The following is a 56,470-nucleotide window of genomic DNA, read 5'->3' as shown; positions in this document are numbered from 1 at the left end:
GCATCGAGTGGGCCGAGATCGTCCCCGTCTCGGCGGTCGGCGACACCCAGGTGCAGCTGCTGGCCGACCTGATCGCGCCGCTGCTGCCCGAGAGCCCCCCGCTGTACCCGGAGGGCGACCTCACCGACGAGCCCGAGATGGTGATGGTCGCGGAGCTGATCCGCGAGGCCGCGCTGGAGGGCGTGCGCGACGAGCTCCCGCACTCCATCGCCGTCGTGGTCGAGGAGATGATCCCGCGCGAGAACCGGCCCGCGGACCGGCCGCTGCTGGACATCCACGCCAACGTCTACATCGAGCGCCCCAGCCAGAAGGGCATCATCATCGGCCCGAAGGGCTCGCGCCTGAAGGAGGTCGGCATGAAGTCGCGCAAGCACATCGAGGCACTGCTCGGCACGCCGGTCTTCCTCGACCTGCACGTGAAGGTCGCCAAGGACTGGCAGCGCGACCCCAAGCAGCTCCGCAAGCTCGGCTTCTAGCGGACGCGGCGCACCTTCAGCGCGTTGTCCTTGCGGGTCCCCGGCCGGCCGTCGGGGGCCGTCAGGGCCTGCTCGTGTTCGGCCGCCAGCAGCACCTCCCAGGCGCCCTCCGGCAGCTCCAGCTCCGCGAGCACCTCGTCCGGGGTCGGGAAGCGGATGTCGGCGTGCGCGTCCGGGTCCCAGGACGGCCCGCCCGCGTGGCCCGCGATCAGCAGGATCCCGCCGGGGGCCACGGCGGAGGCGGCCGTGCGCAGGATCCGCTCGCGCGGGAAGTCCCCGTACGAGTGCAGGAAGCACGCGGAGACCAGGTCGAACTCCCCGTCGGGGAAGGACTCGGCCAGGTCGTGCCGCTGCCAGTCGACGCGGTCGTCGAGCCCCGCCTCGGCGGCGTGCCCGGCCGCCCGCTCCAGGGCCACCCCGGAGATGTCGGTCCCGGTGACCCGCCAGCCCTGCCGGGCCAGCCACACGGCGTCGGCGCCCTCGCCGCAGCCGAGGTCGAGGGCGCGGCCGGGGGTGAGGGCGGAGGCCTCGCGGACCAGGACCTCGTTGGCCCTGCCGCTCCAGATGCGGTCGCTCTCGCGGTAGCGGGCGTCCCACCAGTCCTCGCTCGCGCCCTCGGGGTGCTGCTCCTGGTGCTGGTGATGCCGGTGCTGGGACATGGGGCCCCTTCCTGTACGGGTCTGCCGGTACGGCCGATGCTGCGCCGCGGCCACGGCCCGGGCAACTTCCGTTGCCGAACCGGCAAACCCGCCGGAGCTCAGCCCGCCGCCGGCTCCGCGATCAGGGCCGTCCCCACCCGCTGGAACCCGGCGCGGGCGTAGATCCGGGCCACGTCCTCGTCCCCGGCCGACAGGAAGACCGTACGGACACCCCGGGCGCGGGCCTCGGCGACCAGGGCCGCCGTCACCCCGAGGGCCAGCCCCTGGCGCCGGGCGGCGGGCAGGGTGCCCACGCCGACGACCTCGGCGACTTCGCCGACCGGGTTGAACTGGCCGGAGCACAGCACCAGCCCGTCGCGCACGGCCGCGGCCATCGCGGTACGCCCGTCCGCGAGCATCGCCGATGCGCGGGCCCGGCGCTCCTCGGCCCCCGGGTCCGCCAGCGCCGCCGCCAGCTCCGACGGGCCCGTCGTGCCCAGGGCCGTGCCCGGCTCGCGGAAGGCCAGCGCCGGTACGGTCACGGCGGCCGAGAGCAGCGGGTCGTCGGCGCCGAACAGCCGGACCTCGGGATGCGGCGGGAGCGGCTCGGCGCCGGCGTCCAGTGCCATCAGGGGGTGGGCGTGGACGTGCAGCCCCGCGGCCTCCACCGCGGCCCGGAGCGAGGGGGTGGTTTCGGCCACCCATTCGAAGGACTCCGGCACCTCCAGCTCCCGCTGCCTCTCCAGCACCTTGAGCACGTCGGCGGCGGTCGCGTCGGCGCCGCCGAGCGCGGGCCGCGCGTAGTACTGCCAGCCCTGCCCCTCCTGCACGAACAGGGTCAGCGGTCCGAAGTCCTCGCCCCGCGCACCGCCCCGGCGGGGGACGGCGTCGTAGTACCGCTCCAGGGCAGCCAAGATCGTTTCAGTCATCCCGCCATCCAAGCAGGACCGCCCCGGCCTGGGCACCCCGTTATCCCGGCCGGGGCGGCCCGGCCGCTACGCGCCTTCCTTGAGCACCCGGGAGACCAGGCTGCGCTGGGCGTCCGACAGGTGCGGGTCCTGGCAGGACACCGTCCGCCCGTCCACCGTGATCCGGTACGAGAACCCGTCCCGCACCCCGCCCGGCCCCTGGCCGGCCCGGGGGTCCGGCCGCAGCGCCAGCAGGGCCAGCGCCTGCCACTCCTCCTCGTCGGGCCGGCCCGAGGTGTCCACCTCGGCCCGGCGCTCGATCCCCGCGAAACCGCCCGTCCGCACCACTTCGATCCGCATGGTGCCCCTTCTACCCGAGGGGGGCCGCCGTAGACAGCCCTTAGGCCAGGCCCACGGCCGACCAGGCCTTCTGGAGGGCCTGGTGCTCCGCGCCGCCCTCGCCGTACCGGGCGACGGCCGCGGCCACCGACAGCCGGGCGAAGTCCTTGAAGGAGGCCTTCTCGCCCAGCTGCCCGCCGGTCAGCGTGTCGTACCAGATCTGCCCGGCCCGCTCCCAGGCCTTGCCGCCCAGCTCGGTGGCCGCGATGTAGAAGGCGTGGTTGGGGATTCCGGAATTGATGTGGACGCCGCCGTTGTCGCGGCTGGTCACGACGTAGTCGTCCATGGTCGCGGGCTGCGGGTCCTTGCCGAGCTCGTCGTCGTCGTACGCGGTGCCGGGCGCCTTCATGGACCGCAGCGCGACCCCGGTGACGTTCGGCCCCAGCAGCCCGGCGCCGATCAGCCAGTCCGCCTGGTCGGCGGTCTGTCCGAGGGAGTACTGCTTGATCAGCGAGCCGAAGACGTCCGACATGGACTCGTTGAGCGCCCCGGACTGGCCGTGGTAGTCGAGGTTGGCCGTGTACTGGGTGACGCCGTGGGCCAGCTCGTGCCCGATGACGTCCACCGACACCGTGAAGTCGAGGAACAGGTCCCCGTCGCCGTCGCCGAAGACCATCTGCCGGCCGTCCCAGAAGGCGTTGTTGTACTCCTGGCCGTAGTGGACGGTCGCGTCCAGCGGCAGCCCGGAGTCGTCGATCGAGTGCCGTCCGAAGGCCTTGAGGAACAGCTCGTAGGTCGCCCCGAGCCCGGCGTAGGCGCGGTTGACGGTGGCGTCCTTGACCGGTTCGGCGCCCTCCGCCCGGACCTTCTTCCCGGGCAGCCGGGTGCGGTGCTGGGCGTCGTAGATCGTCCGGGCCGGTCCTTCGGCGGGCGCGTCGGCCAGGGACGGGGCGATCCCCCTGAGGGCGTTGACCTGCCGCCGCTCGCGCAGGCCGCTGTCGTGTTCGAGGGTGCGCAGGGCGGCGTCGGCCCGCGCGCTGTCCGCGGACTGGGCGGCCTTGCGGAGCAGGTGCGGCGGCACGACGGTGCAGAAGACGGGGTGGTGGGGGGTGTGGCCAGGGGAAAGGAAGGCATCCATGCACGGCAATGTGGCAGTGGGTCATGACGCTGTCACTACCGGCGACCATGATTCATTCGGTTGTCTCAAATCTGACGCGCCGTGTTGACGGATCGCCCTGACCTGGGCGCATGGAAGGAGTCGTAACTCACAAAGGGTGCAAATCGGGCACCCGGGTCTTGCATACTGAAACAGGTCCTCGCGATACGGCGCGGCTCGGTTAGGCTCGGCCCATCATGCGTTTCGGGCTGCTTCTCCTTAGCTGCCGCGGCGAGGGTCTGTAGTCGTAGGCCGGCCCCCTCCCCGCGGAGTTTGGTGTTGCGGTTTTTACGACCGCCGTCGGCCGTTCAGCGAACTACACGCGGACACGCGAGGAGCCCAACGCCATGAGCCAGCACACTTTTGTCGGTCGCCCCACGCCCATCACGAACGCGACCCACACCCAGAAGCCCTCCGGGATGCCGATCCACAAGTACGGCCAGTACGAGCAGGTGGACATCCCCGACCGCACCTGGCCGGACGCCCGCGTCACCAAGGCTCCCCGCTGGCTCTCCACCGACCTGCGCGACGGCAACCAGTCGCTGATCGACCCGATGACCCCCGCCCGCAAGCGCGAGATGTTCGACCTGCTGGTGCGCATGGGCTACAAGGAGATCGAGGTCGGCTTCCCGTCCTCCGGCGAGACCGACTTCGCCTTCGTGCGCTCCATCATCGAAGAGGGCGCGATCCCGGACGACGTCACCATCTCCGTACTGACCCAGGCCCGCGAGGACCTGATCGAGCGGACCGTCGAGTCGCTGATCGGCGCCAAGCGCGCCACCGTGCACCTGTACAACGCGACCGCCCCGACCTTCCGCCGGGTCGTCTTCCGCGGTTCCAAGGAGCAGATCAAGCAGATCGCCGTCGACGGCACCCGCCTGGTCATGGAGTACGCCGAGAAGCTGCTGGGCCCCGAGACCGTCTTCGGCTACCAGTACAGCCCCGAGATCTTCACCGACACCGAGCTGGACTTCGCCCTGGAGGTCTGCGAGGCCGTCTGCGACGTCTGGCAGCCGGGCGAGGGCCGCGAGATCATCCTGAACCTGCCCGCCACCGTGGAGCGCTCGACGCCGTCCACCCACGCGGACCGCTTCGAATGGATGGCCCGCAACCTGACCCGCCGCGAGCACGTCTGCATCTCCGTGCACCCGCACAACGACCGCGGCACCGCCGTCGCCGCAGCCGAGCTGGCGCTGATGGCCGGCGCCGACCGCATCGAGGGCTGCCTGTTCGGGCAGGGCGAGCGCACCGGCAACGTCGACCTGATCACCCTGGGCATGAACCTGTTCTCGCAGGGCATCGACCCGCAGATCGACTTCTCCCAGATCGACGAGATCCGCCGCACCAGCGAGTACTGCAACCAGATGGAGGTCCACCCGCGCCACCCCTACGCGGGCGACCTGGTCTACACCGCCTTCTCCGGCTCCCACCAGGACGCCATCAAGAAGGGCTTCGACGCCATGGAGGCCGACGCGGCCGCCCAGGGCAAGACCGTGGACGACATCGAGTGGGCGGTCCCGTACCTGCCCATCGACCCCAAGGACGTCGGCCGCTCCTACGAGGCGGTCATCCGGGTCAACTCGCAGTCCGGCAAGGGCGGCATCGCGTACGTCCTGAAGAACGACCACAAGCTGGACCTGCCGCGCCGCATGCAGATCGAGTTCTCGCGGATCATCCAGGCCAAGACCGACGCCGAGGGCGGCGAGGTCACGCCGAAGGCGATCTGGGACGTCTTCTCGGACGAGTACCTGCCCAACCCCGAGAACCCGTGGGGCCGCATCCAGCTGCGCTCCGGCTCCACCGCCACCGACAAGGACGGCACGGACACGCTGACCGTCGAGGCGGTCGTGGACGGCGTGGAGACGATCCTGAACGGCACCGGCAACGGTCCGATCTCGGCCTTCTTCGACGCGCTGGCCGGCATCGGCGTCGACGCCCGCCTGCTGGACTACACCGAGCACACGATGAGCGAGGGCGCCTCCGCCGTGGCCGCCTCGTACATCGAGTGCGCGATCGACGGCCGGGTCCTGTGGGGCATCGGCATCGACGCCAACACCACCCGCGCCTCCCTGAAGGCGGTCATCTCCGCCGTCAACCGCGCGGGCCGCTAGTCACCCTGACGGAGCCCCGCCCCTCCCGCCGGAGGGGCGGGGCTCCGTCGTTCGCCGTCGCTCACCGGGCCAGGTAGCCGCCGTCCACCGGAAGGACCACACCGGTCACGAAGGAGGCCGCGTCGGAGGCCAGGAAGGCGATGACGCGGGCCACCTCCTCCGGCTCGCCGAGCCGGCCCATCGGGTGGGCCGCCGCGATCTCCGTGAGGTACTCCGGGCCGCCCGGCTCGTCGTCCAGCGCCAGCACCCGCTCCGTGCGGATGGTTCCGGGGGCCACCGCGTTGACGCGGATCCCGTGCGCCGCCCACTCCACCGCCAGGTGCTTGGTCAGCCCCGAGGCCACGAACTTCGCCGGCCCGTACGCGGCCTGGCGGGCCTGCCCGGCCACCCCCGAGATCGAGGACACGCAGACCAGCGCCCCGCCGGCCGGCCGCTGCCCGGTCATCGCCTCGATGGCGTACTTGCAGGTCAGGAACATGCCCCGGCCGTCGACCGCCATGACGTGGTCCCAGTCCTCCGGCGTGGTCTCGCGTACGTCCGAAAGAGGGAGCACCCCGGCGTTCGCCACGGCGACGTCGAGCCGCCCGTACGCGGCGACGGCGGCCGCGACCATCGCGTGGTTGGCCTCGGGATCGGACACGTCACCGGTCACGGCCGTGATCCCGTGCCCTTCCCCGGCGAGCTGCGCGCGCAGGGACTCCAGGCCGGGGCCGTTGACGTCGGACGCGGTCACCCGGGCCCCGGAACGGGCCAGCAGCAGGGCGGTGGCCCGGCCGATGCCGCTCGCGGCTCCGGTCACCAGACAGGACTTCTCGTTCATGCCGCAGAGGGTAGGGAAAGCGGGGCGGCGCCGGGGGCACACTTCGGCCAACTCCGGGCCCCGCGTCATGTTGTCTTGTCGCACGACTGACGCAGCCTCACCGATGTGGCTAACATCACGCCAACCCGGCGCTGCTGCCGGAAGGTTACGGAGGTGCGACGTGCTGCCAGTTCGGGGTGGGGACGGCCGGAAGCTGACCGTCTGGGGCATCCGCACCACCTGGAGCACCGTGGGAGACGGGGAGTTCTTCTGCCCCGGCTGCGGCGGTGACCGCAATTACCGTCGGCGCACCGGGCGCAGGCGCTTCACCGTGCTCGGCGTTCCGCTGCTGCCGCGCGGGCAGGCCGGGCCGGTCGTCGAGTGCCAGGGCTGCCGGCAGCGCTTCGACACCGACGTGCTGGACCACCTGACCACCACCCGCTTCTCGGCCCTGCTGCGCGACGCCGTGCACACCGTGGCGCTGGCCGTGCTCGCGGCGGGCGGGACCGCCTCGCGCAGCGCCCTGGAGGCCGCCGTGTCGGCCGTACGAGCCGCCGGGTTCCAGGACTGCACCGCCGAACAGCTGGAGTCCCTCGTGGAGGCGCTGGCCACCGACGAGGGCCGGCTCGGGCTGTACGACGGGCCCGAGTGCTGCGGGGCCGCGCTGTCGATAGAGCTCCACGAGGCGCTGGAGCCGCTCGCCCCGCACCTGGCGGGTCCGGGGCGGGAGTCGATCCTGCTCCAGGGCGCGCGGATCGCCCTCGCGGACGGGCCCTACATCCCGGCCGAGCGCGAGGTGCTGGCCACCGTCGGCGCGGCGCTGCGGATGGGCGCGGACGAGGTGGCCGGGCTGCTCTCGGCGGTCCGCGCGCCCTAGATCCGACGCGTACGAGGGTCCGGGCCCGGCGGCTTTCCGCCGGGCCCGGACGTGTTTCGGGGCGGAATTCCGCGATGCGGAGTTCCGGGAGGTAACGATCCGGCCTCGCGGGGGTGAACCGGCGGGTAGTTTGATCCGTGCAAGGGGGTGGAGTCCCTACTTCCGTACAAGTTTTCCGTATTTCGGACGGCCGGAATTAGACCCCCTGATTTGCGTGACCGAATACTTGCGACCCCGGTAATTGCCTGTCATGGCGGGAAACTTCGCAGGTGTGCAGCGGGAACGGGGCACTCGGGGGCCGCCGCCCCATACTCCTGTGCGCGGGTGTCCGCCACTGGAGGAACCTCCAGATCAAACGCCGCAAAACGTCAACACTTTGTCGAAGTCGACGATATCTGTGAGCACTCCCACAGGCGTTCAATTCCGGTCACACGACGAGATCTGCGTGTTTCCCACTGACAACCCTGGCGGACCAACGGGTTAACGACCCACTCCGGCCAGGGATAACCAGATTCCTCTCGGTTACCTACCTTGAAGGGCAAGGCAGAGATGGCACGTGTCGCCGCCCGGCTTTCCGCCAACGGAGAGCAGAGCACGCACCCGGTCGACGAGGTGCTCCCCCTCCCCAAGCTCGCGCTGTACGGCTTCCAGCACGTACTCGCCTTCTACGCCGGCGCGGTGATCGTCCCGATCATCGTGGGCAGCGCACTCAAGCTGAGCCCTGAACAGCTGGTCTACCTGATCAACGCGGACCTCTTCACCTGCGGTATCGCCTCGATCATCCAGGCCTTCGGCATCGGCAGGATCGGCGCGCGACTGCCGCTGATCCAGGGCGTCACCTTCACCGCCGTGTCCCCGATGATCGCCATCGGCCTCGGCGCCGGCGGCGGCACCGCCGCGCTGCTGGTCATCTACGGCGCGGTCATCACCGCCGGTATCGCCACCTTCGCCTTCGCCTGGCTGCCCGCCAACGCGTTCCGGGCGGTCATGCGGCTCTTCCCGCCGGTGGTCACCGGCACCGTCATCACGGTGCTCGGCATCGTCCTGATCCCGGTCGGCCTCAACGACGCGGCCGGCGGCCTCGGCACCCCGGACTTCGGCGACCCCGAGAACTTCGCCTACGCCGGCGGCACGATGCTCTTCATCCTGATCCTGATGAAGCTCGGCAAGCCGTTCCTCTCCAGCATCGCGATCCTGCTCGGCCTGGTCGTCGGCACCGGTGTCGCGTTCGTCCTCGGCGACGCGAAGTTCGGCGACGTCGGCAACGCCGGCTGGATCGGCGTCAGCACCCCCTTCCACTTCGGCGTCCCGAAGTTCGAGTGGTTCCCGATCGTCCTCATGCTGATCGTCATGCTGATCACCATGGTCGAGACGACCGGTGACACCTACGCGGTCGGCGACATCGTCGGCAAGGAGGTCGACAGCGAGACCGTGGCCCGCGCCCTGCGTGCCGACGGCGCCGCGACCGCCCTCGGCGGCGTCCTGAACTCCTTCCCGTACGTCGCCTTCGCCGAGAACGTCGGCCTGGTGCGGATGACGAAGGTCAAGAGCCGCTTCGTGGTCGTCGCCGCGGGTGTCTTCATGATCATCCTTGGTCTGCTGCCCAAGGCCGCCGCGATCGTCGCCGCCGTTCCGCACGGAGTCCTCGGCGGCGCCGCGACCGTCATGTTCGCCATGGTCGCCCTGGCCGGCATCCAGACCCTGGCCAAGGTGGACCTCAAGGAGGAGAAGAACGCGCTGGTCGTCGGTGTCTCCCTCGCCTTCGCCCTGCTCCCGGCCACCGTCCCGGTCCTCTTCTCCAAGCACATGGACCCGGACCTGTCCTCGCTCCTCAACAGCGGTGTCACCCTCGGTGCCACGGCCGCCATCGTCCTCAACCTGATCTTCAACGGCCTGGCCAAGGACGACGCCCAGACCGCCGCGAAGGTCCCCGCCGAGGTCCCTGCCGAGGTCCCCGCCGAGGCGGTGGCCGAGGTCGAGGCCGAGGTCGAGCTCCCCGCCCAGCCGGTGGCCGCCCCGGCCGGCGCGGAGAAGGCCGCCTCCGGGAAGACGGCCGAGAAGGCCGACGACGCGGGTGCGCCCGCCTCCTGATCCTCCCAAGGGGTGCCGACCCCCGTCCGGCCATCCGGCCCGGACGGGGGTCGGCGCTGTCCGGGCTCAGGGGACAATGGGGCCATGAGTCTGTTCCGCGACGACGGCATCGTGCTGCGCACCCAGAAGCTGGGTGAGGCGGACCGCATCATCACGCTCCTCACCCGCGGCCACGGCCGCGTCCGGGCCGTCGCCCGCGGGGTACGGCGCACCAAGTCCAAGTTCGGCGCCCGGCTGGAACCTTTCTCCCACGCCGACGTGCAGTTCTTCGCACGCGGCAGCGAGCTCGTCGGCCGCAGCCTGCCGCTGTGCACCCAGACCGAGATCATCGCCCCCTACGGCAACGGCATCGCCACCGACTACGCCCGCTACACCGCCGGCACGGCCATGCTGGAGACCGCCGAGCGCTTCACCGAGAACGAGGGCGAGCCCGCCGTACAGCAGTACCTGCTGCTGGTCGGAGCCCTGCGCACCCTCTCGCGCGGCGAGCACGAACCGCACCTGATCCTCGACGCCTTCCTGCTGCGCTCCCTCGCCGTCAACGGCTACGCCCCCAGCTTCGAGGACTGCGCGAAGTGCGGGATCCACGGCCCCAACCGGCACTTCTCCGTCGCCGCGGGCGGGGTCATATGCGGGGACTGCCGGGTACCGGGCTCCGTCGTACCCTCGTCGGAGGCCATCGCCCTGCTCAGCGCCCTGCTGACGGGCGACTGGAAGCACGCGGACGCCTGTGAGGCCCGCCACGCGCGGGAGGGCAGCGGGCTGGTCTCGGCCTATTTGCACTGGCATCTGGAGCGCGGGCTACGCTCCCTCCGATACGTCGAGAAATAGGAGCTGGGCACATGGCACGACGCGGGATTCTGGGACGTTCTCGCCGCGAGTACAAGGTTCCCGAGCCGCACCCGTCCGGTGCGCGCCCGCCGAAGATCCCCGGCGAGCTGGTCCCGAACCACGTCGCCGTCGTCATGGACGGCAACGGCCGCTGGGCCAAGGAGCGCGGCCTGCCGCGCACCGAGGGGCACAAGGTCGGCGAGGGCGTCGTCCTCGACGTGCTCAAGGGCTGCCTGGAGATGGGCGTCAAGAACCTCTCCCTCTACGCCTTCTCGACGGAGAACTGGAAGCGCACGCCCGACGAGGTCCGCTTCCTGATGAACTTCAACCGTGACGTCATCCGGCGCCGCCGCGACGAGATGAACGAGCTCGGCATCCGGATCCGCTGGGTCGGCCGTATGCCGAAGATGTGGAAGTCCGTCGTCCAGGAGCTCCAGATCGCGCAGGAGCAGACCGTCGACAACGACGCCATGACCCTGTACTTCTGCGTCAACTACGGCGGCCGCGCCGAGATCGCGGACGCGGCGCAGGCGATCGCCCGCGACGTGGCCGCCGGCAAGCTGGACCCGTCGAAGGTCAACGAGAAGACCTTCGCGAAGTACATCTACTACCCGGACATGCCGGACGTGGACCTGTTCCTGCGCCCCAGCGGCGAGCAGCGCACCTCCAACTACCTGATCTGGCAGAGCGCGTACGCGGAGATGGTCTTCCAGGACGTGCTGTGGCCGGACTTCGACCGCCGCAACCTCTGGGACGCCTGCCTGGAGTACGCGCAGCGCGACCGCCGCTTCGGCGGCGCCCTCCCGAACCAGCCCGAGGGCTCCGGGAGCTGAACCCTCCGCTAGGCTCCGCCGCCATGGACATGACTGACCAGGCGGTGGAGCTGTACTACGGCGCCGCCCGCCGTGACGCGTGGGAAGTGCTGCGGTGGCGCGTCCTGAGGACGCCCGCGGGCCGCAGGGAGCTGCTGCTGTGGCTGGTGGCGGTCCCCGCGGTGCCGGTCGGGCTGATCGCGGCCCAGCACGGCCGCGCGGCCGACCCGGCCGGCCTGGCCCTCGCGGGCGGGGTGGGACTGGTCCTGGGGGCCGTCTGGCACTGCCTGGACCTGCGGCGGCGGGCGCGCCGGATGTACCGCTGGGCCGCGGAGCACCCCGAGTACAAGCTGGTCGTCACCGGGCTCGGAACGCAGAACCACCGCCCCGACGGGACGGCGGTCGCCTACAAGTGGGACAAGTACAGGGGCTGGGCCGAGACCCGAGGTCTGTTCGTCCTCGTGTTCTTCAACGGGGACCTGGGCTGGGTGCCGAAGCGCGCCGCCCGGACCCCCGAGGATCTCGACCGGATCCGATCGCTCTTCGACCGGAATCTGACCCGGCTCGGTTAGGGGGTGTCCGGCGGATCAGGGTCGGACACCCCTAGCCGGCGGCCGCGCAGTCGGCGCAGGTGCCGAAGATCTCCACGGTGTGCGCCACGTTCACGAACCCGTGCTCCGCCGCGATCGACTCCGCCCACTTCTCCACGGCCGGACCCTCGACCTCGACCGCCTTGCCGCACTTGCGGCAGACCAGGTGGTGGTGGTGCTCGCCGGTGGAGCAGCGCCGGTACACGGACTCGCCGTCGCTGGTGCGCAGCACGTCGACCTCGCCGGCGTCCGCGAGGGACTGGAGGGTGCGGTACACGGTGGTCAGGCCCACGGAGTCACCGCGGTGCTTGAGCATGTCGTGCAGCTCCTGGGCGCTGCGGAACTCGTCCACCTCGTCCAGCGCCGCCGCCACGGCTGCCCGCTGCCGGGTGGATCGCCCTCGTACTGGCGCGGTACCCATCTCGCCAGGCGCAGTCGCCACCGGTTCCTCCTCGTTTCGGCCTGCCGCCATTGTGCCAGGCGGACGCGGCCCCTAGACCTTCACGTCGTCCTGGACGCAGACCTCCTCGGCGGCCCGGGACGCCTTGGCGCGGCGCCTGGCCATGGGCGTGGACAGGGCCGTCGTGACGATGAAGACGGCGATCGCGAGCAGCACGATCGTGGCGCCGGACGGCGCGTCGAGGTAGTACGTGGCGGCGGTACCGCTCAGCGAGACCACCACGCCGATCGCCATCGCCAGCGACAGGGTCGCGGCGAAGCCTCGGGTGACCCGCTGGGCGGCGGCGACGGGGATCACCATCATGGCGCTGACCAGCAGCAGGCCCACGATGCGCATGGCCACGGTGACGGTGACGGCGGCGGTGACGGCCATCAGCAGGTTCAGCGCCCGCACCGGCAGGCCGGTGACGCGGGCGAACTCCTCGTCCTGGCTGATCGCGAAGAGCTGGCGGCGCAAGCCGATGGTGACGGCGACCACGAACGCGGCGAGGATCACCACGGCGGTGATGTCCTCGGCGGAGACGGTGGTGATCGAGCCGAAGAGGTAGCTGCTGAGGTTGGCGGTGGAGCCGCCGGGCGCCAGGTTGATGATCATGACGCCGCCGGCCAGGCCGCCGTAGAAGAGCATGGCGAGCGCGATGTCGCCGCTGGTCTTGCCGCGGGAGCGGATCAGCTCCATGCCGACCGCGCCGGCGACCGCGACCAGGGTGGCCATCCAGACCGGGCTGGTGTTGAGCAGGAAGCCGAGGGCGACGCCGGTCATGGCGACGTGGCCGATGCCGTCGCCCATGACGGCCTGGCGGCGCTGGACGAGGTACGTGCCGATCGCGGGTGCGGTGATGCCGACGAGCGCGGCGGCGATCAGCGCGCGCTGCATGAAGGCGTAGTGCAGGAGGTCCATCAGCTCAGCAGTCCCGTCCGCAGGGGCTCGGCGTCGTGCGCCGCGTGGGGGTGTACGTGGTCGTGGCCGGGCAGGGCGTGCTGCCCGACGGCCTCCGGGGGCGGGCCGTCGTGGACGACGCAGCCGTCGCGCAGGACGACGGCGCGGCCGATCAGCGGCTCCAGCGGGCCCAGCTCGTGCAGGACGAGGAGGACGGTGGTGCCGGCGGCGACCTGCTCGCGCAGGGCGCTCGCGAGGACCTCCTGGTTGGCGAGGTCCACGCCGGCCATCGGCTCGTCCATGATCAGCAGTTCGGGTTCGACGGCCAGCGCCCGGGCGATGAGCACGCGCTGGTGCTGCCCGCCGGAGAGGGCGTTGACCGAGGCGTCGGCGTAGCCGTCCATGTCGACCAGGGCCAGGGCCCGCTCGACGGCGGCCTTGTCGGCCTTGCGCAGGACGCCGAAGCGGGAGCGGGCGAGGCGGCCGGAGGAGACGACCTCCCGGACGGTGGCCGGGACGCCGCTGGCGGCGGTGGTGCGCTGGGGGACGTACCCGATGCGCGACCACTGGCGGAAGCGCCTGAAGTCGGTGCCGAAGAGGGTCAGGTCGCCGTCGGTGAGCGGGACCTGGCCGACCACGGCGCGGACGGCAGTGGACTTGCCGGAGCCGTTGGCGCCGAGGAGGGCGACGACCTCGCCGCGGCGGACGGTGAGGTCGACCCCGCGCAGCACGGGGCGCGAGCCGAGCGAGGCCGTGGCCCCGCGCAGGGATATGACGGTCTGGTCGTCGTCCGCCGGTCGGGGCGTTGACTGCATGGCTCGCGCCTCCGTTGCTGCTGTCATCACTTGGCTCCGAGCGCCTTCTGGAGGTTCTTCAGGTTGGACCGCATGACCTCGAAGTAGTCGGCGCCCTGCGACTTGTCGGTGATCCCCTCAAGGGGGTCGAGGACGTCGGTCTGCAGGCCCGCGTCCCGGGCGAGGGTCTTGGCCGTCTTGTCGCTGGCCAGGGCCTCGAAGAACACGGTCGTCACATTGTCCTTCTTCGCGACGGCCTGGAGGTCCTTCATCCGGGCCGGGCTGGGCTCGGACTCGGGGTCGACGCCGGAGATGCCCTCCTGGTCGAGGCCGTAGCGCTCGGCGAGGTAGCCGAAGGCGGAGTGGGTGGTGATGAAGGTCCTGGAGGCCGTGTTCTTCAGGCCGTCCTTGAACTCGGTGTCCAGCGCGCCCAGTTTGGCGACGAGTTCGCGGGTGTTCTTCTTGTAGTCCGCCGCGTGGCCGGGGTCGGCCTTCTCCAGGGCGGCGCCGAAGCCCTTGGCGATCTCCGCGTACTTGGTGGGGTCGAGCCAGACGTGCGGGTCCTCGCCGGCCTCGCCGTGGTCGTGGCCGTGGTCGTGGCCCTCGGCGGCGTGGTCGTGGTCCTCTTCGCCGGAGGTGCCGTGGACTTCGAGCTTGGTGAGGGTGGCGGCGTCCACGATGTTCTTCACGCCGGACTGGGCTATGGCCTTGTCCACGGCGGGCTGGAGGGTCTTGAGGTAGAGGACCACGTCCGACTCGGAGAGCTGCCCGGTCTGCTTCGGAGTGATCTCCAGGTCGTGCGGTTCGACGCCCGGCTTGGTCAGGGTGTCGACCTTCACGTGGTCCCCGCCTATCTGCTCGGCGAGGAACTGCAGGGGGTAGAACGACGCCGTGACGTGCAGCTTCCCGTCCGCGGTGCCCGCCGCGCCGGCCGTGCCGGAGCAGGCGGTGAGGGCCGTCGCGCCCAGGGCGACGGCGGCGGCGAGGGCGGTCGTGGGTATGAGGCGTCGTACGTTCATGACATCCATTTTCATCAAAGATGGAAACCGTTGTCAAAAACCCTGGTGGGAGGGGTAGCCGGGGCCGCGGAAGGGCATACCCGATTTGAAAGGGGGGGTGCGGGCGCCGGTAACCTGAGGCATTCGCGTTCGTCCTCGTAATGAAGAGAGCACCGTGGCCGCCGACAAGATCGAAACCATCGTCAGCCTGAGCAAGCGCCGTGGCTTCGTTTACCCGTGCAGTGACATCTACGGCGGCTCCAGGGCTGCCTGGGACTACGGCCCGCTCGGTGTCGAGCTCAAGGAGAACATCAAGCGCCAGTGGTGGAAGGCCATGGTCACCGGGCGTGAGGACGTCGTCGGCCTCGACTCCTCCGTGATCCTGGCCCCCGAGGTCTGGGTGGCCTCGGGCCACGTGGCGACGTTCTCCGACCCGCTGACCGAGTGCACCTCCTGTCACAAGCGCCAGCGCGCCGACCACCTGGAAGAGGCGTACGAGGCCAAGCACGGCCGCCTCCCCGAGAACGGCCTGGCCGACATCAACTGCCCGCACTGCGGTGTGAAGGGCCAGTTCACCGAGCCGAAGCAGTTCTCCGGCATGCTGGAGACCCACCTCGGCCCGACCCAGGACACCGGCTCGAAGGCGTACCTGCGCCCCGAGACCGCCCAGGGCATCTTCACCAACTTCGCCATGGTGCAGACCTCGTCGCGCAAGAAGCCCCCGTTCGGCATCGCGCAGATGGGCAAGTCCTTCCGCAACGAGATCACGCCCGGCAACTTCATCTTCCGCACCCGCGAGTTCGAGCAGATGGAGATGGAGTTCTTCGTCAAGCCGGGCGAGGACGACCAGTGGCAGGAGTACTGGATGCAGGAGCGGTGGAACTGGTACCGCGGCCTGGGTCTGCGTGAGGAGAACATGCGCTGGTACGACCACCCGGCGGAGAAGCTGTCCCACTACTCGAAGCGCACCGCCGACATCGAGTACCGCTTCAACTTCGGCGGCAGCGAGTTCTCCGAGCTGGAGGGCGTGGCCAACCGCACCGACTACGACCTGAAGGCGCACTCCGCCGCCTCCGGCACGGACCTGGTCTACTACGACCAGGAGGCCCAGGAGAAGTACACCCCGTACGTCATCGAGCCGGCGGCCGGCGTCAACCGCGCCATGCTCGCCTTCATGCTCGACGCGTACGTCGAGGACGAGGCCCCCAACGCCAAGGGCGCCATGGAGAAGCGCACGGTCATGCGCTTCGACCCGCGCCTCGCGCCGGTCAAGGTCGCCGTCCTCCCGCTGTCGCGCAACGCGAACCTGTCGCCGAAGGCCAAGGGCCTCGCCGCCGACCTGCGCAAGAACTGGAACATCGAGTTCGACGACGCGGGCGCCATCGGCCGCCGCTACCGCCGTCAGGACGAGATCGGTACGCCGTTCTGCGTCACCGTCGACTTCGACACCCTCGACGACAACGCGGTGACCGTGCGCGAGCGCGACACCATGAAGCAGGAGCGCGTCTCCCTGGACCAGATCCAGAGCTACCTCGGCAGCCGTCTGCTCGGCTGCTAGTTCCCGCCTCGAAGACCGGTGGGGGGGGGGGGGGGGGGGGGGGCGGGGGGGGGAGGGGGGGTGGGGGGGGGGGGGGGGGGGGGGGGGGGGGGAGGGAGGCACCCCCCCCCCCCCCCCCCCCCCCCCCCTCCCCCCCCCCCCCCCCCCCCCCCCCCACCCCCCCCCCCCCCCCCCCCCCCCCCCCCCCCCCCCCCACCGGTCTTCGTGCGTGTGGTGCGGGGCGTCAGGCCGCGGAGCCCTCGGCGGCGGCGGCCGCGGCGGCCGCCGCGCGCTTCTCGCCCTCCGCCTTGGTGCGCTTGACGAAGCGGACCGTCCACAGGGCCAGGCCGCCGAGGGTGCCGTAGATCAGGAACGGGCTGAGGGTCACCATGGTGGAGGTCTCCAGCACGTACGACAGGACGATCCGGACCGCCGCCTCGATGAGGTAGACCACGCCCCACACCAGGGTCATGCGGCGCTGGGCGTTGCGGAAGCCCTCGAACTGCCACAGGCCGTTGTAGTAGGCCACGCCCGCCGGGGTGCCGTCCGTGCCGAACTTCCGGCCGAAGTAGAACATCAGCGGACGCGGCGCGAGCAGCGTGGCCAGGCACAGGAGCCCGAACAGCCCGGTCACGGCGGAGTCCTTGACCAGCAGGGCCCGGGCGGACTGGGCGCCGACGAGCGAGACGACGGCCGTGATCACCAGGAACACCAGGGCGATGACGGCGAACTCGTCCAGCTTGCGCCGCCAGGCCACCATGATGACGGTGTCGAGCACCGGCCAGACACCGCTGACCAGCAGGGCCGAGGCCTCGCTCCAGCCGTGGTCCTCGGTGAGGATGTTGTAGGTGAGGATCGGCGCGACCACGTTGAACGCGATGGTCAGGATCAAACTGATCGCGGCGGCCCCGCCGGAGCGTGCGGGTGGCGAAGGCTGTGCTGCTGCCGTGGACAAGGGGTCCCCCTGGAAGTGCCTGATGAGTGAGGTAAGGGGACCGTAAGGAAACGTCGCTGACATGTACAAGTCGACATGGCCCAAAATGATCGCCAAGCCGTCCGGAAGAGGTGATTCCGGTCAATGGGGCCCGCGACGGGGCCAGTTCAGGGGCGCAGGCCCCGGACGAGCAGCGCCGTGACGGCCTCGAACTCCGTGAGGATGGTGGGGGAGAGCCAGTCCGCCACGTACTGCGGGTCGTGGAACCGCCCCGTCGCGTCGAAGACGGCGCGGGCGGCCGCCGGGACGTCGGGCGCGGCCAGGGTGCCGGCCGCGACCCCCTCGGCGATGATCCGCGTCAGCTGGTCGATCAGCTCGCCGAGGTGGGCGTCGACCACCCCGCTGTTCTCGCCGAGCAGCACCGTGTACGTCGCGAACAGCTCGGGATCGTCGCCCGCCTTGTGGCGCTTGGCCTCGAAGAGGGCCTCCAGCCAGGCCTCCAGCTTGGAGGGCGCGGGCTCCCCGGGCGCCGAGGCGATCTTCTCCAGCATGACCACGCTCTTGGCGAGCCAGCGGTCCGTGACGGCCTCGCGCAGCGCCGCCTTCGAGGGGAAGTGCCGGTAGACGCTGCCGTGGCTCACCCCCAGGGCGCGCGCGACGTCCACGACGGTCGCCTTGGTGGGGCCGAAGCGGCGCAGCACCTCCTCGGTGGTTTCGAGGATGCGCTCGGGGGTCAGGGGCTCGGCGGCAGCGGGGGGCATGGGTACGACCGTACCGCCAGCTCAGTGCTCGCTGTCGAGGTGGGCCATCTGCGCGGCCGGGTAGCGCTCGCCGGCCGCCGATCCCGCGGGGACGGCCTGCTCGATGGCGTCGAGGTCGGCGGCGGTCAGCTCCACCCGCATGGCACCCAGTGCCTCGGTCAGGCGGTCCCGGCGCCGGGCGCCGACCAGCGGCACGATGTCCTCGCCCCGGGAGAGCACCCAGGCGATCGCCGTCTGGGCGACGGTGACCCCCTTCTCCTCCGAGACCTTGCGCAGGGCGTCGACCAGGTCGAGGTTGCGGTGCAGGTTGTCGCCCTGGAAGCGCGGGCTCATACCGCGGAAGTCGCCGGGGGCCAGGGCCCGGTCACGGGTGAAGTGCCCGCTGATCAGGCCGCGGGACAGCACCCCGTACGCCGTGACGCCGATGCCGAGCTCGCGGGCGGCCGGCAGGATCTCGTCCTCGATGCCGCGCGAGATCAGGGAGTACTCGATCTGGAGGTCCGAGATCGGGGCGACGGCGGCGGCCCGGCGCAGCGTGTCCGCGCCGACCTCCGAGAGGCCGATGTGGCGTACGTGCCCGGCCTGGACGGCCTCGGCGATGGCGCCGACCGTCTCCTCGATCGGGACGTCCGGGTCCACGCGGGCGATCCGGTAGATGTCGATGTGGTCCCGGCCGAGCCGCTGGAGCGAGTAGGCCAGGAAGTTCTTCACCGCCTCGGGCCGGCCGTCGTAGCCCGTGAAGCCGCCCTCGACCGTACGCAGCGCACCGAACTTGACGCTGGTCAGCGCCTGCTCGCGGGCTGCCGTCGGCGCCGTGCGCAGGGCTTCGTTGATCAGCAGTTCGTTGTGGCCCATGCCGTAGAAGTCGCCGGTGTCGAGCAGCGTGCTCGTGCCCTCCGGGGCGGCCTCCAGGTAGGCGTGGATGGTCGCGAGGGACTCGGCCCGGTCGGCCTCGCCGTAGAGGGCGGACATGCCCATGCAGCCCAGGCCCAGGGGGAAGACGGCCGGGCCGGTGGCGCCCAGCCTGCGGGTGGAAGCGGTGGCGGTGGTGGTGTTCTCGTTCGTCGTCATGGAACGAGAATGGCATGACGGATGACAGATTTCAATATCTGTCATCCGTAAGCGTGAGCGAGCGGCCCGGGACGGGCAGGGGGCACGCCAGTGCGGCCGGACCCGAAGGGGGGCCGGCCGCACAGGGGGACTCGTCGCGGGGAGGTCAGCCCGCCGGGGCGGGCCCCGGCGCCGGGGGCAGGCCGCCGTCCATCCGGGGGCCGGGGCCGGAGGCCTGCTCCGGCGGGGAAGCCGAGGGGGCGGCGGAGGACGGTTCGAGGGACTGCGCCGTGCGCAGCGCGGTGGCGTGGGCCCACGGGCCGGTGGTGACCGCCCCCACCACGAGGACCAGGAACGCGCAGCCGGTGATGATCCACCAGGCCGGCCGGGTCGCCGTCACGAAGTCCGCACCGCCCGCCGTGCCGGCCGCCAGCACCGCCCCGATCACGGCCACGCCCAGCGCCCCGCCGGTCTGCCGGCTGGTGGAGGCCACCGCGGCCGCCACCCCCGCCTGGGCGCGCGGCATCCCGGACACCGCCGTATTGGTGATCGGCGCGTTGACCAGGCCGAAGCCGATGCCGAAGAGCACGTACCCGGTGAACATCAACGGCGTGGAGGTCTCCGCCGAGAACGCCGCGAACAGCAGCCCGCTCGCCCCCATGGCCACCCCCGAGATCAGCAGCGACGGCCGCGGCCCGTGGCTGGCGACCAGCCGCCCCGACACCGGCGCGCACAGGAAGGCGAACGCGGCCATCGGCAGCATGTGCAGCCCGGCGTCCAGGGCGTCCAGCCCCCGCACCTCCTGGAGGTAGAGGGTGGTCAGGAAGAGGAAGCCGGAGAGCGAGGCGAAGGTGCTCACGGCGATCACGGTCGCCCCGCTGAAGGGGGCGCTGCGGAAGAACCGGGGGTCGATCAGCGGGTCCGTCCGCCGGGACTCGTAGTGCAGGAGCCCGGCCAGCGCGGCCGCCGCGCCCAGCGCGCACCCGAGGATCGGCGGCGAGCTCCAGCCCTCGGCCGGGGCCTCGATGATCGCGTACGTCACCCCGCCGAGCAGCACCATCACCAGCAGCTGGCCCACCGGGTCCGGCCGGCGCGGGCGCTCGGACCGGGACTCCGGGACGTGCCGCAGGGTCAGCACCAGGGCGAGCAGCCCCACGGGCAGGTTGACCCAGAAGATGGACCGCCAGCCCACCGAGTCCACCAGCAGCCCGCCGACCAGGGGGCCCGCGGCCATCGAGATGCCGACGACCGCGCCCCAGACACCGATGGCGCGGGCGCGTTCCTTCGGGTCGGTGAAGGTGTTGGTGATGATCGACATGGCGACCGGGTTGAGCATCGCCCCGCCGACGGCCTGGAGCATCCGGAAGGCGATCAGCCATTCGAGGCCGGGTGCAAGCGAGCACAGCACCGACCCCGCCGTGAAGAGGACCAGCCCCCAGACGAAGACCCTGCGACGTCCGATCCGGTCCGCCGTGGACCCGGCCAGTATCAGCAGCGAGGCGATGACCAGGGTGTAGGCGTCGATGGTCCACTGCATCCCCGAGACCGAGGCGTGGAACTCGCGGCGCATCGCGGGCAGGGCCACGTTCAGGACGGTGTTGTCCAGGCTGACGATCAGCAGGCTCATGCAGCAGATCGCCAGCACCAGCAGGCGGCGCCTGCGGCTCATGTGATCCGCGCCACTCGTGTGATGCATACCGCCGATAGTACGGCTAACTAACGAACGCCGCGTGGGCGAGAATGGAGGGATGACCACGCTCCCCCCGCCCCTCGCGATCGGCCCGCACACCGTGCAGCCCCCCGTGGTGCTCGCGCCCATGGCCGGCATCACCAATGCCCCGTTCCGTACGCTCTGCCGCGAGTTCTCGGGCGGCAAGGGGCTGTTCGTGAGCGAAATGATCACGACACGCGCCCTGGTCGAGCGCAACGACAAGACCATGCAGCTGATCCACTTCGACGCGACGGAAAAGCCGCGCTCGATTCAGCTGTACGGGGTGGACCCCGTGACCGTCGGCAAGGCCGTCCGCATGATCGTCGAAGAGGACCGCGCCGACCACATCGACCTCAACTTCGGCTGCCCGGTCCCCAAGGTCACCCGCAAGGGGGGCGGCTCGGCCCTCCCCTACAAGCGCAACCTGCTGCGCGCGATCCTGCGCGAGGCCGTCGCGGGCGCCGGCGACCTGCCGGTGACGATGAAGATGCGCAAGGGCATCGACGACGACCACCTCACCTACCTCGACGCCGGCCGGATCGCGGTCGAGGAGGGGGTCACCGCCATCGCCCTGCACGGCCGCACCACCGCCCAGCACTACGGGGGCACCGCCGACTGGGAGGCCATCGCCCGCCTCAAGGAGCATGTTCCGGAGATCCCGGTGCTCGGCAACGGCGACATCTGGTGCGCCGAGGACGCGCTGCGCATGGTCCGCGAGACCGGCTGCGACGGCGTGGTGGTCGGACGCGGCTGCCTGGGGCGGCCGTGGCTGTTCAACGACCTCGTCGCCGCCTTCGAGGGCCGCCCGGAAGACTTCCACAAGCCGAACCTGCGGGAGGTCGCGGGCACGATGCTGCGGCACGCGCAGCTGCTGGGGGAGTGGATCGGCGACGAGGCGCGCGGTGTGATCGATTTCCGTAAGCACGTCGCCTGGTACCTCAAGGGTTTCGCCGTCGGTTCCGAGATGCGGGGCAAGCTCGCCGTCACCTCCTCCCTGGCCGAGCTGGACGCTCATCTGAGCGAGCTGGACCTGGACCAGCCCTGGCCCGACGGGGCGGACGGCCCGCGGGGCAGGACGTCCGGAAACAACCGAGTTGTCCTGCCGGACGGCTGGCTGAAGGATCCCTACGACTGTGCCGGGGTGAGCGAGGACGCCGAGCTGGACACGTCCGGAGGCTGAGAAATCGCCCTCCGTGCCGCGTGATATACGCCACGCATGGGGGAGGTTTCGCTCAGATGAGCGCGTAAGTCACGGGTAAGACTTTCAAAGGGTGGCACTGGGTGCCACCCTTTGTGCGTTCAAGAGTTGAACGCAAATGTATCGATGATCGCTCATCCGAGCGTGATCAAGCCTCAAAACGCACCTCACGCTTCGGGTTCTGAAGGCTCTTCGTATGTTCGCATTACCGACCGGTTACTTTCGATCCACTGGCGCACGGGTGGTTACGCCCTCATGACGGCCAAGTGGACGTACCGAGAAGCCTTCGATCTGGGTATGTTCCTGGCCGTCAGGGCAGCCACCCGAGTCCTCGAGGAGTCGAGACCCGTGTCGGAAAACAAAGATCAGAAGCTCGTCTACGACTTCACCGAGGGCAACCGGGACCTCAAGGACCTTCTCGGCGGCAAGGGGGCCAACCTCGCCGAGATGACCAACCTGGGTCTTCCCGTCCCTCCCGGCTTCACCATCACCACCGAGGCCTGCAAGGTCTACCTCGAAAGCGGCTCGGCCCCGGCCGAGCTCCGCGACGAGGTCAGCGCGCACCTCGCCGCCCTCGAGGCGAAGATGGGCAAGAAGCTCGGCCAGTCGGACGACCCGCTGCTGGTCTCCGTCCGCTCCGGAGCCAAGTTCTCCATGCCGGGCATGATGGACACGGTCCTCAACATCGGCCTTTCCGACGAGTCCGTCGTCGGCCTCGCCGCCCAGGCCGACAACGAGCGCTTCGCGTGGGACTCGTACCGCCGCCTCATCCAGATGTTCGGCAAGACCGTCCTCGGCGTCGAGGGCGAGCTCTTCGAGGACGCCCTCGACGAGGCCAAGGCCGCCAAGAAGGTCACCGTCGACACCGACCTCGACGCCGCCGACCTCAAGAAGCTGGTCAAGGTCTTCAAGAAGATCGTCGCCAAGGAGGCCGGCCGGGAGTTCCCGCAGGACGCCCGCGAGCAGCTCGACCTCGCCGTCGAGGCCGTCTTCAACTCCTGGAACACCGACCGCGCCAAGCTCTACCGCCGCCAGGAGCGGATCCCCGGCGACCTGGGCACCGCGGTCAACGTCTGCTCCATGGTCTTCGGCAACCTCGGCCCCGACTCGGGCACCGGCGTCGCCTTCACCCGCGACCCGGCCAGCGGCCACGCCGGCGTCTACGGCGACTACCTGCAGAACGCCCAGGGCGAGGACGTCGTCGCGGGCATCCGCAACACGGTCCCGCTCGCGGACCTGGAGGCCATCGACAAGGCCTCGTACGACCAGCTCATGACGATCATGACGACGCTGGAGACCCACTACAAGGATCTCTGCGACATCGAGTTCACCATCGAGCGCGGCCAGCTGTGGATGCTCCAGACCCGCGTGGGCAAGCGCACCGCCGGTGCCGCCTTCCGCATCGCCACCCAGCTCGTCGACCAGGGCCTGATCTCCGAGGCCGAGGCCCTCCAGCGCGTCACGGGCCACCAGCTGGCCCAGCTGATGTTCCCGCGCTTCGACGAGGCCGCGAAGACCACCCTGCTCGGCCGCGGCATCGCCGCCTCCCCGGGCGCGGCGGTCGGCAAGGCCGTCTTCGACTCGTACACGGCCGTCAAGTGGTCCCGCTCCGGCGAGAAGGTCATCCTGATCCGCCGCGAGACCAACCCGGACGACCTGGACGGCATGATCGCCTCCGAGGGCATCCTGACCTCGCGCGGCGGCAAGACCTCGCACGCCGCCGTCGTGGCCCGCGGCATGGGCAAGACCTGCGTCTGCGGCGCCGAGGAGCTCGACGTCGACACCAAGCGCCGCCGGATGACGGTCGGCGAGACGGTCATCGAAGAGGGCGACGTCGTCTCCATCGACGGCTCCACCGGCAAGGTCTACCTCGGTGAGGTACCCGTCGTACCGTCCCCGGTCGTCGAGTACTTCGAGGGCCGCATGCACGCCGGTGCCGACGACGCCGACGAGCTCGTGGCCGCCGTGCACCGGATCATGGCGTACGCGGACCGCGTCCGCCGCCTGCGGGTCCGCGCCAACGCCGACAACGCCGAGGACGCGCTGCGCGCCCGCCGCTTCGGCGCCCAGGGCATCGGCCTCTGCCGCACCGAGCACATGTTCCTCGGCGAGCGCCGCGAGATGGTCGAGCGCCTGATCCTCGCGGACACCGACGGCGAGCGCGAGGCGGCACTCAGTGCCCTCCTGCCGCTGCAGAAGAAGGACTTCGTCGAGCTGTTCGAGGCGATGGACGGCCTGCCCGTCACCGTCCGCCTCCTCGACCCGCCGCTGCACGAGTTCCTGCCCGACATCACCGAGCTGTCGGTGCGCGTGGCCCTCGCCGAGTCCCGCAAGGACGCCAACGAGAACGACCTGCGCCTGCTCCAGGCCGTGCACAAGCTGCACGAGCAGAACCCGATGCTGGGTCTGCGCGGCGTCCGCCTCGGCCTGGTCATCCCCGGCCTGTTCGCCATGCAGGTCCGGGCGATCGCCGAGGCCGCGGCCGAGCGCAAGAACGCCAAGGGCGACCCGCGCGCCGAGATCATGGTCCCGCTGGTGGGCACCGTCCAGGAGCTGGAGATCGTCCGCGAGGAGGCCGACGCGATCATCGCCGAGGTCGAGGCCGCCACCGGCACCAGCCTCAAGCTGTCGATCGGCACGATGATCGAGCTGCCGCGCGCCGCGCTGACCGCCGCCCAGATCGCCGAGGCCGCGCAGTTCTTCTCCTTCGGCACGAACGACCTGACCCAGACGGTGTGGGGCTTCTCCCGCGACGACGTCGAGGCCAGCTTCTTCACGGCCTACCTGGAGAAGGGCATCTTCGGGGTCTCGCCCTTCGAGACCATCGACAGGGACGGCGTCGGCTCCCTCGTGCGCCACGCGGTCGAGCAGGGCCGGGCCACCCGCCCCGACCTCAAGCTCGGCGTCTGCGGCGAGCACGGCGGCGACCCGGAGTCGGTGCACTTCTTCCACGAGGTCGGCCTCGACTACGTCTCCTGCTCGCCGTTCCGGATCCCGGTGGCGCGCCTGGAGGCCGGCCGCGCGGCCGCCGAGGCCAAGGGCTCCGACAGCCGCTGAGCCCCTCCAGGGGCCCTTCGGGGCCCCGCACGGCCCGTACGGGCCCCAGGGCTCCGTGAGCCCCCCTGACTGCGCCCTCCCCCGGTTCCCTGACTGCCGGGGGAGGGCGCGACCCATTTCGGGGGCCGTTCGCGAGACGTCCCGTATCGGGAAATTTTCAACAATGTCATTACGGCGCCAGGCGGTGGACGGATCCCCACCCGTCCACCGCCTGCCGCCTATCTGCCAGGCACGTCGGCGCTTCCCGGTGCGACCGACCGCCAGGCCCCGCAAAGCCCCCCACGGCCTTCACGGAGCGTTTCGGTCGCACCGGAGTGTGCCTGGCGGAGTACAGGATTTCGCTTGTCACGCCTCTGCCGAAAGGGGTTTCAACTGTGGCCGAAAGGGCGTGGTGACCACGTGTGACGGCATGCATACTCATGGGGCGGGGGGATTGCGGTTGCACAGGTGGGGGTTCGGTGCTTCGTATCCATTTCACTGGAGTGGACCTGGCACGCGTACGGATGGCAGGGCGTCCCGATGCGTTGTGGGAAACGATTCTTAGTTTTCATCGCTTAAGAGACCGGCGTGACGCCCGGTTCTTCGGCGAATGGCGTACGGAAACCCGGAGCAGGTTGAATGGTGAAACAAGGCTGCTGGGTGCGCTCATACCGGCTCGTGGCTATTTCCCCGATTTCCTGACCCCGGCCGAGGGCCAGTACGGGTGGGACCTCGGGCTCGACGCGCTGCGCGGGCTGCGCCCCGAGCGGCTGCGCCGGGAGCTGTCCCTCGTGGGCGCCGGCGCCGGGACGGGCTTCGGGGCTGCCTTCGGGACCCCGCCGCCGACCCGGCTGCGGGAGTTCATGGACGGCGGCACCAAGCACCTGCCCCGGCTGCTGGGCGAGCTGCGCGCGTACCACCGGGCGGCCGTGGAGCCGTACTGGAGCCACATCCAGGCCCAGATAGAGGCCGAGCGGGCGGCACGCGGCCGCGCGCTCCTCGACGGGGGCGCGGACGAGCTGCTCGCCTCGCTGCCGCCGATGCTGCGCTGGCGGGCCCCGGTGCTGGAGTGCGAGTACCCGGTGGACCGGGACGTACGGCTGCGCGGGCGCGGGCTGCTGCTCCAGCCGTCCTTCTTCTGCCGCCGGACGGCCGTGACCCTGCACGACCCGGAACTGCCGCCCGTGCTGGTCTACCCGGCCGCCGCCCAGCTGGCCTCCGCGGCGTCGGGCGGGGAGGCCGCCCGGCCGGCCGAGGAGCAGCGCCAGCGCACCCTGGGCAAGCTGGTGGGCCACACCCGCTCGGTCGTGCTGCGGGCCATCGGCGACGGGGCAACCACCAGCGAACTGGCCCGCCGGGCCGGGGTCTCCCTGGCCTCCGCGAGCCAGCACGCCTGCGTGATGCGCGAGGCGGGCCTGGTGACGACCCTGCGCCACGGCAACGCGGTCCTGCACACGGTGACCCCGCTGGGCGCGGCCCTGCTCAAGGGCGGCGCGGTGGTCTCCTGAAGGATCGGTTCACCAGACGCGCCGCGGCCCGGCGGGGGAGGCGGGAGCCATCCCCGCCGGGCCGCGGCGGTGTCGGGCGTCAGACGCGGAACGGCCCGGTCACCTCGTAGGTGATGCCGCCGGTCGAGGAGCCGCTCGTACCGCGCTGGCTGCTGAAGTACAGCCGGCTGCCGTTCGGGGAGAACGCGGGCCCGGTGATCTCCGAGGAGGACTGGCCGGTGATCCGCAGGAAGGGCGCCACCACGTCGTCCGGGGTGATCACGCAGATCTCCATGTTGCCGCCGTCCTCGGCGACGTACAGGTCCCCGTACGTCGACCCGGTGACGTTGTCGACACCGGTCAGCGGCGCCGCGCCGCCGGGGACCAGGGAGTCGTCGTAGGCCAGCTCGTAGGTGCTGCTCGCCAGGTTGAGCTGCCAGACCCGGTTGTCGCCCTTGGTCGTGAACCACACGGTGTCGCTCGCGTAGTGGCAGCCCTCGCCGCCGTTGAAGTGCTTGGCGCCGGAGACCTGGGTGCGGGTCGTGGTCGGGGAGCCGTCGGGGTCCGGCACGTTCTGCCAGCTGAAGGAGCCGGAGGTGCCGCTCCCGGCGACCATCACCTGGAGCGTGCCGGAGGAGAGGCTGCCCCAGGTGGTGGGCACGAACCGGTAGAAGCAGCCGTTCGTCTCGTCCTCGGTCAGGTAGACCACCTGGCGCACCGGGTCGGCCGCCGCCGCCTCGTGTTTGAAGCGGCCCATCGCGGGCCGCTGCACGGCCGCGTTGACCCCGTACGGGTCGGTCTCGTAGACGTAGCCGAGGCTGACCTCCTCGCACGACAGCCAGGTGTTCCACGGGGTCTTGCCGCCCGCGCAGTTCTGCCGGGTGTTCGAGAGGATCCGGTACGCCCCGGTGACCGTGCCCGAGGAGTTGAACTTCACCGCGCTCGCGCCGCCGCTCGGGTTGATCTCCGAGTTCGACACGTAGATCCAGCCGCTGCCGTCCGCGAAACACGCACCGCCGTCGGGGGCGCTGTGCCAGGTGTACGAGGTGCCGCTCACCGTCTGCGAGGAGCGGGCGATGACCCGGCTGCTGAACCCGGACGGGAGCATGATCCCGTTGGCGTCCGCCGCGCCGAGGGCCCCGTACGGCCCGGCGCCCGGCTGGGCGGGGGCGGCGTACGCGGCCCCGTGGCTGAGGGTTCCGGCGAAGGCGGCGGCGGAGGTGCCGATCACGGCACCGCGCAGGAAGGTACGACGTTCCACGGTCACTCCTGTGGGAGGAGGGCCCCCGCGCCCGGTCGGACGCGAGGTCGCATGCGTCGAGGAACCTAGGGGCGCAGCATGGACGGGGCGCCAACTCCTCGTGACGCGCGAGCGACCGGCACGCGGGCAGTCGCCCCGGCCCGCCGGCCCGCCTGACGACTCCGTTCCAAGGGCTCTGACCTGCGGAAACGAAATCCATAAAAAACTTCGCCGGACAGCGATGAGTTCTGCCGGTACCCCGGGTCTACCCCTTCGGCAACGCACCGCGTACCGCGCACCACGCCACACCAGAGAAGAGGAACCGAGATGGCTCAGATGATCTTCGTCAACCTGCCGGTGAAGGACCTGGACGCCGCGAAGGCCTTCTGGGAGAAGCTCGGCTACTCCTTCAACCCGCAGTTCACCGACCCGACCGCCGCCTGCATGGTCGTCAGCGACAGCATCTTCGCGATGCTGCTGACCGAGGAGAAGTTCAAGGAGTTCGCCACCAAGCCGGTGGCCGACGCCTCGAAGACCACCGAGGTGATGGTCGCGCTCAGCGCCGACAGCCGGGAGAAGGTCGACGAGGTCGTCGACGCCGCCCTCGCGGCCGGCGCCGTCGAGCCCCGCCCCGCCATGGACCTCGGCTTCATGTACGGCCGCGCCTTCGAGGACCTGGACCACCACGTGTGGGAGTTCGTCTGGATGGACCCGGCCGCGGTCCAGGGCTGATGTCCTACGGGGCGGGGGCGGTCCGCACCGGGTACGTCCGGACCGCCACCTCCTCGTCGTCCAGGCAGCGCCCCGACTCCAGGTCGAAGCGCTGCTTCAGCAGCGGCGAGGCCACGAAGGGCCGCCCCGCCGCACGCCCCACCAGCCCGCGCGACAGGACGTGCGCGCCGGTGAAGGGGTCCTGGTTGCCGATCGCGTACGGGCGCCCCGCGCGGTCGAGGAAGACCGCCGCCTGGCTCCCGTCGGGCAGCAGGGCCGCGACCCCGCGCCCGGGGGTGAGCGCCGACAGCGGGCACACCGTCAGCCAGCCTTCGGCCACCTTCAGTTCGACGGTCATCGGGCCGGTCCTCCAATGGTCAGGACGGCCAGGTCGGGCTTGACCTGGTCGCGCTCGGGAACGAACTTCACGGTCGGGTCGGGCGCGCCGGGCGCGTTGACGAAGGACACGAACCGGCGCAGGCGCTCGGGATCCGACAGGGTCTCGGCCCACTCGTCGCGGTAGTGCGCCACGTGGTCGGCCATCAGGGCCTCCAGCTCGTCGCACAGCCCCAGCGAATCGTGCACCACCACGTCCCGCAGGTGGTCCAGGCCGCCCTCCAGCCGGTCCAGCCAGGTGGACGTCCGCTCCAGCCGGTCGGCGGTGCGGATGTAGAACATCAGGAACCGGTCGATGAGCCGCACCAGTTCGGCGTCCGACAGGTCCTGCGCCAGCAGGTCCGCGTGGCGCGGGGTCGCCCCGCCGTTCCCGCCGACGTACAGGTTCCAGCCGCTCGCCGTCGCGATGACCCCGAAGTCCTTGCTCTGCGCCTCCGCGCACTCGCGGGCACAGCCGGACACCGCCGACTTCAGCTTGTGCGGGGCGCGCAGGCCCCGGTAGCGCAGCTCCAGGTCGATGGCCATCCGTACGCTGTCCTGCACCCCGTAGCGGCACCAGGTCTGCCCCACGCAGGACTTCACCGTCCGCAGGGCCTTGCCGTACGCGTGCCCGGACTCGAAACCGGCGTCGACCAGCCGCGCCCAGATCCGCGGGAGCTGGTCCACGCTCGCGCCGAACAGGTCGATGCGCTGACCGCCCGTGATCTTCGTGTAGAGGCCGAAGTCGCGGGCCACCTCCCCGATCACGATCAGCTTGTCCGGGGTGATCTCACCGCCCGGGATGCGCGGGACGACCGAGTACGAGCCGTTGCGCTGGAGGTTGGCGAGGAAGTGGTCGTTGGTGTCCTGGAGGGCGGCCTGCTCCCCGTCCAGGACGTAGCCGCTGGCGCCCAGGGCCGGGGCCAGGGAGGCGATGATCGAGCCGACGGCGGGCTTGCAGACCTCGCAGCCGTCGCCGCCGCGCGCCTCGGTGCGGCCGTGGCCGTCCAGCAGCTCCTGGTACGAGGCCAGGCGCCGGGTGCGGACGATCTCGTACAGCTCGGCCCGGGTGTACGGGAAGCAGCCGCACAGCCCCTGGTCGGCGGCCGCCGGCAGCAGCTGCCCGATCACCTTCAGGCAGCTGCCGCAGCCGGTGCCGGCCTTGGTGCACTTCTTGACCTCGGGCAGGGTGGCGCAGGCGGTGATGGCCCCCTTGGTGACGTTGTGGCAGGAGCAGATCACCGCCGTGTCCGGCAGCGCGGACGGGCCGAGCGCGACGGGCGCGCCGACTCCGGCGGGCAGTACCAGCTGCTCGGGTGCGACCGGCGGGACGCTGCCGGTCAGCGGGCGCAGCAGCCCGTACGAGTCGGCGTCGCCGACCAGCACGCCGCCGAGCAGCACCCCGTCGGCGGAGACGACCAGCTTCTTGTAGACGCCGGTGCGGGAGTCGGACCAGACCACGTCCAGGCTGCCCTCGGCGGCGCCGTGCGCGTCGCCGAAGGAGGCCACGTCCACGCCGAGCAGCTTGAGCTTGGTGGACAGGTCGGCGCCGGTGAACTCCTTCTCCCGGCCGAGGAGGTCCTCGGCGGCGGTCTCGGCCATCTCGTAGCCCGGCGCGACCAGCCCGTAGACGCGGCCGTCGACGGCCTGCGCGCACTCGCCGATGGCGTACACGTGCGGGTCGGAGGTGCGGCAGCGGGTGTCGACGGTGATGCCGCCGCGCTCGCCGACGGCCAGGCCGGCCGCGCGGGCCAGCTGGTCGCGGGGGCGGACCCCGGCCGAGAAGACCACCAGCTCGGTCTCGACGGCGGAGCCGTCCGAGAGGCTCATCCCGCACACCGAGCCGTCCTCGCCGGTCAGCACCTCCTGCGTGCCGACGCCGGTGTGCACCGTCAGCCCCATGGACTCGATGGTGCGCAGCAGGGCCGCGCCGCCGCCCTCGTCCACCTGGACGGGCATCAGGCGCGGGGCGAACTCCACGATGCGGGTCGCGAGCCCGAGCCCCTGGAGGGCGCCCGCGGCCTCCAGCCCGAGCAGGCCGCCGCCGACGACGGCTCCGCTGGACCGGGTCTTGGCGTACTCCTCGATCGCGAGGAGGTCCTCGATGGTGCGGTACACGAAGCAGCCCGGGGCGTCCTTGCCGGGGACGGGCGGCACGAACGGGTAGCTGCCGGTCGCCAGCACGAGCACGTCGTACGCGAAGACCCGCCCGGAGCGGGAGGTGACGGTACGGGAGCCGGTGTCGACGTGCTCGGCGGGGTCGTCGAGGTGCAGCTCGATCCCGTGCTCCGCCATGAAGCCGGCCGGGGTCAGGGAGAGGTCCTCGGGGGTGCTTCCGGAGAAGTACGAGGTGAGGTGGACCCGGTCGTAGGCGGGCCGGGGCTCCTCGCAGAGCACGGTGATCCGGTGCGTCGCGGTGGCCCCGCGCTCGGCGAGGGCCTCCAGGTAGCGCTGGCCGACCATGCCGTGTCCGATGAGCACGATCGCGGGCAGGGGCTCGGGCACGGTCATCAGTGGCCTCCGTCGTCGGTGAGCAGGTGGAACGGGTCGTGCGGGGCGGTCAGGAACTCGTCGCCCTCCCAGGTGCGGGCGAGGGCCCCCACCGTGGAGAGCTCCCCGAGCAGCACCCCGCCGACGAGCCGGTCGCCGCGCAGGACGACCTTGCGGTAGGTGCGGCGGGTGGCGTCCGCGAGGCGGAGCACGTCGTCGCCGGGGAGCGGGGTGGGGTCGCCGAACGCGGCGAGGTCGAAGGGGCCGGGGCCGCCGGCCGTGGGGAGGGTGAGGCGGGTGAGGGCGCGGGTGCCGGTGTACTCGGCGGCGTCCCCGCGCAGCACCGCCGCGAGGGCGTCGGCCTGCTCCAGGGCGGGTCCCGCCAGTCCGTACACCCGGCCGTCGTGCTCGGCGCAGTCTCCGATGGCGTGGACGCGCGGGTCGTCCGTGCGCAGCCGGCCGTCGACCACGACGCCCTTGCGGACCTCCAGCCCGGCCGCCTGGGCGAGTCCGACGCGGGGGCGGACCCCGCAGGCGAGGACGACGACGTCGGCGTCGAGCCGGTAGCCGTCGGCGAGCTCGACGCCGGTCACCTTGCGGGGGCCCTGGCCGGGCGTCGCACCGGGTCGCCGGCGGGCGGGCGGGACCCGGACGGGTGCGGTGCCGCTGCCGGAGCCCGGGGGAACGGAGGAAGGGCGGGGCGGGGAGGAGGCATCGCGCAGCGGCGTACCGGTCGTGGTCAGGCCCCTGACGCGGCACTCGGTGTGGATCTCCACGCCGAGCGCGGTCAGGTGGTCCCGCAGCAGCGCGGAGGCGTCGGCGTCCAGCTGGCGCTCCATCAGGCGCTCCGCCTGCTGGGCGAGGACCACCTGCGCACCCCGCGCGGCCAGCGCACGGGTCGCCGAGACGCCCAGCAGCCCGCCGCCGATCACCACCGCCCGCACGCCCGGGCGTACGGCCGCCGCGAGGGCCAGGCAGTCGTCCATGGTGCGGAACGCGTGCACCCCCTCGGGGAGCTCCCGCCCGTCCGGGGCGAACAGCCCGCGCAGCGGCGGCAGCACCGGGTTCGAGCCGGTGGCCAGCACCAGGGTGTCGTACCGCTCCACCGAACCGTCGTCGCAGTGCACGGCCCGGTCCGCGCGGTCGATCCGCACCGCCCGGACACCCCGGCGCAGCGCCGGGCCGGGGGCCGGGAGCGCGGTGACCTCGGGTGCGTACCGGCCCGCCAGCACCTCGGCCAGCAGGACCCGGTTGTAGGGGGCGTGGGTTTCCTCCCCGAGCACGGTCACCGCCGCACCGGGGCCCAGCCGCGCAGCGAGCCGCAGGCCCGCCAGGCCGCCGCCGATCACCACCACACGCTGTTCCGAGGTCATGGCACGAGCGTGCGGGCGGGCTGTTTCCCCGCCGCATCGCCCCTGTTACCCGGACGGAACACCGACCTCAGCGCCCGCGCCCAGGGCCGGTGAGGCCCTGGCCGAGGCGTCGAAGGGGCGTCGAAGGGGCGTCGAAGGGGCGTCGAAGGGGCGGGGAGGGGGCGAGGAGGGGGCGGCGAAGCTCAACCTTTGCGCAAGTTTCCGGGGATCGATGGTCCCTGCACCGATGCGGTACCTAGGGTCGTGGCCGTGCCTGACATATCAACGACGATGATCATCGTGCTGTGCGCGGCCGCCGCGGCGGCCGGCTGGATCGACGCGGTGGTCGGCGGCGGCGGACTGCTGCTCCTGCCGGCCCTGCTGCTCGGCCTGCCGAACGCCCAGCCCGCCGCCGTCCTCGGGACCAACAAGGCGGTGGCCATCGTCGGCACCGCCGGGGCGGCCGTCACCTACGTGCGCAAGACCCCGGTCGACGTGAAGCTCGCCGTCCGCATCGGGCTGGCCGCGCTCGCCGGATCGATGGGCGGGGCCGCGCTCGCCGGCGGGATCAGCAAGGACGCCATGCGGCCGCTGATCATGGGGGTCCTGGTGGTGGTCGCCGCCGTCGTCATCTTCAAGCCGGGCTTCGGCGCCGCCCCCGCCGCCTCGCCCGTCTCCCGCGGCCGCGTGCTGCTCACCATCGCCCTCGCCGGCCTGGGCATCGGCTGCTACGACGGCCTCATCGGACCCGGCACCGGCACCTTCCTGGTGCTGGCCCTGACCGCCCTGCTCCACCTCGACCTGGTCACCGCCTCCGCCACCGCCAAGATCGTCAACTGCTGCACCAACGCCGGGGCGCTCGCGATGTTCGCCTACCAGGGGATGGTGTTCTGGCGGCTGGCCGCCCTGATGGCGGTCTTCAATCTGGCCGGCGGCATGGTCGGCGCCCGGATGGCCCTGAAGAAGGGCAGCGGCTTCGTCCGCGGCGTTCTGCTCACCGTGGTGGGCGCCCTGGTGGTCAAGCTCGGCCTCGAACAGTGGGGATAGGCCCCGTCAGAACGTCCCCGTCAGGTGGGCGAAGACGACCACGTTGCCCTGGTAGCCGGTGCGCGGGGAGAAGGCACCGCCGCAGGTGATCACCCGCAGTTCCGCACGCGGCGAGGGCCCGTACACGCGCCGGTCCGGGAAGGCCCCGGCGTCGTACACCTCGACCGCGTGGACGGTGAACACGGCCGTACGCCCGTCCGCGCGGTCGACCTCCACCGCGGCCCCCCGGCGCAGCGCGCCCAGGTGGTAGAAGACCGCCGGGCCGCTGGCGTGGTCGACGTGCCCCGCGATCACCGCGGTGCCCGTCGCACCCGGCGTGGTCCCGTCCCGGTACCAGCCGGCGAGCTCGCGGCGGGCCGGCGGGGGCACTTCGAGGCTGCCGTCGTGGTCCAGGCCCAGCCCGGTCAGCGGGGCGTCCACCCGGATCGACGGGATCCTGATCCGCACGGGCGGGGATCCGGGGAGCGGGCCGATGCTCCCGGAGTAGAGGGGCTGCGCGCTCAGCGCCTCGGCGGGGGAGGGCAGCGGCGGCCGCACGGTCACGGCCGAACCGCTGCCGATGAGCCAGACGCCGACGCAGGCGGCGACCGCGACCAGTCCGGCCCGCGCCGGGAGCGACCCGCGGGTGCCGCCGCGCGGGCCGTCCCGCCCGCCGGGGAAGCCGCCACGCATGCGCCGTACCCCCTCGTCTCACCGTTCCTGTCGCCGTTCCTGGAGTGGCCGTCGCCCGTCCCCGCGAACGGGGGGGACCTCGCGGGGCGGGCGACGGGGGGCGGTACCGGTCGGACCGCGGCCGCAGCCGCGGTGGGCGCCCGTCAGCTCCGCGTGCCGCTCGCCCGGCGACGCAGGAGCCAGGTACCGCCGACGGCGGCCGCGGCCAGCACTGCCGCTCCCGCCGTGATCTTGGCGGGGTCGGTGGCGGTGGTCGTGCCACCACCCACCCCGGTCCGTACGTGGCCCTGCGGGCCATGTTCGGTGACGACCAGGTCGCCGGTGGCGAACTTGCCGTTCGCGCAGGTGGCGCCGATGCCGTAGGTGCCCGGCCGCAGACCCTGGCCGATCCGGAACCGGCCCGTGACCACGTCCTCGCGGCTGCCCGGGGCCAGTTCGAACCGGCCGCCCTCCACCGTGCTGGCATCGCCCTCGGCCCGGCTGCCCCGGCCGCAGGCCTTGGTGTGCACGGTGACGGTGGCGCCCGGGGCGGCCGACTTCGGCCAGACCTCCAGCACGGCGAAGTCCCCGGGCGCGAAGGCCGTCATGCCCAGCTCCGCGGCGGCCACCGCTCCGGCGACCGGCCCGGCGAAGGCGACGGCGGTCAGCGCGGTGGCGGTGAGCACGTGGGCGGTGCTGCGGCGCATGGGTACTCCAGGGGACACGGGGTCGTGTTCCGAGGTAAACCGGCCCGTCGGCCCACCGCCTGCTGAGCCTGCGTCAGATCCCGCCCCCGATACCCCGGAGAGCAGTATCCGTGCAGGTCAGCGCCGTGCGGGGGCATCCGTGTCCGCCCACGCCGTCCGGGTGACGTCAGGCCGGCGGCAGGGTCACCACGGCCGCCGCGCCCGCCGGTCCCGGGTTCGACAGGGCAACCTCGGCGCCGATCACCCGGGCCTGCCCGAAGGCGATCGTCAGCCCGAGCCCGGTGCCCTGGCCCCGCTCCGGCGTGCCCGTCACGAACCGCCGCGGCCCCTCGCGCAGCAGGGTCCGGGGATAGCCCGGGCCGTCCTGGTCCCGGACGGTCACCGAGGTCCCCGACACCGTCACCGTGATCGGGCCGCTCCCGTGCCGCCGGGCGTTGACCAGCAGGTTCGTCAGGATCCGCTCCAGACGCCGGGCATCGGTGCGCACCAGCACCCCGCCCGGCCCACCGGCGGTCCCGTCCGCGCCGACCACCTCCGCCGCCACCCCCGCCCGCTCCGTGATCGAGGCCACCAGCGGTCCCAGCGCGTGCGCCTCCAGCCGCGCCTCCTCCCGGTCGGCGTCCAGCCGGGCCACCTCCAGGAGGTCCTCCGTCAGCGTCCGCAGCGCCGCGACCCGGTCCCGGACCAGCTCCGTCGGCCGCCCGGCGGGCAGCAGCTCGGCCGCCGTGTGCAGGCCCGTCAGCGGGGTCCGCAGCTCGTGCGCCACGTCCGCCGTGAACCGCTGCTCGGCCTCCAGCCGCCGCTGGAGGCTGGCCGCCATGGTGTCCACCGCCGAGGACAGCTCGGCCACCTCGTCCCGGGTCCCCGGCGGCCCCGACGGGCCGATCCGGGCGTCCAGATCGCCCGCGCTGATCCGCCGGGCCGTTTCGGCGGCCGTCCGCAGGTCCCTGCTGAGCCGGCTGGCCAGCAGCGCCCCGCCGACCGCCGCCAGCGCCACGACGCCCGTCCCGGAGGCGATCAGCTGCGCGTCCAGCTCCTCCAGCTCGGCCTGCTCGGGCGCCAGGGACTGGCGTACCGTCAGCACGTGCCCGCTGCCCACCGGCCGGGCCGCCCACACCGCCGGGTCCGGCCCGGTCAGGTCGAGGTAGGTGGTGCGGCGGCCGGCCAGGGCCGCCCCGCGCAGCTGCTGTGGGGTGGACGGGCAGTCGATCCGGGCGTCGGCCTCCCCGACCTTGTCGGAGTCGAGCCGTCCGGTGATCTCGTAGATCTGCCGTACGCGGACCAGCTGTTCGACCGCGCTCTTGCGGGCGGAGTCGGACACCTGCCGCACCCGGGCCTCGTGGATCAGGACGCCGATGGTGACGGCGACCAGCGAACAGCCGGCCGCCAGCAGGGCGGCGATCTTCCAGCGCAGGCCGAGGGCGCGCAGCCACCGCCGGCAGCCGGCGGGCGAGGCCGGGAGGCGGGCCCTCACGGGGCGTCCTGGGGCTTGGCGTAGCGGCGCTCTTCGTTGACCACGGTCATCCGGGTGCCGTCCCAGCGGTAGCGGACGACCTGCTCGGAGCCGTCGTCGGGAGCGGTGCGGACCAGCAGGTCCCGGCCGATGGACTCGGCGGCCACCCGCCGTCCGATGGTGAACAGGATGGGGACGATCCCCCTTCCCCGGGCGGCGTACACGGTGAGCGCGGTACGGCCGGTCTCGATGTCGGCGGCGACGACCAGCTCCTTCTTCCCGTCCCCGGTCAGGTCGAGGCGGACCGGCGGGCGGATTCCCGCCCGGCCCGGGGTGTTGATCATCCCCTTGCCGGTGAGCAGCTTCATCCGCTTGTCCGCCTTCACCACGGCCATCACGTCCACCGAGGCCAGCCCCTCGGGGCCCGCCTCGGGTGCGTCCGGCAGCGGCACGGGCGGCGGCTGGCGGGTGCCGGTGGCCACGCCGGGCGCGCGCGGGGAGTCCTCGGACCAGGCCGGCCACAGCGCCTCCGGCTGCGGTTGCGGGGAGACCGGCGCCACGGGCTCGCCCGGGGCGAGCCCGCCGGGCGCGGCGCAGCCCGCCGACGCCGACGCGGCGGCGCAGAGCAGCAGGGCGGCGGCGGCGGTGGCGGCGGTGCCGCGGGAGCGGTGGGGAGATCGCGTCATCTGGGGAGCGGGGTGGGGTCGGGAAGCGGGCGGAATCAGACGTTATGGGGCGCCCGTCACGGGAGCCGGGAGATTGTGTAACAGCGGTGCGTACGGTGGGGGTGCGCGGCGAGGAGGGGACTTTGGGCCCGGACCACCGCACCGTCCAGTAGTAGTCGAGGGAGGGCCCTGTGGCATCGGTCGATCGGCCGGGATCCGCGTCCGGCGTGCTGCCGTTCTTCGTGTACGGGACGCTGCGGCCGGGGGAGGTCAACCACGACCTGTTCCTGAAGGGCCGGACGGCGGCCGAGGAACCCGCCCTGCTGCCGGACGCGGCGCTGTACGAGGGGCCCGGCTACCCCTACGCCGTCGACCGCCCCGGCTCTCGCACAGCCGGCGAGCTGATCACCGCCGCGCCGGGGGCGTACGCGGAACTGCTGGCCGCGCTGGACCTGCTGGAGGAGTACGCCGGCCCGGGACGCCCGGGGAACGTCTACGACCGGGTCGCCCGCGAGGCGGTGCGCCCCGACGGCAGCCGGGTCCGGGCCTGGGTCTACCTGGCGGCCGCCCCGCTGGCCCGCCGCCTCGCGGAGACCGGCACCGAGATCCCGGGCGGGGACTGGCTGCGGCGCTGAGGAGGCCTACAGCCCTTCGGCGCCGCGGTTGCGCAGGCGCTGTCCGTACTGCTGGAGCACCCACAGCTCCTGCTGGATCGCCGCGTGCTGTTCCGGCGGGGCCTGCGGGCTCAGCCGGGTCATGGCGCCCTGGATCTCCAGGACCCGGCGGTCGACGGCGCGCAGGCGGACCTGGACGAGCTGGACGCCCGCGTAGACCTCGTCCACCGTCTTGGCGTGGATGGCCTCCACCGCAAGTTCCGTGACCATCGCGCGGACGGTGTCGTTCGGAGCGGCCTCGCGGACCCGGACCAGGTAGTCCTCGGTGCCCTGCGCGGCGCCGCCGGCGTCCTGGATGGCCTGGCGGACGGCCGCGTAGGGCGGGGCGGTGAACTCGTCGGTCCCGTACGCGTCGAAGGCGGGGGAGACCAGGGCCGGCCGCTGGAGCGCCAGCTTGAGGAGCTCGCGCTCGGTGCGGTGGGCGGGGCTGCGCAGGTTCAGCGCGGGACCGCCGCCGACGGCCGCCTGCGGCGGTGCGGGGGACGGCTCCTGCGGGCGTCCCCGGCCCTGCTGCTGCGGCTGGCCGCCGCGTTCGCGCGCCCAGCGCGCGAGCTGCGCCACCCGCTTGACCACGAACTGCTCGTCGAGGATGCCCAGCATCCCGGCCAGCTGGACGGCCGACTCGTGCTGGATCGAGAGGTCCTTGATGCTGGCGACGACCGGCGCGGCCTCGGCCAGCGCGGCCGCCCGCCCCGCCGGGTTCTCCAGGTTGTGCCGGGCCACGATGTGCCGCAAGGCGAACTCGAACAGCGGGGTGCGGGAGTCCACCAGCCCGGCCACCGCCGCGTCGCCCTGCGCGAGGCGCAGGTCGCAGGGGTCCATGCCGCCCGGGGCGATGGTGATGGAGGTCTCCGCCGCGAACTTCTGGTCGTCCTCGAAGGCCCGCAGCGCGGCCTTCTGCCCGGCCGCGTCCCCGTCGAAGGTGAAGATCACCTCGGCGGTCGCGTTGTCCATCAGCAGCCGCCGCAGGATCTTGATGTGGTCCCCGCCGAAGGCCGTGCCGCAGGTGGCGATGGCGGTGGTGACCCCGGCCAGGTGACAGGCCATGACGTCGGTGTAGCCCTCGACGACCACGGCCCGCGAGGTCTTCGCGATCTCCTTCTTCGCCAGGTCGATGCCGTACAGCACCTGGGACTTCTTGTAGATCGCCGTCTCTGGGGTGTTCAGGTACTTCGGCCCGTTGTCGTCCTCGCGCAGCTTGCGCGCGCCGAAGCCGACCACCTCGCCGCTGATGTCCCGGATCGGCCACATGAGCCGGCCCCGGAAGCGGTCGATGGGCTTGCCGCTGCGGCTGTCCTGGGCCAGGCCGGAGAGGATCAGCTCCTTGTCGGTGAAGCCCTTGCCGCGCAGGAACCGGGTCAGGTGGTCCCAGCCGGCCGGGCTGTAGCCCACGCCGAAGTGCTGGGCCGCCGCCTGGTCGAAGCCGCGCTCCGCCAGGAAGCGGCGGGCGATCTCCGCCTCGGCGCCGCCGAGCTGCTCCGCGTAGAAGAGGGCGGCGGCCTTGTGGGCCTCGACCAGGCGGATCCGCTCGCCGCGGCCGCTGGTGCCGGCGGTGTAGCCGCCCTCCTCGTACCGCAGGGTGATGCCGGCCTGGCCGGCCAGCCGCTCGACCGCCTCGGAGAAGGAGAGGTGGTCGATCTTCATGATGAAGTCGAGGGTGTCCCCGCCGGCCTGGCAGCCGAAGCAGTGGTAGAAGCCCTTGCTGGGGCTGACCTGGAAGGACGGGGACTTCTCGTCGTGGAAGGGGCACAGGCCCTTGAGGTTGCCGCCGCCCGCGTTGCGCAGCTGGAGGTACTCGGAGACCACGGCGTCGATCGGGACCGCGTCCCGTACCGCCTTCACGTCGTCGTCGTTGATCCGTCCTGCCACCCGTGAATTCTACGGCCGGGCGGCGGCAAACCCGTCAGGCCCCCTCCGCCGGCACCAGGGACTCAAGCGGAACGGAAGGATCCGCCAGCTTTTCGCGGTCCACCGGCGCCTTCGACCTGATCAGGGCCTGGACGGGCTCGACGACGTCCCACACGTTCACGTTCATCCCGGCCAGCACCCGGCCGTCCGAGAGCCAGAACGCGATGAACTCCCGCTTGCCCACGTCCCCGCGCACCAGCACCTGGTCATAGGCGCCCGCCGGGGCGTACCCGGAGTACTCCAGGCCCACGTCGTACTGGTCGGAGAAGAAGTACGGCACCCGCTCGTACGAGACCTCCTGCCCCAGCATCGCCCGCGCGGCGGCCGGGCCGCCGTTGAGGGCGTTGGCCCAGTGCTCGACGCGCAGCCGGGTGCCCAGCGCCGGATGGTGGGCGGCGGCCACGTCCCCGACGGCGAAGACGTCCGGGTCGGAGGTGCGCAGCGAGGCGTCCACGGCGATGCCGCCGCCGTGCTCCCGGTCCACCAGGGCCAGCCCCGAGGTCTCGGCGAGCGCGGTGCGCGGCGCCGCCCCGATCGCGGCGAGCACCGCGTGCGCAGGGTGTTCCTCCCCGTCGTCGGTGCGGGCGGCCAGCACCATGCCGTCCTGGCCGACGATCTCCGTCAGCTTCGCGCCGAAGCGGAATCGCACCCCGTGCTCGGTGTGCAGGTCGCCGAAGAACTGGCCGATCTCCGGGCCGAGCACCGCGTGCAGCGGGGTGGCCAGCGGCTCGACCACGGTCACCTCGGCGCCGTACGTGCGGGCCGCCGCCGCCACCTCCAGGCCGATCCAGCCCGCGCCCGCGATCAGCAGGTGGCCGTTGTCCCGGCCCAGGGAGTGCAGCGCCTTGCGCAGCAGGTCGGCGTGGGCGAGCCGGCGCAGGTGGTGCACCCCGGCCAGGCCGGTGCCCGGGATGTCCAGGCGGCGCGGCTCGGCACCGGTGGCCAGCAGCAGCTTGTCGTAGTGCAGCAGGGTGCCGTCGCCCAGGCGCACCGTCTTGGCGTCCCGGTCCAGGTGCACCGCCGGCTGGCCCAGGTGCAGCTCGATGTCGGCGCCCGCGTACCAGGACGGCTTGTGCACGAAGACGCTGTCGCGCTCCTCCTTGCCCAGCAGGTAGCCCTTGGACAGCGGGGGCCGCTCGTAGGGATGGTCGCGCTCGTCGCCGATCAGGATCACCCGGCCCGTGAACCCCTCCGCCCTCAGCGTTTCGGCGGCCTTGGCCCCGGCCAGCCCTGCGCCGACGATGATGAACGTCTGGTGTGCGTCGACCACCTGATGCCTCCTCATAACCTATCGGCCACTTGCGGCCACCGTGCGAGCGTCCCGCACCCAGCCTGCCGCGTGAAGGGGGAGTGGCCCGATCGGCTCACCCTTCGGCGCGCCGCCCGCGTCGGGTGAGGCGGGCGTGCAGGGAGCGGGCGGCCGCGTCGGTCAGGCAGGCGATCTGGTCGATGACCGCCCGTTTGCGGGCCCTGTCGTCCTCCGCCGCGTCGAAGATCGCCCGGAACTGGGGGTCCAGGCCCTCCGGCGCGCGGGCGCTGAGCGCCTCCGCCAGTTCGGCCAGGACGATGCGCTGGTCGGCCCTCAGCCGCTCCTGCTCGTCGCGCTGCATCACGTACAGGTCGGCGACCGCCTTGAGGACCGCGCACTCGTTGCGCGCCTCGCGCGGCACGACCAGCTCCGCCCCGTACCGGGTGAGGCGGCCGGAGCCGTACGCCTCGCGGGTGGCGCCCTCGGCGGCCAGGCAGAAACGGCCGATCAGCTGGCTGGTGGCGTCCTTCAGGCGGGCCTGGGCCACCGCCGAACCGTCGTAGCCGTGCGGCCACCAGTCCTCCTCCATCAGCCGGTCCAGAGCCTCGCGCAGCTCCTCCGGGGAGGTGTCGGCGGGCACGTAGCGGCCGATCGCGACCCGCCAGATGGCGGTCCGCTCGGGCTCGGCGAAGAGGAGGTTGGGGTCGAGGTGTCCGGCGTGCAGCCCGTCCTCGAAGTCGTGCACGGAGTACGCGACGTCGTCCGCCCAGTCCATGACCTGGGCCTCGAAGCACTTGCGGTCGGCGGGCGCGCCGCGCCGCAGCCACTCGAAGACCGGCAGGTCGTCCTCGTAGGCGCCGAACTTCACCGAGTCCGGGTCGGTGGGGTGGCCGCCTCGTGCCCAGGGGTACTTGGTGGCCGCGTCCAGGCAGGCGCGGGTCAGGTTGAGGCCCACGCTGACCTGCGCGCCGTCCGGTCCGGCGACGAACCGCTTCGGCTCCAGCCGGGTCAGCAGGCGCAGCGACTGGGCGTTGCCCTCGAAGCCGCCGCAGTCCTTGGCGAACTCGTTGAGCGCCTCCTCGCCGTTGTGCCCGAACGGCGGATGGCCCATGTCGTGGGAGAGGCAGGCCGCTTCGACCAGGTCCGGATCGCAGCCGAGGGCCGCGCCGAGCTCCCGGCCGACCTGCGCGCACTCCAGGGAGTGCGTCAGCCGCGTGCGGGGGCTGGCGTCCCAGTCGAAGGAACGGGTGCCGGGGGTGACGACCTGGGTCTTCCCGGCGAGGCGGCGCAGCGCGGCCGAATGCAGTACCCGGGCGCGGTCGCGCTGGAAGGCGGTGCGGCCGGGCCGTTTGTCCGGCTCGGCGGCCCATCGCTCGGTGGCGGCCGGATCGTAGGACTCGTAGGCGGGGACGTGCGCGGTGCCTTCCATGCTGAGACGTTAACCGGAGTCACCGACAATCCGAGCAATCCGAACCTGCGCGGCCTTTACGCGGTGGCCAGTTCCGGCTCCTGCGCGCTGCGGGCGAGCGCCTCGTCGTAGCGGTGCAGCACCAGCCGCGCGAGTGCCGGGTGCGCGCCGAGCGGGGCCGCCGCCGGGCCGGTGGCGGCGGCCGCGCTCGCGGAGGCGAACCGGCCCGGGGCGGCGAAGTACGAGGCCACGGCGGCCCGGCGGTGCCCCCGGGCGGCCAGCGCCCGGACGGCGTCCGGCACGCTCGGGGCGGCCGCCGAGGCGTACGCGGGGACCACGGGGACCCCGCCGAGCCGCTCGGAGAGCAGGCCGGCGCTGCGGCGGGTGTCGGCGGCGGAGTCGGGGTCGAGGGATCCGGCCGAGGCCAGTACGACGGCCGTGCCCGGGGTCCAGCCGGCCTCCAGGAGGCGCTCGAACAGGGCCTCCACGAGCAGCGGGTGGGGGCCGAGCGGGTCGGCGATCCGGATCCGCAGGTGTCCGGCACGGGCCGCGGCGGCGGGCAGGTCCCGCTTGACGTGGGTGCCGCGCCCGAGCAGCAGCGGTACGAGGACGGCCGGTCCGGCGGTGTCCCGCAGGGTGTCGGCCAGCAGCGGCCGGTTCAGCTCGATGTGGCCGAGGCGGACGTCGAGGGCGGGGCGGAGCTCGCGGACCCGTTCGAGCAGGGCGAGGACGGCGTGCGGGGCGCGCGGGTCGCGGCTGCCGTGGGCCACGGCGACGAGGGTGGGGTGCATGTGGGGACTCCGTGGTGCCGGGCGCGTGGCGGGCGCAGGCCGCTGAGCTGGGTGCCGAGCTGGTGGGTGATCCGGGTCAGCAGCTCGGCCGCGCTGCCGAAGGGGAAGGACTGGGTGGCGGGAGGGTGCACCGGCTCCGTCATGGACCGATCCTGCGGGGCCCGGATTGCGTGGGCGTTGCGCGGGGGTGACGGGTGGTTTCCTGCTGCTCACTCGGTCATTCGTACGAGTGAAAGGCGGGGTGGGTGGAACTGGGGGGCCGGGGCGGTTCGTCCATCCGTGCGAAAGACGTGCGGGACGAAGGGAACGGTCATGGGGGAGCAGGAGCAGGAACGGGTGGGGCGGTTCGGCGCCGCCCGGTGGAGGGCGCGGCTGCGGGCGGTGTGTACGGTGCGGGGACGCCGGCGGGCCGTGCAGGCGGTGATGGCGCTGTGCGTGCTGGCCCTGCTGCCGTCGACGTGGACGCACGCCGCGGCCGCCGACCGGCTGCGGACCACCGCCGCGGCGCCCGACGCCGGGGTGGCGGTGGTCTTCGGGGCGGGCCTGTGGAAGGGCCGCCCGACCCCGTACCTGGCGTACCGGCTCGACGCGGCCGTGGAGCTCTACCGCGCGGGCAAGGTGAAGGTGGTCCTGGTGACCGGGGACAACAGCCGCACCGAGTACGACGAGCCGGGCGCGATGCGGACGTACCTCAGGGGACACGGCATACCCGACGACCGGATCGTCAGCGACTACGCCGGATTCGACACCTGGGACTCCTGCGTGCGGGTCCGGGAGATATTCGGGGTGCGCCGGGCGGTGCTGATCAGCCAGCACTTCCACATCCACCGTGCGGTGGCCCTGTGCCAGGCGGCGGGCGTGGACTCCTACGGCGTCGGCGTGGACGACGAGCACGACTCCACCTGGTACTACGGCGGCGCCCGCGAGGTCCTCGCGGCCGGCAAGGCGGCCCTGGACGCGGCCTTCCAGCCGGAGCCGAGGTTCCTCGGCCCGAAGGAAGAGGGGGTGTCGCGGGTCCTGGCCGCTCTGGCAGACTGACGCCGCAGTCGGCGTATGCCGATTAGTCATATACCGATGTGTCTGTGTCAGGGGTGTGGATCGTGGCTGTGGTGGATCTGACCGGCAAGGTCGTCGTCATCACCGGTGGCGCCCGGGGCCTGGGCGCGGCGGCGGCGCAGGCGGTCGTCGACGGCGGCGGCCGGGTGCTGATCACCGACCTGCTGGAGGCCGAGGGCGCCGAGACCGCCGCCAAGCTCGGCGACGCGGCCCGCTTCCTGCGGCACGACGTGACGAGCGAGGCCGACTGGCGGGCGGCGCTGGAGTACGCGGTAGCCGAGTTCGGCCGGATCGACGGGCTCGTCAACAACGCCGGCATATCCACCGGCCAGTTCCTGGAACACGAGAGCGTCGAGCACTTCCGCCAGGTCGTCGAGGTCAACCTGGTCGGCGTGTTCATCGGCATCAAGACCGCGATACCCCTGCTGCGGGCGAACGGCGGCGGATCCGTCGTCAACATCTCCTCCGCGGCCGGCCTCACCGGCCTCGCCCTCACCGCCGGGTACGGGGCCTCCAAGTGGGGCGTGCGCGGCCTGTCGAAGATCGGCGCCGTCGAGCTCGCCGAGGCGAAGATCCGCGTCAACTCCGTCCACCCCGGCATGACGCTGACCCCGATGACGGCCCCCATCGGCATCCAGGCCGGCGAGGGCAACTACCCCGGAGCCCCGCTGGGCCGCGTCGGCGTCCCGGAGGAGATCGCGGCCGCCGTCGCCTTCCTCCTCTCCGACGCGGCCGGCTACATGACCGGCGCCGAACTCGCCGTGGACGGCGGCTGGACGGCCGGCCTGACCGTGAAGTACCTCACCGGACAGTGAGTCACGGTCTCCTCCAGTGCCGGCGCCGTCAGACCAGCCACGCCCGGCGGCCGGCATCGGGTGCGGCTCACCGCACGGGGCCGGGACCTGGGAGGCCGGCGTACCCCACGCGTAACGCGGGGTGAAGCCCCCGCGTAACACCCCCGTCGCACCCTGGACCCCATGCACAGCTCCCCGGAAGCCACCGCCACCCACTGCCCCTACTGCGCCCTGCAGTGCGGCATGAACCTGCGCCCCGCCCCCACAGGCGACGCGGTGACGGTCGAGGAGCGCGCGGACTTCCCCGTCAACCGGGGCGCGCTGTGCGGCAAGGGCCGCACCGCCCCCGCCGTGCTCTCCTCCCGGGTGCGCCTGACCGAGCCGCTCATCCGCACCCACGCCGGCGGCCCGCTCGTGCCGGCCACCTGGGAAGAGGCCCTCGACACCGTCGCCGAGGGCCTCGCCCGTACGCGCCGCGCCCACGGCGCCGACGCCGTCGGCGTCTTCGGCGGCGGCGGCCTGACCAACGAGAAGGCGTACGCCCTCGGCAAGTTCGCCCGCGTCGCCCTCGGCACCTCCCAGATCGACTACAACGGCCGCTTCTGCATGTCCTCGGCCGCCGCCGCGCACCAGAAGGCCTTCGGCCTCGACCGCGGACTGCCCTTCCCGCTGGAGGACATCCCCCGCACCGGCTGCGTCATCCTCGTCGGCTCCAACCTCGCCGAGACCATGCCGCCCGCCCTGCGCTACCTCACCGAACTCAAGGCGAACGGCGGCACCCTGATCGTCGTCGACCCCCGCCGCACCCGCACCGCCGAGCAGGCCGACCTGCACCTCGCGCCGCGCCCCGGCACCGACCTCGCCCTCGCCCTCGGACTGCTGCACCTGGTGGTCGCCGAGGGCCGCACCGACGAGGAGTTCATCAACGAGCGCACCACCGGCTGGGAGGACGCCCGGGCCGCCGCCATGGCGCACTGGCCCGAACTGGTCGAGCGCATCACCGGGATCCCCGTCCCCGAACTGCGCCGCGCCGTCGAGCTGTTCTGCACCCCCTCCTCCGCCATGGTCCTCACCGCCCGGGGACCCGAGCAGCAGTCCAAGGGCACCGACACCGTCGGCGCGTGGATCAACCTCTGCCTCGCCACCGGCCGCGCCGGCCGCCCGCACTCCGGCTACGGCTGCCTCACCGGCCAGGGCAACGGCCAGGGCGGCCGCGAGCACGGCCAGAAGGCCGACCAGCTCCCCGGCTACCGCAAGCTCACCGACCCCGCTGCCCGCGAACACGTCGCCCGCGTCTGGGGCGTCGACCCGCAGAGCCTGCCCGGTCCCGGCCGCAGCGCGTACGAACTCCTCGACGCCCTCGGCGGTGACGTCAAGGCCCTCCTCCTCATGGGCTCCAACCCGGTGGTCTCCGCGCCCCGCGCCGCCCACGTCGAGGACCGCATCCGCTCCCTGGACTTCCTCGCCGTGGCCGACGTCGTCCTCTCCGAGACGGCCGCCCTCGCCGACGTGGTCCTGCCCGTCACCCAGTGGGCGGAGGAGACCGGCACCACCACCAACCTGGAGGGCCGCGTCCTGCTGCGCCGCCGCGCCCTCACCCCGCCGCCCGGCGTCCGCAGCGACCTGGAGGTCCTGCACGGACTCGCCGCCCGCCTCGGAGTCGAGAAGGGCTTCCCCACCGACCCCGAGGAGGTCTTCGAAGAGCTCCGCCGCGCCTCCGAAGGCGGCCCCGCCGACTACTCCGGCATCTCCTACGCCCGCATCGAAGCCGAACAGGGCGTCTTCTGGCCCTGCCCCGAAGGCACTCCGGGACGGCCCCGGCTCTTCCTGGACCGCTTCGCCACCGACGACGGCCGGGCCCGCTTCACGGCCGCCTCCCACCGCGACGCCGCCGAGGTCCCCGACGCCGAATACCCGCTGCTGCTCACCACCGGCCGGGTCGTCGCCCAGTACCAGTCCGGGGCGCAGACCCGCCGCGTGCCCGAACTCAACGCCGCCGCCCCCGGCCCCTTCGTGGAACTCCACCCGCGCCTCGCGGCCCGGCTCGGCGTCACCGACGGCACCCCGCTCGCGGTGACCTCCCGCCGAGGGCGGGCCGTCGCCCCGGCCCGCGTCACGGACGCCGTCCGCGCCGACACCGTGTTCATGCCGTTCCACTGGCCCGGCGAGGGCCGCGCCAACACCCTCACCAACCCGGCCCTGGACCCCGTCTCGCGCATGCCCGAGTTCAAGGTCTGCACGGTCCGCGTGGAACCCGCGTAACTCCGGTCGGACATGAGTCCGATCCGCATCGGGATTCCCGCCAGGGGGTAACCATCCGTCACGCAGCGGGCTCAGAAAGTGCTCGCACGCCCCTCGTGGCAGCGATGTGTCGTACCCCACACTGAGGTGCGGTGCCACCGTCCTCGGAGCCCTGGAGGTCGCCCCCGTGCAGACCCAGACCCTGACCGTGAACGCGAGCCGCCCCGCCGACGACGCCTCCGATCCGGATCCCGAGGCCGAGGCCGACACGGTGGAAGGAGCCGGGGACGAAGAGCCCGAGGTCCTCGAACTCATCGAACCGGTACCTCCGCAGCGCGTGCGCGCCCGCGACAACGGCGCCGGGACCGGGCCCTCCGCCGACCTCTTCCGCCAGTACCTGCGCGAGATAGGCAGGATCCCGCTGCTCACCGCCGCCGAAGAGGTCGAACTCGCACGGCGCGTGGAAGCGGGACTCTTCGCCGAGGAGAAACTCGCCGGTGCCACCGACCTCGACTCCCAGCTCGCCGTGGACCTCGACAAACTCGTCGTCATGGGCCGGATGGCCAAACGCCGGCTCATCGAGTCGAACCTGCGGCTCGTCGTCTCCGTCGCCAAGCGCTACGTCGGCCGCGGACTGACCATGCTCGACCTGGTCCAGGAGGGGAACCTCGGCCTGATCAGGGCCGTCGAGAAGTTCGACTACGCCCGCGGCTACAAGTTCTCCACCTACGCCACCTGGTGGATCCGGCAGGCGATGTCACGGGCCCTCGCCGACCAGGCCCGCACCATCCGCGTCCCCGTCCACGTGGTCGAACTGATCAACCGCGTCGTCCGCGTCCAGCGCCGCATGCTCCAGGAACGCGGGTACGAACCCACCGCCGAAGAGGTCGCCGTCCACCTGGAACTGACGCCCGAGCGGGTCCTGGAGGTGCTCCGCCTCGCGCAGGAGCCCGTCTCCCTGCACGCCCCGGTCGGCGAGGAGGACGACGTCGCCCTCGGCGACCTGATCGAGGACGGCGACGCCGCCTCCCCCATGGAGTCCGCCGCCTTCTTCCTGCTGCGCGAACACCTCGAAGCCGTCCTCTCGACCCTCGGCGAACGCGAGCGCAAGGTCGTCCAGCTCCGCTACGGGCTCGCCGACGGCCGCCCCCGCACCCTGGAGGAGATCGGCCGCATCTTCGGAGTCACCCGCGAGCGGATCCGCCAGATCGAGTCCAAGACCCTCAACAAGCTGCGCGACCACGCCTTCGCCGACCAGCTGCGCGGCTACCTCGACTGACCCGCGCGAGGCCGGGAAACGGAAAGGGGGCGTTCCTCAGGACGCCCCCACCCGCTCACGGCCCGGCCGGTCAGTCGACCTCGGCCACCGCCTGCGCGAACTGCGCCGCGTACAGCCGCGCGTACGCGCCCTCCGACGCCAGCAGCTCCTCGTGCGTGCCCTGCTCCACGATCGAGCCGCTCTCCATCACCAGGATCACGTCGGCGTCGCGGATCGTCGACAGCCGGTGTGCGATCACGAAGGACGTACGGCCGTGCGCCAGGCGCGCCATCGCCTTCTGGATCAGCACCTCGGTACGGGTGTCCACCGAGCTCGTCGCCTCGTCGAGCACCAGGATCACCGGGTCCGACAGGAACGCCCGCGCGATGGTGATCAGCTGCTTCTCGCCCGCGCTGACGCCCGCGCCCTCGTCGTCCAGCACCGTGTCGTAGCCGTCCGGCAGGGTGCGGATGAAGCGGTCCGCGTGCGCCGCTCGCGCGGCCTCCTCGATCTCGGCGCGCGTCACCTCGCGGGAGGCGCCGTAGGCGATGTTCTCCGCGATCGTGCCGCCGAACAGCCAGGTGTCCTGGAGCACCATGCCGATCCCGCCGCGCAGCTCCTCGCGGGTCATCTTCGCGATGTCCACCCCGTCCAGGGCGATCTCTCCGCCCGTTACCTCGTAGAACCGCATCAGCAGGTTGACCAGCGTGGTCTTGCCGGCGCCCGTCGGGCCGACGATCGCGACCGTCTGGCCCGGCTCCACCGCCAGCGAGAGGTTCTCGATCAGCGGCTTGTCCGGCTCGTAGCGGAAGGCCACCTTGTCGAGGGTGACCTGTCCGCGCAGCTCCTCCGGGCGCTCCGGAACTTCCGCGTCCGGCTCCTGCTCCGGCGCGTCCAGCAGCTCGTACACCCGCTCCGCCGAGGCCACGCCCGACTGCACCAGGTTCGCCATCGAGGCCACCTGCGACAGCGGCATCGAGAACTGGCGCGAGTACTGGATGAAGGCCTGCACGTCACCGATCGACAGCGTGCCCGAGGCCACCCGCAGACCGCCGACGACCGCGACCAGCACATAGTTGATGTTCGATATGAAGAACATCACCGGCTGCATGATGCCGCTGACCAGCTGCGCCTTGAAGGAGGCCCGGTACAGCTCCTCGTTCTGCTCGGCGAAGACCGCCGCCGACTCCTTCTGCCGCCCGAAGACCTTCACCAGCGAGTGGCCGGAGTACATCTCCTCGATGTGGGCGTTCAGCGTGCCCGTGCTCTTCCACTGCGCCACGAACTGCGGCTGGGACCTCTTGCCGATCTTCGCCGCGACCACCACCGACACCGGTACGGTCACCAGCGCGACCAGCGCCAGCAGCGGCGAGATCCAGAACATCATCACCAGCACGCCGACGATCGTGAGCAGCGAGTTCATCAGCTGGCCCATCGTCTGCTGGAGGGTCTGGCCGATGTTGTCGATGTCGTTCGTCGCCCGGCTCAGCACCTCGCCGCGCTTCTGCTGGTCGAAGTACGACAGCGGCAGCCGCGACAGCTTCGCCTGGAGCTCCTCGCGCATCCGGTAGACGGTGCCGTTCATCACGTGGTTCGACAGCCGCGTGGCGACCAGCATCAGCAGGCCCGCCAGGGTGAACACCACCAGCGCCCAGAGCGCCGTGACCCCGACGGCACCGAAGTCGATGCCCTCTCCAGGGGTGAAATCGGTACCGGACAGCATGTCCGCCATCCCGCCCTGGCCCTTGTCGCGCAGCCCGTCCAGCGCCTGCTGCTTGGTCAGGCCGTCCGGCATCTGCCGGCCGACGATCCCCGCGAACACCAGGTCGGTGGCCTCGCCGAGGATCTTCGGCCCGACCACCGCGCAGCCGACGCTGCCGACCACGGCGGCGACCATGCCCCACAGCTTGCCCCGGTCCTGCGCCAGCTGGGCCAGCAGGCGCTTGCCGGACCCCTTGAAGTCCAGGGACCGCTGGCCCGGCCCCGTCATCATCCGTCCTCCGGGCCCGCTCATGCGGCCTCCGCCTCCGTCAGCTGGGAGAGCACGATCTCCCGGTAGGTCTCGTTGCCGGCCATCAGCTCGTGGTGGCGGCCCTCGCCCACCACCTGGCCCTCGTCGAGGACGATGATCCGGTCGGCGTCGCGGATCGTGGAGACCCGCTGGGCGACGATGACGACCGTCGCGTCCTCGGTCTCCAGGGCGAGCGCCGCGCGCAGCGCCGCGTCCGTCGCGTAGTCCAGGGCCGAGAAGGAGTCGTCGAACAGGTAGATCTCCGGGCGCTGTACGAGCGTCCGGGCGATCGCCAGGCGCTGGCGCTGCCCGCCGGAGACGTTCGTCCCGCCCTGGGTGACGGGCGCTTCGAGGCCGCCCTCCAGCTCGGACACGAAGTCCTTGGCCTGGGCGACCTCCAGGGCCCGCCACAGCTCCTCGTCGGTCGCGTCCGGGCGCCCGTAGCGCAGGTTGGAGGCGATCGTCCCGGAGAACAGGTACGGCTTCTGCGGGACCATGCCGACCGTCCGGGCCAGCAGCTCCGGGTCGATCCGGCGAACGTCCTCCCCGTCGACCAGCACGTCACCGCCGGTCGCGTCGAACAGCCGGGGCACCAGGCCCAGCAGCGTGGACTTGCCGCTGCCGGTGGAGCCGATCACCGCGGTGGTCTCGCCGGGACGGGCCACCAGGTCCACCCCGCGCAGCACCGGGGCCTCGGCGCCCGGGTAGCGGAAGTCGGCGCCGCGCAGCTCCAGCTGCCCGCGCCGGGCGAGCGTACGCACCGGGTCGGCGGGCGGGACCACGCTGGACTCGGTGTCCAGGACCTCCTGGATGCGCTCGGCGCAGACCTCGGCGCGCGGCACCATCATGAACATGAAGGTGGCCATCATCACGGCCATGACGATCTGCATCAGGTAGGCGAGGAAAGCGGTCAGCTGGCCGATCTCCATGCCGCCGCCGTCCACCCGCATCGCGCCGAACCAGATGACGGCGACGCTGGAGATGTTCACGACCAGGATGACGACGGGGAACATCAGGGCCAGCAGCTTGCCGGAGGCCAGCGAGACCGCGGTCAGCTCGGAGTTCGCCTTCCGGAAGCGCTCCTCCTCGTAGCCGTCGCGGACGAAGGCGCGGATCACGCGGTTGCCGGTGATCTGCTCGCGCAGCACCCGGTTGACGACGTCGAGGCGGTCCTGCATCTGACGGAACAGCGGCCGCGTCTTCCAGACGATCGCGCCGACCGAGACGCCGAGCACGGGCACCACCGCGAGCAGGACGCCCGACAGCTTCACGTCGAGCGAGAGCGCCATGGCGATGCCGCCGACGCACATGATCGGCGCCGAGACCATCAGGGTGAAGGTCATCAGCACCAGCATCTGGACCTGCTGGACGTCGTTCGTCGTGCGGGTGATCAGCGAGGGGGCGCCGAACTGGCCGAGCTCCCGTGCGGAGAAGCTCTGCACCCGGTCGAAGACGGAGGCGCGGACGTCGCGGCCGAGGGCGGCCGCGGTGCGGGCCCCGTAGTAGACGGCTCCGACGTTGCAGACGAGCTGGACGAGGGAGACCCCGAGCATCAGCGCGCCGAAGCGCAGGATGTAGCCGGTGTCCCCGTTGACGACACCGTCGTCGATGATGTCCGCGTTGAGGGTGGGCAGGTAGAGGCTCGCACTGGTCTGCAGCAGTTGCAGCAGTACCAGTGCGGCGATGGGTTTCTTGTACGGATCCAGGTGGGTCCGCAGCAGTCGTATGAGCACGCGCAGGCTCCGGTAGGCAAGATCGAGGGGGTTCACTCCATCTTGTGCCAACGGATGGCCCGAACCCCACCGTATTTCGCAAAGCCCGGTCAAAAGGAGTAGGCCACCCCGCGCCCCGCCCCCTAGAACCCGAACGCCCCCGGGTGCAGCTGCTCCCGCGTGGTGACGTACTGCTGGCGGACGGCCTGCCAGGCCGGGTAGTCCTCGCCCGGCTCGAACACCTGGGCCGGCGGGGCGGGCCAGAGCGGCGGGACGTGCGGGGCCAGCGTGCCCTGCTGCACCCCGAGCGCCCAGGCCGCCTGACGGGCCGCGCCCAGCGCCGCGTAGTCCGCCGGAGCGGGTACGACCACCTGCGTTCCGAACAGCCCCGGCGCGGCGGCCTGTACGGCGGGCAGCTCGGCGGCGGCCCCGAGCAGGAACACCCGGCGGATCCCCACACCCCGGTGCCGCAGCACGTCGAGGGCGTCGACCAGCCCGCACAGCATGCCCTCGAAGGCGGCCCGCGCGAGGTGCTCGGGCTTCATCGAGTCCCGGCGCAGCCCCGACAGGGTCCCCGCGGTGTGCGGCAGGTTCGGGGTCCGCTCTCCTTCCAGATACGGCAGGAGCACGAGCCCGTGTGCACCAGGGGTCGACTTCAGCGCGAGCGCGCTCAGCCCCTCCAGGTCGGTGCCCAGCATGTCGGCGGTGCCGCGCAGGGCCCGTACGGCGTTGGAGGTGTTCACCACCGGCAGGTGCATGCCGCCCGCGTCGGCGAGAGAGGTGATCAGGCCGCCCGCGTCGGACAGGGCCTCGTGGTGCACGGCCATCACCGAACCGGAGGCCCCGAGCGAGACCACCGCGTCGCCCGGGCCGATGCCGAGCCCCAGCGCGGCGGCCGTGGTCTCCCCGGTCCCGGCGGAGATCAGCAGCCCCTCGGGGGTCATCCCGGCGGCATCGGCGGGGCCGAGCACCTCGGGCAGCAGCGCCTGGTGCCCCAGCGCCAGCTCGACCAGGTCGGGGCGGTAGGAGCCGGTGGCCGCCGACCAGTACCCGGTGCCCGAGGCGCCGGCCCGGTCGGTGGTGCGGCGCGCGGGCCGGCCGAGCAGCTGCCAGACGAGCCAGTCGTGCGGGGACATGACCACCGCCACCCGGCGCGCCGCCTCCGGCTCGTTGCGGGCCAGCCAGGCGAGCTTCGTGATCGGCTGCGCGGCGTGCGGGACGGCGCCGACGGCGGCCACCCAGGCGGCCTTGCCGCCGAGGGCCCCGATCAGGTCGGCGGCGGCGACCTGGCCGCGCTTGTCGTTGCCGATCAGGGCGGGGCGGATCAGGGTGCCCTGCGCGTCCAGCGGCAGCATGCCGTGCTGCTGTGCGGAGACGCCGATGGCCTGGACGCCTTCCAGCAGCCCGCCCCCGGCGGCTTCGCCGAGGGAGAGCAGCCAGGCCTGCGGGTCGGTCTCGTGGGGGACGGTCTCACCGGCGGGCTGCGGATGGGGCGCGTAGCCCTGGCGCAGCACGGCACCCGTGTCCGTGTCACAGACGACGATGCGAGTGAAGGTGGAAGAGCTGTCCAGCCCGGCGACTATCCCCATGCGGAGAATTCTGCCGCACGCCGGGCCGGAACCAGCCGCCTCAGGTGTTGCTCGTGCCCCACTCGTCGTCGGCGCCCTGCCCCCGGTCCCGCAGCGACCGCACGTGCTTCGCCAGGGAGTCGGGCACGGCGTCGCCGACCTTGTCGCCCACAGCCGCGAACGCCTTGCCCGCGAACTGCCGCCCGGTCTGCCCGGCGGTCTCGGCGGCGTTGCGCACCGCCGGGTTCTGCGCGATGCGCCGGGCGGACTTCTTCATCTCCTCGTAGCGCTCGCGTCCCGCCGCCGCGCCCACCACGTATCCGAGGGCTACTCCGGCGAGGAACGTGACCTTGTAGCGCATGCCTGCCACCCTTCGTTGTCTCGGTGCCCGGCCTGCTGCGATACCGATTGGCGGAGCACCCCCCTGCTTGCGCTAATCTATGACTCGCAACGGGCGCTCGCCCCCCGGCAAGGCCGGAGGTGGGCTGTTCGGTGCACCGCAGCAATCCCCTGTAGCTCAATTGGCAGAGCAGCCGGCTGTTAACCGGCAGGTTACTGGTTCGAGTCCAGTCGGGGGAGCGCGGTCCCCTGTAGCTCAATTGGCAGAGCAGCCGGCTGTTAACCGGCAGGTTACTGGTTCGAGTCCAGTCGGGGGAGCAGGAAGAGAAGAGGACCCGGGAGGGTCCTCTTTCTTTTTGTCCTGATCCGGGAACCGGGCAGCCTTCAGCGCGGTCTCTCTGAACAAGCGCAGCCGATCATGCGGGGCATCCGAGGCAGGAGATCGTATGAGCGGCTATGCTGCGGCAGACGGCGCGCACACATGTACGCGCCACGCCGTAAAGGGGCGGTAGCTCAGCCGGTTAGAGCAGCGGACTCATAATCCGTCGGCCGTGGGTTCGAGTCCCACCCGCCCCACCGTAAGCCGCAGGTGCAGAAACGATTGCACCTGCGGTTTCGGCGTTCCAGGGGCGGGGTGCGCGAGCGGGGGTGTGGCGTACGTCACGGCGGGGGCGGAATCGCCGGCTCTCGCTGCCGGCCGTCGCCCGTTCGGCGTCCCGGTGCCGGAGGTCAGTCCCAGCCGATCAGGCGCTTGTCCGCTGCGGCGGAGTCCGGGCCGATCGTCTGGGGGCCCGCCGCCCGCACCGAGTCCCCGCCGAGGTGGCCCGGTGCCGTGGCCGCCTGGACCGAGTCCCAGCCGATGCGGCCCGGACCGGCGGTGACGGCGGCGGCGCAGGACAGCAGGGCGGAGGGGCCGGCGGCGGCGATCAGGCGAGCGGTGCGAGACATGGATCCCCCTGGAACGCGAGCGGTCGGTCGGGTGTGGCCGGGAAGCGCTGCTCCGGTCCGGCCTTTGGGCCCTGGCCCGGGTGGGGCTCCGTGCCCCGCCGTCCCGGTGAACACCATCCTGCTGGCCCGCGTATAGGTGCGGAAGAGGAATGGGATGGCACCAAGGTGCCGCCCAGGGAAGATCGAAAGAGACTGCCTATGGCCCGACCTGCGCACCTTTAGGATCAAGACAATCGGCGGGAATTCATCCGTCGGACCAACAGGCCGGGGGGCACAAGCATGCTGGAAGCGTTGGGACTGGACACCCTCGTAGAGGCTGTCTACCGGGAGATGCTCGCCGATCCGACCGGCGGAGTGGCCGAATTGGGCGCACGTCTGGGGATGACCGAGGCGGAGGTGCGCGAGGGGCTCGACCGGCTCGTCGACCTCGACCTGCTCACCCCCTCGCGCGACCACGCGGGCGGGCTGCGGGCCGTCAGCCCCGAGGCGGGGCTGGAGCAGATACTGCGCCGTCAGGAAGAGGACCTGATCCGCCGCCAGCAGGAGCTGGCGGCCAGCAAGGCGGCGGCGGCCCGAGCCGTCGCGGAGTTCGCGGGCCTGCGGCCCAACACCGAATCCGACGGGGCGGAACGGCTCGTGGGGCTCGACGCCATCCAGTCCCGGCTGGAGGTCCTCGCCCGGGACCTCACCGTCGAATGCCTCTCGATCATGCCCGGCGGCGCCCAGTCCCAGGCCAGCCTGGACGCCTCGCGGCCCCTCGACGAGGACGCCCTGCGGCGCGGCATCCAGCTGCGGTCGGTCTACCAGGACAGCGTCCGCAACGACCCGGCCACCCTGGCCTACGTGCAGTGGGCGACCGACCTCGGGGGGCAGGTCCGCACCAGCCCGGTGCTGCCGCCCCGCCTGGTGATCTTCGACCGGAAGACCGCCGTGGTCCCCATCGACCCCGCGAACTCCCGGCTCGGCGCCCTCTGCACCACCGCCCCCGGCATCGTCGCCTCCCTCGTCAGCCTCTTCGAGCAGACCTGGGAGCAGGCGGTCCCGCTCGGTGCCGCCCGCGAACAGGCCGCCGAGGACGGGATCACCGCCGCCGAACGCGAACTGCTCAAGCTGCTGGCCTCCGGCCTGACCGACGAGGCCGCCGGCAAGCGGCTCGGGGTCTCCCTGCGCACCGTACGCCGCCAGATGTCCGCGCTGATGGAACGCCTCGACGCCACCAGCCGCTTCGAGGCAGGACTGCGCGCCGCCCAGCGCGGCTGGCTCTGAGGCGCACCGGGGGGGGGGGGGGGAGGGGAGGGGAGGGGGGGGGTGGCGCAAGACCGCGGCGGACACAGAAGGCATGGTGTCTC

49 protein-coding genes and 3 tRNA genes (1 of these 52 running past the window's edge) are annotated in these 56,470 nt (G+C 72.1%); 22 read left to right on the top strand and 30 right to left on the bottom strand.

All coding sequences use genetic code 11. From position 1 onward, the window contains the following. A protein-coding gene (gene era, locus ACZ7IF_RS18295; RefSeq protein WP_007263983.1) for a GTPase Era crosses the window boundary here: on the top strand, positions 1-476 show its 3' portion. 475 nt of this gene lie to the left of the window's left edge; 476 of the gene's 951 nt are visible here — the last part of the coding sequence; the start codon falls outside the window, past its left edge; it ends in the stop codon at positions 474-476. Here the strand turns inward: era and ACZ7IF_RS18290 are convergent. The 4 genes from ACZ7IF_RS18290 to ACZ7IF_RS18275 form a co-directional block, all read right to left on the bottom strand. Next, the gene (locus ACZ7IF_RS18290) at positions 473-1,135 is read right to left on the bottom strand and encodes a class I SAM-dependent methyltransferase (protein WP_470972276.1); all 663 of its coding nucleotides are present in this window, start codon (positions 1,133-1,135) and stop codon (positions 473-475) included. The genes era and ACZ7IF_RS18290 overlap by 4 nt on opposite strands. A 98-nt stretch (positions 1,136-1,233) precedes the next feature. Beyond that, positions 1,234-2,043, bottom strand: coding sequence for a GNAT family N-acetyltransferase (locus tag ACZ7IF_RS18285; protein WP_470972274.1), 810 nt, complete (start codon positions 2,041-2,043; stop codon positions 1,234-1,236). 66 nt (positions 2,044-2,109) lie between these two features. Beyond that, on the bottom strand, positions 2,110-2,382 hold the full coding sequence (locus ACZ7IF_RS18280; protein WP_125816462.1) for a protealysin inhibitor emfourin: 273 nt from the start codon (positions 2,380-2,382) through the stop codon (positions 2,110-2,112). A gap of 40 nt (positions 2,383-2,422) precedes the next feature. Beyond that, entirely contained in the window at positions 2,423-3,499 is a 1,077-nt protein-coding gene (locus ACZ7IF_RS18275; RefSeq protein WP_470972271.1) for a M4 family metallopeptidase, read from the bottom strand. Between the two features lie 365 nt (positions 3,500-3,864). Between ACZ7IF_RS18275 and leuA the strand changes: the two genes are divergently transcribed. After that, positions 3,865-5,628 carry a 2-isopropylmalate synthase gene (gene leuA, locus ACZ7IF_RS18270; RefSeq protein ID WP_470972268.1) on the top strand — a complete coding sequence of 588 codons (1,764 nt, stop codon included), beginning with the start codon at positions 3,865-3,867 and terminating at the stop codon, positions 5,626-5,628. Between the two features lie 61 nt (positions 5,629-5,689). Here the strand turns inward: leuA and ACZ7IF_RS18265 are convergent, their stop codons facing one another. Further along, positions 5,690-6,448, bottom strand: coding sequence for an SDR family NAD(P)-dependent oxidoreductase (locus tag ACZ7IF_RS18265; protein ID WP_470972266.1), 759 nt, complete (start codon positions 6,446-6,448; stop codon positions 5,690-5,692). A gap of 160 nt (positions 6,449-6,608) precedes the next feature. Here ACZ7IF_RS18265 and ACZ7IF_RS18260 point away from each other — a divergent pair, with 160 nt between their 5' ends. The 5 genes from ACZ7IF_RS18260 to ACZ7IF_RS18240 all read left to right on the top strand — a co-directional run bounded on the left by ACZ7IF_RS18260 (position 6,609) and on the right by ACZ7IF_RS18240 (position 11,610). Next, on the top strand, positions 6,609-7,304 hold the full coding sequence (locus ACZ7IF_RS18260; protein WP_470972264.1) for a TerB family tellurite resistance protein: 696 nt from the start codon (positions 6,609-6,611) through the stop codon (positions 7,302-7,304). A 549-nt stretch (positions 7,305-7,853) separates the two neighbouring features. Continuing rightward, positions 7,854-9,395 carry a nucleobase:cation symporter-2 family protein gene (locus tag ACZ7IF_RS18255; protein ID WP_470972262.1) on the top strand — a complete coding sequence of 514 codons (1,542 nt, stop codon included), beginning with the start codon at positions 7,854-7,856 and terminating at the stop codon, positions 9,393-9,395. Positions 9,396-9,479: 84 nt separating this feature from the next. Then, a complete protein-coding gene (recO, locus tag ACZ7IF_RS18250) occupies positions 9,480-10,226 on the top strand; it encodes a DNA repair protein RecO (protein WP_470972259.1) in 747 nt (248 codons plus the stop codon). Between the two features lie 11 nt (positions 10,227-10,237). Then, complete coding sequence (locus ACZ7IF_RS18245) at positions 10,238-11,059, top strand: isoprenyl transferase (protein WP_405980757.1); 822 nt, start codon at positions 10,238-10,240, stop codon at positions 11,057-11,059. Between the two features lie 23 nt (positions 11,060-11,082). Next, complete coding sequence (locus ACZ7IF_RS18240; protein ID WP_470972257.1) at positions 11,083-11,610, top strand: YcxB family protein; 528 nt, start codon at positions 11,083-11,085, stop codon at positions 11,608-11,610. 31 nt (positions 11,611-11,641) lie between these two features. Here ACZ7IF_RS18240 and ACZ7IF_RS18235 read toward each other — a convergent pair whose 3' ends face one another. The 4 genes from ACZ7IF_RS18235 to ACZ7IF_RS18220 all read right to left on the bottom strand — a co-directional run bounded on the left by ACZ7IF_RS18235 (position 11,642) and on the right by ACZ7IF_RS18220 (position 14,780). Continuing rightward, positions 11,642-12,049, bottom strand: a complete 408-nt coding sequence (locus ACZ7IF_RS18235; protein WP_470972524.1) for a Fur family transcriptional regulator — start codon at positions 12,047-12,049, stop codon at positions 11,642-11,644. A gap of 72 nt (positions 12,050-12,121) precedes the next feature. Beyond that, positions 12,122-12,988 (bottom strand): metal ABC transporter permease, encoded by an 867-nt coding sequence (locus tag ACZ7IF_RS18230; RefSeq protein WP_470972255.1) that lies wholly within the window; start codon positions 12,986-12,988, stop codon positions 12,122-12,124. Next, positions 12,988-13,782 (bottom strand): metal ABC transporter ATP-binding protein, encoded by a 795-nt coding sequence (locus ACZ7IF_RS18225; protein WP_470972522.1) that lies wholly within the window; start codon positions 13,780-13,782, stop codon positions 12,988-12,990. Before ACZ7IF_RS18225 ends, ACZ7IF_RS18230 begins: the two co-directional genes overlap by 1 nt. Positions 13,783-13,808: 26 nt before the next feature. After that, positions 13,809-14,780, bottom strand: coding sequence for a metal ABC transporter substrate-binding protein (locus ACZ7IF_RS18220; protein ID WP_470972251.1), 972 nt, complete (start codon positions 14,778-14,780; stop codon positions 13,809-13,811). Positions 14,781-14,934: 154 nt separating this feature from the next. Here ACZ7IF_RS18220 and ACZ7IF_RS18215 point away from each other — a divergent pair, with 154 nt between their 5' ends. Further along, a complete protein-coding gene (locus tag ACZ7IF_RS18215; RefSeq protein WP_007263967.1) occupies positions 14,935-16,317 on the top strand; it encodes a glycine--tRNA ligase in 1,383 nt (460 codons plus the stop codon). 223 nt (positions 16,318-16,540) lie between these two features. On the opposite strand, the gene ACZ7IF_RS18210 is transcribed toward ACZ7IF_RS18215, so the two are convergent. The 4 genes from ACZ7IF_RS18210 to ACZ7IF_RS18195 form a co-directional block, all read right to left on the bottom strand. Then, the gene (locus ACZ7IF_RS18210; RefSeq protein ID WP_470972248.1) at positions 16,541-17,251 is read right to left on the bottom strand and encodes a VC0807 family protein; all 711 of its coding nucleotides are present in this window, start codon (positions 17,249-17,251) and stop codon (positions 16,541-16,543) included. A 146-nt stretch (positions 17,252-17,397) separates the two neighbouring features. Continuing rightward, positions 17,398-17,991, bottom strand: coding sequence for a TetR/AcrR family transcriptional regulator (locus ACZ7IF_RS18205; RefSeq protein WP_470972245.1), 594 nt, complete (start codon positions 17,989-17,991; stop codon positions 17,398-17,400). Positions 17,992-18,012: 21 nt separating this feature from the next. Next, a complete protein-coding gene (locus tag ACZ7IF_RS18200; protein ID WP_470972242.1) occupies positions 18,013-19,062 on the bottom strand; it encodes an aldo/keto reductase in 1,050 nt (349 codons plus the stop codon). Between the two features lie 145 nt (positions 19,063-19,207). After that, positions 19,208-20,737: an MFS transporter gene (locus ACZ7IF_RS18195; RefSeq protein WP_470972240.1), complete on the bottom strand. Its 1,530-nt coding sequence runs from the start codon at positions 20,735-20,737 to the stop codon at positions 19,208-19,210. A gap of 52 nt (positions 20,738-20,789) precedes the next feature. Here ACZ7IF_RS18195 and dusB point away from each other — a divergent pair, with 52 nt between their 5' ends. The 3 genes from dusB to ACZ7IF_RS18180 all read left to right on the top strand — a co-directional run bounded on the left by dusB (position 20,790) and on the right by ACZ7IF_RS18180 (position 26,494). Next, positions 20,790-21,932, top strand: coding sequence for a tRNA dihydrouridine synthase DusB (gene dusB, locus ACZ7IF_RS18190; protein ID WP_470972238.1), 1,143 nt, complete (start codon positions 20,790-20,792; stop codon positions 21,930-21,932). Positions 21,933-22,298: 366 nt separating this feature from the next. Continuing rightward, positions 22,299-25,007, top strand: a complete 2,709-nt coding sequence (ppdK, locus tag ACZ7IF_RS18185; protein ID WP_470972236.1) for a pyruvate, phosphate dikinase — start codon at positions 22,299-22,301, stop codon at positions 25,005-25,007. Positions 25,008-25,465: 458 nt separating this feature from the next. Next, positions 25,466-26,494, top strand: a complete 1,029-nt coding sequence (locus tag ACZ7IF_RS18180; protein ID WP_470972234.1) for an ArsR/SmtB family transcription factor — start codon at positions 25,466-25,468, stop codon at positions 26,492-26,494. A 79-nt stretch (positions 26,495-26,573) separates the two neighbouring features. On the opposite strand, the gene ACZ7IF_RS18175 is transcribed toward ACZ7IF_RS18180, so the two are convergent. After that, entirely contained in the window at positions 26,574-27,734 is a 1,161-nt protein-coding gene (locus tag ACZ7IF_RS18175; RefSeq protein ID WP_470972232.1) for an alkaline phosphatase PhoX, read from the bottom strand. Positions 27,735-28,040: 306 nt separating this feature from the next. Between ACZ7IF_RS18175 and ACZ7IF_RS18170 the strand changes: the two genes are divergently transcribed. Beyond that, the gene (locus ACZ7IF_RS18170) at positions 28,041-28,445 is read left to right on the top strand and encodes a VOC family protein (RefSeq protein WP_470972230.1); all 405 of its coding nucleotides are present in this window, start codon (positions 28,041-28,043) and stop codon (positions 28,443-28,445) included. Positions 28,446-28,449: 4 nt separating this feature from the next. Here the strand turns inward: ACZ7IF_RS18170 and nirD are convergent, their stop codons facing one another. From nirD to ACZ7IF_RS18155, 3 genes are read right to left on the bottom strand one after another with little or no spacing between them, the layout of a single operon-like run. Further along, positions 28,450-28,782, bottom strand: coding sequence for a nitrite reductase small subunit NirD (nirD, locus tag ACZ7IF_RS18165; RefSeq protein ID WP_470972228.1), 333 nt, complete (start codon positions 28,780-28,782; stop codon positions 28,450-28,452). Beyond that, positions 28,779-31,310, bottom strand: a complete 2,532-nt coding sequence (nirB, locus tag ACZ7IF_RS18160; RefSeq protein ID WP_470972226.1) for a nitrite reductase large subunit NirB — start codon at positions 31,308-31,310, stop codon at positions 28,779-28,781. Before nirB ends, nirD begins: the two co-directional genes overlap by 4 nt. After that, on the bottom strand, positions 31,310-32,662 hold the full coding sequence (locus ACZ7IF_RS18155; protein ID WP_470972224.1) for an NAD(P)/FAD-dependent oxidoreductase: 1,353 nt from the start codon (positions 32,660-32,662) through the stop codon (positions 31,310-31,312). The genes nirB and ACZ7IF_RS18155 overlap by 1 nt, the downstream gene beginning before the upstream one ends. Positions 32,663-32,911: 249 nt before the next feature. On the opposite strand from ACZ7IF_RS18155, the gene ACZ7IF_RS18150 reads away from it, so the two are divergent. Beyond that, the gene (locus ACZ7IF_RS18150; protein ID WP_470972222.1) at positions 32,912-33,688 is read left to right on the top strand and encodes a sulfite exporter TauE/SafE family protein; all 777 of its coding nucleotides are present in this window, start codon (positions 32,912-32,914) and stop codon (positions 33,686-33,688) included. A gap of 6 nt (positions 33,689-33,694) precedes the next feature. On the opposite strand, the gene ACZ7IF_RS18145 is transcribed toward ACZ7IF_RS18150, so the two are convergent. The 4 genes from ACZ7IF_RS18145 to ACZ7IF_RS18130 form a co-directional block, all read right to left on the bottom strand. Next, positions 33,695-34,360, bottom strand: coding sequence for a class F sortase (locus ACZ7IF_RS18145; protein ID WP_470972220.1), 666 nt, complete (start codon positions 34,358-34,360; stop codon positions 33,695-33,697). A gap of 143 nt (positions 34,361-34,503) precedes the next feature. Continuing rightward, positions 34,504-35,046, bottom strand: coding sequence for a hypothetical protein (locus ACZ7IF_RS18140; protein WP_470972218.1), 543 nt, complete (start codon positions 35,044-35,046; stop codon positions 34,504-34,506). A 166-nt stretch (positions 35,047-35,212) separates the two neighbouring features. Further along, positions 35,213-36,520 (bottom strand): ATP-binding protein, encoded by a 1,308-nt coding sequence (locus ACZ7IF_RS18135; protein ID WP_470972216.1) that lies wholly within the window; start codon positions 36,518-36,520, stop codon positions 35,213-35,215. Beyond that, positions 36,517-37,185, bottom strand: a complete 669-nt coding sequence (locus tag ACZ7IF_RS18130; protein WP_470972214.1) for a hypothetical protein — start codon at positions 37,183-37,185, stop codon at positions 36,517-36,519. Before ACZ7IF_RS18130 ends, ACZ7IF_RS18135 begins: the two co-directional genes overlap by 4 nt. 170 nt (positions 37,186-37,355) lie before the next feature. Here ACZ7IF_RS18130 and ACZ7IF_RS18125 point away from each other — a divergent pair, with 170 nt between their 5' ends. Beyond that, positions 37,356-37,799, top strand: coding sequence for a gamma-glutamylcyclotransferase family protein (locus ACZ7IF_RS18125; RefSeq protein ID WP_470972212.1), 444 nt, complete (start codon positions 37,356-37,358; stop codon positions 37,797-37,799). 6 nt (positions 37,800-37,805) lie between these two features. Here the strand turns inward: ACZ7IF_RS18125 and dnaG are convergent, their stop codons facing one another. From dnaG to ACZ7IF_RS18105, 4 genes are all read right to left on the bottom strand, one after another. Beyond that, positions 37,806-39,707: a DNA primase gene (dnaG, locus tag ACZ7IF_RS18120; RefSeq protein ID WP_470972210.1), complete on the bottom strand. Its 1,902-nt coding sequence runs from the start codon at positions 39,705-39,707 to the stop codon at positions 37,806-37,808. A 34-nt stretch (positions 39,708-39,741) separates the two neighbouring features. Beyond that, positions 39,742-41,016, bottom strand: coding sequence for an NAD(P)/FAD-dependent oxidoreductase (locus tag ACZ7IF_RS18115; protein ID WP_470972208.1), 1,275 nt, complete (start codon positions 41,014-41,016; stop codon positions 39,742-39,744). Positions 41,017-41,110: 94 nt separating this feature from the next. Then, entirely contained in the window at positions 41,111-42,424 is a 1,314-nt protein-coding gene (locus ACZ7IF_RS18110; protein ID WP_470972206.1) for a deoxyguanosinetriphosphate triphosphohydrolase, read from the bottom strand. A 56-nt stretch (positions 42,425-42,480) separates the two neighbouring features. Continuing rightward, positions 42,481-43,194, bottom strand: coding sequence for a sirohydrochlorin chelatase (locus tag ACZ7IF_RS18105; protein WP_470972204.1), 714 nt, complete (start codon positions 43,192-43,194; stop codon positions 42,481-42,483). Positions 43,195-43,506: 312 nt separating this feature from the next. On the opposite strand from ACZ7IF_RS18105, the gene ACZ7IF_RS18100 reads away from it, so the two are divergent. The 4 genes from ACZ7IF_RS18100 to ACZ7IF_RS18085 all read left to right on the top strand — a co-directional run bounded on the left by ACZ7IF_RS18100 (position 43,507) and on the right by ACZ7IF_RS18085 (position 48,564). Next, positions 43,507-44,232 (top strand): SanA/YdcF family protein, encoded by a 726-nt coding sequence (locus ACZ7IF_RS18100; protein ID WP_470972203.1) that lies wholly within the window; start codon positions 43,507-43,509, stop codon positions 44,230-44,232. Positions 44,233-44,300: 68 nt separating this feature from the next. Continuing rightward, positions 44,301-45,065, top strand: a complete 765-nt coding sequence (locus ACZ7IF_RS18095) for a glucose 1-dehydrogenase (RefSeq protein ID WP_470972520.1) — start codon at positions 44,301-44,303, stop codon at positions 45,063-45,065. A 162-nt stretch (positions 45,066-45,227) separates the two neighbouring features. Then, positions 45,228-47,306, top strand: coding sequence for a molybdopterin oxidoreductase family protein (locus ACZ7IF_RS18090; RefSeq protein ID WP_470972201.1), 2,079 nt, complete (start codon positions 45,228-45,230; stop codon positions 47,304-47,306). A 106-nt stretch (positions 47,307-47,412) separates the two neighbouring features. Next, positions 47,413-48,564: an RNA polymerase sigma factor gene (locus ACZ7IF_RS18085; protein ID WP_470972198.1), complete on the top strand. Its 1,152-nt coding sequence runs from the start codon at positions 47,413-47,415 to the stop codon at positions 48,562-48,564. A gap of 70 nt (positions 48,565-48,634) precedes the next feature. Here the strand turns inward: ACZ7IF_RS18085 and ACZ7IF_RS18080 are convergent, their stop codons facing one another. The 4 genes from ACZ7IF_RS18080 to ACZ7IF_RS18065 form a co-directional block, all read right to left on the bottom strand. After that, entirely contained in the window at positions 48,635-50,557 is a 1,923-nt protein-coding gene (locus ACZ7IF_RS18080) for an ABC transporter ATP-binding protein (protein WP_470972196.1), read from the bottom strand. Continuing rightward, positions 50,554-52,287, bottom strand: a complete 1,734-nt coding sequence (locus tag ACZ7IF_RS18075) for an ABC transporter ATP-binding protein (RefSeq protein WP_470972194.1) — start codon at positions 52,285-52,287, stop codon at positions 50,554-50,556. Before ACZ7IF_RS18075 ends, ACZ7IF_RS18080 begins: the two co-directional genes overlap by 4 nt. Before the next feature lie 122 nt (positions 52,288-52,409). Next, positions 52,410-53,855, bottom strand: coding sequence for an FGGY family carbohydrate kinase (locus ACZ7IF_RS18070; RefSeq protein ID WP_470972191.1), 1,446 nt, complete (start codon positions 53,853-53,855; stop codon positions 52,410-52,412). Positions 53,856-53,895: 40 nt separating this feature from the next. Continuing rightward, positions 53,896-54,195 (bottom strand): YtxH domain-containing protein, encoded by a 300-nt coding sequence (locus ACZ7IF_RS18065; protein WP_470972188.1) that lies wholly within the window; start codon positions 54,193-54,195, stop codon positions 53,896-53,898. Positions 54,196-54,340: 145 nt separating this feature from the next. On the opposite strand from ACZ7IF_RS18065, the gene ACZ7IF_RS18060 reads away from it, so the two are divergent. From ACZ7IF_RS18060 to ACZ7IF_RS18050, 3 genes are all read left to right on the top strand, one after another. Beyond that, a tRNA-Asn gene (locus ACZ7IF_RS18060) sits at positions 54,341-54,413 on the top strand. A 5-nt stretch (positions 54,414-54,418) separates the two neighbouring features. Further along, positions 54,419-54,491: transfer RNA gene (locus ACZ7IF_RS18055), tRNA-Asn, on the top strand. Positions 54,492-54,675: 184 nt separating this feature from the next. Further along, positions 54,676-54,749: transfer RNA gene (locus ACZ7IF_RS18050), tRNA-Ile, on the top strand. A 153-nt stretch (positions 54,750-54,902) separates the two neighbouring features. Here the strand turns inward: ACZ7IF_RS18050 and ACZ7IF_RS18045 are convergent. Further along, on the bottom strand, positions 54,903-55,121 hold the full coding sequence (locus tag ACZ7IF_RS18045) for a hypothetical protein (RefSeq protein WP_470972186.1): 219 nt from the start codon (positions 55,119-55,121) through the stop codon (positions 54,903-54,905). A 279-nt stretch (positions 55,122-55,400) separates the two neighbouring features. Here ACZ7IF_RS18045 and ACZ7IF_RS18040 point away from each other — a divergent pair, with 279 nt between their 5' ends. Next, a complete protein-coding gene (locus ACZ7IF_RS18040) occupies positions 55,401-56,387 on the top strand; it encodes a LuxR C-terminal-related transcriptional regulator (protein WP_470972184.1) in 987 nt (328 codons plus the stop codon). The last annotated feature ends 83 nt before the right edge of the window (positions 56,388-56,470 follow it).

The organism is Streptomyces sp. NPDC037421 (assembly GCF_055602105.1).
This window is presented reverse-complemented; position numbering and strand designations above follow the sequence as displayed.

Bases quoted from the DNA above. Each gene is read 5' to 3' on its own strand.
- ACZ7IF_RS18290 (WP_470972276.1), bottom strand. From the start codon at position 1,135: ATGTCCCAGCACCGGCATCACCAGCACCAGGAGCAGCACCCCGAGGGC.
- ACZ7IF_RS18285 (WP_470972274.1), bottom strand. From the start codon at position 2,043: ATGACTGAAACGATCTTGGCTGCCCTGGAGCGGTACTACGACGCCGTC.
- ACZ7IF_RS18280 (WP_125816462.1), bottom strand. From the start codon at position 2,382: ATGCGGATCGAAGTGGTGCGGACGGGCGGTTTCGCGGGGATCGAGCGC.
- ACZ7IF_RS18275 (WP_470972271.1), bottom strand. From the start codon at position 3,499: ATGGATGCCTTCCTTTCCCCTGGCCACACCCCCCACCACCCCGTCTTC.
- leuA (WP_470972268.1), top strand. From the start codon at position 3,865: ATGAGCCAGCACACTTTTGTCGGTCGCCCCACGCCCATCACGAACGCG.
- ACZ7IF_RS18265 (WP_470972266.1), bottom strand. From the start codon at position 6,448: ATGAACGAGAAGTCCTGTCTGGTGACCGGAGCCGCGAGCGGCATCGGC.
- ACZ7IF_RS18255 (WP_470972262.1), top strand. From the start codon at position 7,854: ATGGCACGTGTCGCCGCCCGGCTTTCCGCCAACGGAGAGCAGAGCACG.
- recO (WP_470972259.1), top strand. From the start codon at position 9,480: ATGAGTCTGTTCCGCGACGACGGCATCGTGCTGCGCACCCAGAAGCTG.
- ACZ7IF_RS18245 (WP_405980757.1), top strand. From the start codon at position 10,238: ATGGCACGACGCGGGATTCTGGGACGTTCTCGCCGCGAGTACAAGGTT.
- ACZ7IF_RS18240 (WP_470972257.1), top strand. From the start codon at position 11,083: ATGGACATGACTGACCAGGCGGTGGAGCTGTACTACGGCGCCGCCCGC.
- ACZ7IF_RS18235 (WP_470972524.1), bottom strand. From the start codon at position 12,049: ATGGGTACCGCGCCAGTACGAGGGCGATCCACCCGGCAGCGGGCAGCC.
- ACZ7IF_RS18230 (WP_470972255.1), bottom strand. From the start codon at position 12,988: ATGGACCTCCTGCACTACGCCTTCATGCAGCGCGCGCTGATCGCCGCC.
- ACZ7IF_RS18225 (WP_470972522.1), bottom strand. From the start codon at position 13,782: ATGCAGTCAACGCCCCGACCGGCGGACGACGACCAGACCGTCATATCC.
- ACZ7IF_RS18220 (WP_470972251.1), bottom strand. From the start codon at position 14,780: ATGAACGTACGACGCCTCATACCCACGACCGCCCTCGCCGCCGCCGTC.
- ACZ7IF_RS18205 (WP_470972245.1), bottom strand. From the start codon at position 17,991: ATGCCCCCCGCTGCCGCCGAGCCCCTGACCCCCGAGCGCATCCTCGAA.
- ACZ7IF_RS18200 (WP_470972242.1), bottom strand. From the start codon at position 19,062: ATGACGACGAACGAGAACACCACCACCGCCACCGCTTCCACCCGCAGG.
- ACZ7IF_RS18195 (WP_470972240.1), bottom strand. From the start codon at position 20,737: ATGCATCACACGAGTGGCGCGGATCACATGAGCCGCAGGCGCCGCCTG.
- dusB (WP_470972238.1), top strand. From the start codon at position 20,790: ATGACCACGCTCCCCCCGCCCCTCGCGATCGGCCCGCACACCGTGCAG.
- ACZ7IF_RS18170 (WP_470972230.1), top strand. From the start codon at position 28,041: ATGGCTCAGATGATCTTCGTCAACCTGCCGGTGAAGGACCTGGACGCC.
- nirD (WP_470972228.1), bottom strand. From the start codon at position 28,782: ATGACCGTCGAACTGAAGGTGGCCGAAGGCTGGCTGACGGTGTGCCCG.
- nirB (WP_470972226.1), bottom strand. From the start codon at position 31,310: ATGACCGTGCCCGAGCCCCTGCCCGCGATCGTGCTCATCGGACACGGC.
- ACZ7IF_RS18155 (WP_470972224.1), bottom strand. From the start codon at position 32,662: ATGACCTCGGAACAGCGTGTGGTGGTGATCGGCGGCGGCCTGGCGGGC.
- ACZ7IF_RS18145 (WP_470972220.1), bottom strand. From the start codon at position 34,360: ATGCGTGGCGGCTTCCCCGGCGGGCGGGACGGCCCGCGCGGCGGCACC.
- ACZ7IF_RS18140 (WP_470972218.1), bottom strand. From the start codon at position 35,046: ATGCGCCGCAGCACCGCCCACGTGCTCACCGCCACCGCGCTGACCGCC.
- ACZ7IF_RS18130 (WP_470972214.1), bottom strand. From the start codon at position 37,185: ATGACGCGATCTCCCCACCGCTCCCGCGGCACCGCCGCCACCGCCGCC.
- ACZ7IF_RS18110 (WP_470972206.1), bottom strand. From the start codon at position 42,424: ATGGAAGGCACCGCGCACGTCCCCGCCTACGAGTCCTACGATCCGGCC.
- ACZ7IF_RS18105 (WP_470972204.1), bottom strand. From the start codon at position 43,194: ATGCACCCCACCCTCGTCGCCGTGGCCCACGGCAGCCGCGACCCGCGC.
- ACZ7IF_RS18100 (WP_470972203.1), top strand. From the start codon at position 43,507: ATGGGGGAGCAGGAGCAGGAACGGGTGGGGCGGTTCGGCGCCGCCCGG.
- ACZ7IF_RS18090 (WP_470972201.1), top strand. From the start codon at position 45,228: ATGCACAGCTCCCCGGAAGCCACCGCCACCCACTGCCCCTACTGCGCC.
- ACZ7IF_RS18080 (WP_470972196.1), bottom strand. From the start codon at position 50,557: ATGAGCGGGCCCGGAGGACGGATGATGACGGGGCCGGGCCAGCGGTCC.
- ACZ7IF_RS18070 (WP_470972191.1), bottom strand. From the start codon at position 53,855: ATGGGGATAGTCGCCGGGCTGGACAGCTCTTCCACCTTCACTCGCATC.
- ACZ7IF_RS18065 (WP_470972188.1), bottom strand. From the start codon at position 54,195: ATGCGCTACAAGGTCACGTTCCTCGCCGGAGTAGCCCTCGGATACGTG.
- ACZ7IF_RS18045 (WP_470972186.1), bottom strand. From the start codon at position 55,121: ATGTCTCGCACCGCTCGCCTGATCGCCGCCGCCGGCCCCTCCGCCCTG.
- ACZ7IF_RS18040 (WP_470972184.1), top strand. From the start codon at position 55,401: ATGCTGGAAGCGTTGGGACTGGACACCCTCGTAGAGGCTGTCTACCGG.